40 protein-coding genes and 4 pseudogenes (2 of these 44 running past the window's edge) are annotated in these 57,671 nt (G+C 66.9%); 22 read left to right on the plus strand and 22 right to left on the minus strand.

Going from position 1 to position 57,671, the window contains the following annotated elements:
- The 6 genes in view from pglW to JOD64_RS26130 are tightly spaced (at most 43 nt apart) and all read left to right on the plus strand, a layout consistent with a single transcriptional unit that may run on beyond the window.
- Positions 1–1,576: the 3' portion of a BREX system serine/threonine kinase PglW gene (pglW, locus tag JOD64_RS26105; RefSeq protein ID WP_204944665.1), read on the plus strand. Its footprint begins 2,642 nt before the window's first position; the window shows 1,576 of its 4,218 coding nt (coding positions 2,643–4,218); the start codon falls outside the window, past its left edge; its stop codon occupies positions 1,574–1,576.
- A gap of 2 nt (positions 1,577–1,578) precedes the next feature.
- Positions 1,579–5,118, plus strand: a complete 3,540-nt coding sequence (gene pglX, locus JOD64_RS26110) for a BREX-2 system adenine-specific DNA-methyltransferase PglX (RefSeq protein ID WP_204944667.1) — start codon at positions 1,579–1,581, stop codon at positions 5,116–5,118.
- A gap of 43 nt (positions 5,119–5,161) precedes the next feature.
- Positions 5,162–8,908 carry a DUF6079 family protein gene (locus tag JOD64_RS26115; protein ID WP_204944668.1) on the plus strand — a complete coding sequence of 1,249 codons (3,747 nt, stop codon included), beginning with the start codon at positions 5,162–5,164 and terminating at the stop codon, positions 8,906–8,908.
- Positions 8,905–11,670, plus strand: coding sequence for a BREX-2 system phosphatase PglZ (gene pglZ, locus JOD64_RS26120; RefSeq protein WP_204944669.1), 2,766 nt, complete (start codon positions 8,905–8,907; stop codon positions 11,668–11,670). The genes JOD64_RS26115 and pglZ overlap by 4 nt, the downstream gene beginning before the upstream one ends.
- Positions 11,667–12,974, plus strand: a complete 1,308-nt coding sequence (gene brxD, locus JOD64_RS26125; RefSeq protein ID WP_204944670.1) for a BREX system ATP-binding protein BrxD — start codon at positions 11,667–11,669, stop codon at positions 12,972–12,974. Before pglZ ends, brxD begins: the two co-directional genes overlap by 4 nt.
- Positions 12,971–15,091, plus strand: a complete 2,121-nt coding sequence (locus tag JOD64_RS26130; RefSeq protein WP_204944671.1) for a DEAD/DEAH box helicase — start codon at positions 12,971–12,973, stop codon at positions 15,089–15,091. Before brxD ends, JOD64_RS26130 begins: the two co-directional genes overlap by 4 nt.
- A 350-nt stretch (positions 15,092–15,441) precedes the next feature.
- Here JOD64_RS26130 and JOD64_RS26135 read toward each other — a convergent pair whose 3' ends face one another.
- The 5 genes from JOD64_RS26135 to JOD64_RS33185 form a co-directional block, all read right to left on the minus strand.
- The gene (locus JOD64_RS26135; RefSeq protein ID WP_204944672.1) at positions 15,442–15,645 is read right to left on the minus strand and encodes a hypothetical protein; all 204 of its coding nucleotides are present in this window, start codon (positions 15,643–15,645) and stop codon (positions 15,442–15,444) included.
- A gap of 98 nt (positions 15,646–15,743) precedes the next feature.
- Positions 15,744–17,492: a tetratricopeptide repeat protein gene (locus JOD64_RS26140; RefSeq protein ID WP_204944673.1), complete on the minus strand. Its 1,749-nt coding sequence runs from the start codon at positions 17,490–17,492 to the stop codon at positions 15,744–15,746.
- A gap of 9 nt (positions 17,493–17,501) precedes the next feature.
- Positions 17,502–18,437 carry an NB-ARC domain-containing protein gene (locus JOD64_RS26145; protein ID WP_204944674.1) on the minus strand — a complete coding sequence of 312 codons (936 nt, stop codon included), beginning with the start codon at positions 18,435–18,437 and terminating at the stop codon, positions 17,502–17,504.
- The gene (locus JOD64_RS26150; protein ID WP_239561728.1) at positions 18,434–18,814 is read right to left on the minus strand and encodes a hypothetical protein; all 381 of its coding nucleotides are present in this window, start codon (positions 18,812–18,814) and stop codon (positions 18,434–18,436) included. The genes JOD64_RS26145 and JOD64_RS26150 overlap by 4 nt, the downstream gene beginning before the upstream one ends.
- A 660-nt stretch (positions 18,815–19,474) precedes the next feature.
- Positions 19,475–21,277, minus strand: coding sequence for a DUF7380 domain-containing protein (locus JOD64_RS33185; RefSeq protein ID WP_239559656.1), 1,803 nt, complete (start codon positions 21,275–21,277; stop codon positions 19,475–19,477).
- A 579-nt stretch (positions 21,278–21,856) separates the two neighbouring features.
- Here JOD64_RS33185 and JOD64_RS33850 point away from each other — a divergent pair.
- Entirely contained in the window at positions 21,857–23,962 is a 2,106-nt protein-coding gene (locus JOD64_RS33850; RefSeq protein WP_204944676.1) for an N-6 DNA methylase, read from the plus strand.
- Entirely contained in the window at positions 23,959–24,180 is a 222-nt protein-coding gene (locus JOD64_RS26165) for a hypothetical protein (protein ID WP_204944677.1), read from the plus strand. Before JOD64_RS33850 ends, JOD64_RS26165 begins: the two co-directional genes overlap by 4 nt.
- Positions 24,181–24,291: 111 nt before the next feature.
- Here the strand turns inward: JOD64_RS26165 and JOD64_RS26170 are convergent, their stop codons facing one another.
- Entirely contained in the window at positions 24,292–25,425 is a 1,134-nt protein-coding gene (locus tag JOD64_RS26170; RefSeq protein WP_372434195.1) for an MBL fold metallo-hydrolase, read from the minus strand.
- A 1,210-nt stretch (positions 25,426–26,635) separates the two neighbouring features.
- Here JOD64_RS26170 and JOD64_RS34070 point away from each other — a divergent pair.
- Positions 26,636–26,981, plus strand: a pseudogene (locus JOD64_RS34070) (IS701 family transposase); the annotation flags it as partial.
- Between the two features lie 3 nt (positions 26,982–26,984).
- Here the strand turns inward: JOD64_RS34070 and JOD64_RS26175 are convergent.
- From JOD64_RS26175 to JOD64_RS26185, 3 genes are all read right to left on the minus strand, one after another.
- Positions 26,985–28,859 carry a transketolase gene (locus tag JOD64_RS26175; RefSeq protein WP_239561731.1) on the minus strand — a complete coding sequence of 625 codons (1,875 nt, stop codon included), beginning with the start codon at positions 28,857–28,859 and terminating at the stop codon, positions 26,985–26,987.
- Positions 28,860–29,487: 628 nt separating this feature from the next.
- Positions 29,488–30,294 carry a sulfite exporter TauE/SafE family protein gene (locus JOD64_RS26180; RefSeq protein ID WP_204944680.1) on the minus strand — a complete coding sequence of 269 codons (807 nt, stop codon included), beginning with the start codon at positions 30,292–30,294 and terminating at the stop codon, positions 29,488–29,490.
- Positions 30,295–30,336: 42 nt separating this feature from the next.
- Entirely contained in the window at positions 30,337–30,474 is a 138-nt protein-coding gene (locus JOD64_RS26185) for a hypothetical protein (protein ID WP_204944681.1), read from the minus strand.
- A 1,455-nt stretch (positions 30,475–31,929) separates the two neighbouring features.
- Between JOD64_RS26185 and JOD64_RS26190 the strand changes: the two genes are divergently transcribed.
- Positions 31,930–34,488, plus strand: coding sequence for a M20/M25/M40 family metallo-hydrolase (locus JOD64_RS26190; protein ID WP_204944682.1), 2,559 nt, complete (start codon positions 31,930–31,932; stop codon positions 34,486–34,488).
- 351 nt (positions 34,489–34,839) lie between these two features.
- Complete coding sequence (locus JOD64_RS33195) at positions 34,840–35,127, plus strand: hypothetical protein (RefSeq protein ID WP_239559657.1); 288 nt, start codon at positions 34,840–34,842, stop codon at positions 35,125–35,127.
- Positions 35,128–35,167: 40 nt separating this feature from the next.
- Here the strand turns inward: JOD64_RS33195 and JOD64_RS26200 are convergent, their stop codons facing one another.
- The 4 genes and pseudogenes from JOD64_RS26200 to JOD64_RS26215 all read right to left on the minus strand — a co-directional run bounded on the left by JOD64_RS26200 (position 35,168) and on the right by JOD64_RS26215 (position 38,081).
- Positions 35,168–35,479, minus strand: a complete 312-nt coding sequence (locus tag JOD64_RS26200) for a DF family (seleno)protein (RefSeq protein WP_204944683.1) — start codon at positions 35,477–35,479, stop codon at positions 35,168–35,170.
- Between the two features lie 68 nt (positions 35,480–35,547).
- Positions 35,548–35,697, minus strand: a pseudogene (locus JOD64_RS33200) (YnfA family protein); the annotation flags it as partial.
- Positions 35,698–35,794: 97 nt separating this feature from the next.
- Entirely contained in the window at positions 35,795–37,522 is a 1,728-nt protein-coding gene (locus tag JOD64_RS26210; protein WP_204944684.1) for a DUF2207 family protein, read from the minus strand.
- Positions 37,523–37,526: 4 nt separating this feature from the next.
- Positions 37,527–38,081 (minus strand): LemA family protein, encoded by a 555-nt coding sequence (locus JOD64_RS26215; protein ID WP_204944685.1) that lies wholly within the window; start codon positions 38,079–38,081, stop codon positions 37,527–37,529.
- Positions 38,082–38,310: 229 nt separating this feature from the next.
- On the opposite strand from JOD64_RS26215, the gene JOD64_RS26220 reads away from it, so the two are divergent.
- Positions 38,311–39,144 carry a transposase family protein gene (locus JOD64_RS26220; protein ID WP_443673904.1) on the plus strand — a complete coding sequence of 278 codons (834 nt, stop codon included), beginning with the start codon at positions 38,311–38,313 and terminating at the stop codon, positions 39,142–39,144.
- Between the two features lie 1,627 nt (positions 39,145–40,771).
- Positions 40,772–41,416: a response regulator transcription factor gene (locus tag JOD64_RS26225; protein WP_204944686.1), complete on the plus strand. Its 645-nt coding sequence runs from the start codon at positions 40,772–40,774 to the stop codon at positions 41,414–41,416.
- 110 nt (positions 41,417–41,526) lie between these two features.
- Here the strand turns inward: JOD64_RS26225 and JOD64_RS26230 are convergent, their stop codons facing one another.
- Positions 41,527–42,837: a sensor histidine kinase gene (locus JOD64_RS26230; RefSeq protein WP_204944687.1), complete on the minus strand. Its 1,311-nt coding sequence runs from the start codon at positions 42,835–42,837 to the stop codon at positions 41,527–41,529.
- 282 nt (positions 42,838–43,119) lie between these two features.
- Here JOD64_RS26230 and JOD64_RS26235 point away from each other — a divergent pair, with 282 nt between their 5' ends.
- Positions 43,120–45,183, plus strand: a complete 2,064-nt coding sequence (locus JOD64_RS26235) for an MMPL family transporter (RefSeq protein ID WP_239559658.1) — start codon at positions 43,120–43,122, stop codon at positions 45,181–45,183.
- A 247-nt stretch (positions 45,184–45,430) separates the two neighbouring features.
- On the opposite strand, the pseudogene JOD64_RS33985 reads toward JOD64_RS26235, so the two are convergent.
- Positions 45,431–46,069: pseudogene (locus JOD64_RS33985) on the minus strand (site-specific integrase); the annotation flags it as partial.
- A gap of 276 nt (positions 46,070–46,345) precedes the next feature.
- Between JOD64_RS33985 and JOD64_RS26245 the strand changes: the two are divergent.
- Complete coding sequence (locus JOD64_RS26245) at positions 46,346–46,561, plus strand: integrase core domain-containing protein (protein ID WP_204944688.1); 216 nt, start codon at positions 46,346–46,348, stop codon at positions 46,559–46,561.
- Between the two features lie 208 nt (positions 46,562–46,769).
- Here JOD64_RS26245 and JOD64_RS26250 read toward each other — a convergent pair whose 3' ends face one another.
- Complete coding sequence (locus tag JOD64_RS26250; protein ID WP_307813669.1) at positions 46,770–48,578, minus strand: CocE/NonD family hydrolase; 1,809 nt, start codon at positions 48,576–48,578, stop codon at positions 46,770–46,772.
- Positions 48,579–48,974: 396 nt separating this feature from the next.
- On the opposite strand from JOD64_RS26250, the gene JOD64_RS26255 reads away from it, so the two are divergent.
- Both JOD64_RS26255 and JOD64_RS26260 read left to right on the plus strand, forming a co-directional pair.
- Positions 48,975–49,763: an IS110 family RNA-guided transposase gene (locus JOD64_RS26255; protein ID WP_204944690.1), complete on the plus strand. Its 789-nt coding sequence runs from the start codon at positions 48,975–48,977 to the stop codon at positions 49,761–49,763.
- Positions 49,764–49,798: 35 nt separating this feature from the next.
- Complete coding sequence (locus tag JOD64_RS26260; protein WP_204944691.1) at positions 49,799–50,713, plus strand: site-specific integrase; 915 nt, start codon at positions 49,799–49,801, stop codon at positions 50,711–50,713.
- 275 nt (positions 50,714–50,988) lie between these two features.
- On the opposite strand, the gene JOD64_RS26265 is transcribed toward JOD64_RS26260, so the two are convergent.
- Both JOD64_RS26265 and JOD64_RS26270 read right to left on the minus strand, forming a co-directional pair.
- Complete coding sequence (locus JOD64_RS26265) at positions 50,989–51,594, minus strand: dihydrofolate reductase family protein (protein WP_204944692.1); 606 nt, start codon at positions 51,592–51,594, stop codon at positions 50,989–50,991.
- Positions 51,591–52,142 (minus strand): dihydrofolate reductase family protein, encoded by a 552-nt coding sequence (locus tag JOD64_RS26270; RefSeq protein WP_204944693.1) that lies wholly within the window; start codon positions 52,140–52,142, stop codon positions 51,591–51,593. Before JOD64_RS26270 ends, JOD64_RS26265 begins: the two co-directional genes overlap by 4 nt.
- Before the next feature lie 116 nt (positions 52,143–52,258).
- On the opposite strand from JOD64_RS26270, the gene JOD64_RS26275 reads away from it, so the two are divergent.
- On the plus strand, positions 52,259–53,143 hold the full coding sequence (locus tag JOD64_RS26275) for a LysR family transcriptional regulator (RefSeq protein WP_204944694.1): 885 nt from the start codon (positions 52,259–52,261) through the stop codon (positions 53,141–53,143).
- A gap of 379 nt (positions 53,144–53,522) precedes the next feature.
- Here the strand turns inward: JOD64_RS26275 and JOD64_RS26280 are convergent, their stop codons facing one another.
- On the minus strand, positions 53,523–53,780 hold the full coding sequence (locus tag JOD64_RS26280) for a transcriptional regulator (RefSeq protein WP_204944695.1): 258 nt from the start codon (positions 53,778–53,780) through the stop codon (positions 53,523–53,525).
- A 98-nt stretch (positions 53,781–53,878) separates the two neighbouring features.
- Here JOD64_RS26280 and JOD64_RS26285 point away from each other — a divergent pair, with 98 nt between their 5' ends.
- Positions 53,879–54,475, plus strand: coding sequence for a hypothetical protein (locus JOD64_RS26285; RefSeq protein WP_239559660.1), 597 nt, complete (start codon positions 53,879–53,881; stop codon positions 54,473–54,475).
- 12 nt (positions 54,476–54,487) lie between these two features.
- Here JOD64_RS26285 and JOD64_RS26290 read toward each other — a convergent pair whose 3' ends face one another.
- The 3 genes from JOD64_RS26290 to JOD64_RS33215 form a co-directional block, all read right to left on the minus strand.
- Positions 54,488–55,237 carry a DEAD/DEAH box helicase family protein gene (locus JOD64_RS26290; protein ID WP_204944696.1) on the minus strand — a complete coding sequence of 250 codons (750 nt, stop codon included), beginning with the start codon at positions 55,235–55,237 and terminating at the stop codon, positions 54,488–54,490.
- Positions 55,238–55,382: 145 nt separating this feature from the next.
- The gene (locus JOD64_RS26295; RefSeq protein ID WP_239559661.1) at positions 55,383–55,595 is read right to left on the minus strand and encodes a hypothetical protein; all 213 of its coding nucleotides are present in this window, start codon (positions 55,593–55,595) and stop codon (positions 55,383–55,385) included.
- Between the two features lie 9 nt (positions 55,596–55,604).
- The gene (locus tag JOD64_RS33215; RefSeq protein ID WP_372434197.1) at positions 55,605–56,123 is read right to left on the minus strand and encodes a hypothetical protein; all 519 of its coding nucleotides are present in this window, start codon (positions 56,121–56,123) and stop codon (positions 55,605–55,607) included.
- Positions 56,124–56,231: 108 nt separating this feature from the next.
- Between JOD64_RS33215 and JOD64_RS33990 the strand changes: the two are divergent.
- The 3 genes and pseudogenes from JOD64_RS33990 to JOD64_RS26305 all read left to right on the plus strand — a co-directional run.
- Positions 56,232–56,366 (plus strand): annotated as a pseudogene (locus JOD64_RS33990) (ABC transporter ATP-binding protein); the annotation flags it as partial.
- Between the two features lie 42 nt (positions 56,367–56,408).
- A complete protein-coding gene (locus tag JOD64_RS33220) occupies positions 56,409–56,804 on the plus strand; it encodes a P-loop NTPase family protein (RefSeq protein ID WP_239559663.1) in 396 nt (131 codons plus the stop codon).
- 229 nt (positions 56,805–57,033) lie between these two features.
- Positions 57,034–57,671 carry the start of a hypothetical protein gene (locus JOD64_RS26305; RefSeq protein ID WP_204944697.1) on the plus strand. The gene runs 1,669 nt beyond the window's last position, so only the first 638 of its 2,307 coding nucleotides appear in the window; it begins with the start codon at positions 57,034–57,036; its stop codon lies off the right edge, out of view.

The following is a 57,671-nucleotide window of genomic DNA, read 5'->3' on the forward strand; positions in this document are numbered from 1 at the left end:
TCCCACCGACGCCGCCAATCTGTTGCTCCGCGTTGTCGCCACACCTCGCTCCCCGTCACGCGGCGGAGTCGCTCGCTTGATCTTGGGATTCGACACGGCGCTCGATGCCTTTGCGACGCATGCTCAGCTTGGAGCGAATCTCGACGAGCCGGTGCAACAGTCGCGCATCACGACGCTGCTCGGAACCCTGCAAGAGCGGTGGGCCGGAGACCGTGATGCGCGGGCGCTGCTCGACCGCTTGGCCGAGGCCGTCTCGATCCGACTCACCGAACTCGGCTCGGTCGCGACGGTCGCCGAGTTGACTCGTACGGTGGTCGAAACGCTGCGGCCCGGTGCGCATCCGGACGAGCGGCTCGCTCGTGGCCTGCTTCGCTTCGCGTTGGAACGTCGTAAGGCGATGAACAAGGCCGACGGCTCGCAGCCGCCCGTCTGGGTACGTCGGCGCGGGCGAGTGGTCACGCTGCTGGCTGAGGATCAGGCGCTGTGCGATGTCGCTGAGTCACTCGCAACGGAAGCGGATCAACTGGTCAACGCAACCGGCGACGCCGCGAACGCGGTCATTCCGGCCCAACGCGCGCAGGCACGCCTCGAAGCGGCTGTCCCCACCGAAAGCGGCTGGCCGCCGGCTCTCGCCGACCCGTTGCGTCGGGTGACTCTGGCCGCCGCCGCATCGACCCACGCGGCTGCCTCAGGCGCTGGCGACCTACACCACCGCGATCTCACCGCCGTCGCGGCCTTGGCCCAGACATTCGCGGACTTCGGCGGACAGCAGCTCACCCCGGACGAGATCCGCGAACGAGTACGGGTCCGGTTCCCCGCAGCGCCGGAACTGCCGCGGAGGCCAGCGCTCGACAGTCTGATCGCAGACGCCGGGCTCGGCTTGACGTTCGACGATCGGCTCCGGGTCTACCGGGCCCTGCACACCGGCGCCGCGACAACCGGGCTGGATTCCCGGTCGGCGACCAGTCTCGCGACGACCACCTCCCCGGTAGGCACCACGGGCGCGCTGGGCGCCAGGCTGGAAACCTCGATTGGCAGCCGGTCGTTCCTCGCGCTCGGCACCCGCGCCGATCGTCTTGGTCGGCTGATCGGCGCCGCCCAGGCCCGGTACGGGGCGACGACGGTCGACCTGACCGGCGTGTTGCTGGATGCGCTGCGTTCGGTGTCCGCGGCCGCCAACATGCCGTGGGATCTGGTGCGTGCCGCCGACGCCGAACGTGAGTCGAGTCGTCCCCGACGCGGTTTGGAAGAGCTGGTCCGCAGAGCCTGGCCCGAGGTCGAGGCCGCCGTCGAGCGGGCGCTCACCGCGGGACGTGCGGACTCGCCGGTGCTGCTCACGGATGCCTCGCCGCTCGCCCGCTACGACAACATGGCGCTGCTCACCCGCTGGACCGACCTGGCCGCCCCGCGCCGTCGGGCGGTCTGGCTGCTCGTGCCGCAGCTCAATGGCAACCACGGTCCTGTGATTGACGGCCGGCCGGTTCCGCTTGCCGCACCCAACCAGTTCGTCAACCTCGACAACGAGTGGATCGACAGCACAGCTGCTCTGAGCGCAGCCACCCAGAAGGAGCAGTAGCAATGGCGGTCTCAACGGGGTTGACGGCAGCGCTCAAGAAGGTAGTCCTCGATCTGGAGGACGACCTTCGCGACCGTGTTGCCTCGCAGCCCGACGTCCTGGCAACGTGGAAGCAGGAGCACAAGGCCGCAGAAAGCCGCGAGCGGACGGCCATGTCGTGGCAGGAGTGGCGCGACGACCGGGTAACGCAGGCCGCGGTCGCATGGGTGCTGACCACGGTCTTCGTACGATTCTGCGAGGACAACCGCCTACTCAAGCCGGTCTGGATCGCCGGCCCCGCCGACCGTCGGCAGGAGGCCCTGGACGCGGAACTCGCCTACTTCCGCGCTCATCCCGAAGACACCGACCGCGAGTGGGTGCTCCAGGCTGTCGAATACCTGCGGAACACGAAGGCGACCCGGGATCTGGTCGAGTCGCATTCGCCGCTGTGGACGGTCTGTCCGTCAGGTCAGGCCGCAAAGCGGCTCATCGCCTTCTGGCGCGAACGCACCGCCGACGGCGACCTCGTCTGGGACCTCGCCGATCCCGATCTGTCGACTCGATTCCTCGGTGACCTCTACCAAGACCTCTCCGACTACGCCAAGAAGACGTTCGCGCTGCTCCAGACGCCGGATTTCGTCGAGGAGTTCATCCTCGACCAGACGATGGAGCCAGCGCTCGCTGAGCGACCGCTCGAGGGCTTCAAGCTCATCGACCCCACCTGCGGCTCCGGCCACTTCCTACTAGGTGCGTTTGCCCGGTTGAATGACCGATGGTCTGCTCGCGCCCCAGGCATGGAAGCGCAGACCCGCGTGCAGAACGTACTCGATGCACTCCATGGCGTAGACGTCAATCCATTTGCCGTCGCAATAGCACGCTTTCGGCTTCTGGTTGCATCGTTGCTAGCGAGCGGGCTAAGGTCGCTCGAATCCGCCCCAGCGTTCCAGCTGCACCTGGCGTCCGGTGACTCCTTGCTGCACGGCCGCGCTCAGACGGAGCTCGAACTTCCTGGCGTAGCCGATACCGATTCATCGCTAAGCGGATTTACTTACAAGACCGAAGATCTTGCCCTTCTTAACTCAATCCTTGAAGCGCGTCAGTACGATGTAGTCGTCGGCAATCCGCCTTACATTACGGTCCGGGACAGCAAGCTGAAGTCCGCTATCAAGAGCCGTTACGCGACATGCACCGGATTGTGGGTTCTGTCGATACCCTTCATGGAGAGATTCTTTCAGCTTGCTCGGCTGGATCGCAATGGACGCCCTGCTGGATGGGTTGGTCAGATCACATCCAACTCCTTCATGCAGCGCGGTTTTGGGCGTTACCTGGTGGAAAAGTTCCTTCCGACCCAAGACGTGAAAATGATTTTGAACAGCGAAGGTGCGTGGATTCCGGGCCATAATTCAGACGGTACGCCCACGGTGATTCTGATCGGCAAGCCAGGGCCGCCCTCCTCGAGCGTGGTTCGCCTAGTTCTAAGTAAGGGTAGGCGGGAGTCACGTTCTGTAGGAGATAATGGTGCAGGGCCCTACTGGACTGCTTTATCGAGATGCTGCGGGATTGTTGGGTACGAGGACCCATTCATCAAGGTAATTGACGCCCCTAGATTATCCCTCGCGCAACACCCTTGGGTACTCGCTGGAGATGGGTCCGAGGAACTGCTGGGCTTGATGGACAAATTCCGGAAGCTCAAGCAGATGACATATAGGATCGGCTTCTACGGCGATTCTCATGCGGATGAAGCGTTTTTTATGCCGAAGCACGCCGCTGTCCGGTGGAAAATGCCGCCTGAGCTGATCGAGGATGCGGCTCGTGGAGACGGAGTGCGCGACTGGAACGTTTCGTTTGCAGAGTCGGCAATGCTACCGAGGATTCTCCCCGGCCGACCCAGCATCGAGGGCAGCCTCGGCGCTGCGCTCCGCTATTATTGGCCGTTGCGTACCGAGCTGTGGGCGCGAGCCTTCGGTGCGGGAGACTACCGCTCCGAGGGGCGAGAGTGGCTTGCGTGGCACCAGCTTCCGCTGGATCATAATGCGCATCCGTGGAAGATCGCCTTCGCTGAAGTTGCATCTCAAAATAGCTTTTGCCTGGACAAGCTCCAGAGGGTATTCAACAGGACAGCGCCAATAGTGAAGCTTCCGGCTTCAGCGACAGAAGACGACTTTGTTTCGTTGGTTGGCCTACTCAATTCTTCCGCCGCGTCATTCTGGCTCAAGCGTAAATGTAAACCAAAGGGAGGTGCGGCCGATATTCCATGGCTGCGCACCTATCAGATGACCTCCACCATGCTCACGCAGTTTCCTGTTCCAGATAGTCTGCCGAGAATTCGAGCGCAGAAGTTGGATTTCTTGGCCGCGCGTCTAAACGAGCTGCTCCCCGAGGCCGCACTCGTTTCTGGTGGTGATCCTCCAACGCGGGAGCGAATTGATGAATTACGCGAAGCGTATTTAGGCACACTTGGTGAACTTATCGCTAATCAGGAGGAGCTCGACTGGGAGGTGTACAGGTCCTTCAAGTTGACAGTTGACGCTGACCTGATTTACCTAAATGAACCGCCTGCAATAAAGCTGGGTGACCGTGCATTTGAGATAGCGCTTGCTCGGCGGGGCGACAATGTTTCTGGTCCCGAAAAGGCATGGTTCACCCGGAAGGGCATTGCAATTCAATCGGACCTTCCGGAAAGGCTGCCGGCAGACTATCAACAACTTTTGAATGCTCGCCTGTCCGAAATCAACAATAATCCTCTTATACGACTTCTCGAGCGGCCGGAGTTCAAGAGGCAATGGGTGCTTGCTTCCTGGGATGAGCGCCTAACGTCAGCGCTTCGAGCATGGCTTCTCGACAAGTTTGAGGAGCCAAAATACTGGTTCGACAAATCCGGACGGCCCACCGCGCGGTCGGTTGCTCAGCTGGCCGACATCGTGACCCGTGACCCTAATCTCGTCTCCGTTCTGCAGTTGTGGGACGGCCGCAAGGACCGCTCGGTCACACAGCAGCTCGCCAAGCTGCTGGACACCGAGAGCGTGCCCTTCCTGGCCGCCTACCGGCTCAAGGATTCCGGCCTGCGGAAGCGCGAGGCCTGGGAATGCACCTGGAATTTGCAACGCCGCGAAGACACGGGCGAGAAGCTCGACGAGATTCCGGTGCCGCCTAAATACGCGTCAGCGGATTTTCGGAAGCAGTCGTGGTGGCAGCATCGGGGCAAGCTCGATGTGCCCAAGGAGCGGTTCATCCTCTACCCGGACGCCGGCCGTGAGACCGACCCCACTCAGCTGCTCGGTTGGGCCGGCTGGGACCACGCGCAGCAGGCCCTGGCCCTGAATGCGGTGATCGCCGAGCGAGAGGCCGAAGGCTGGGCTGACGATAAGCTGGTCCCCCTGGTGGCTGGACTCGCGGAACTCCAGCCCTGGGTGCGGCAATGGCACGACGAGACCGACCCCACCTACCAGCTCAACCTGGCGGACTACCTGGAGGAGCAGCTGCGCGGTCGCGCTCACCAGGTGGGCATGACCGTCGGGCAGCTTGGCGCTTGGAAGCCGCCGGCCGCTGGTCGCGGACGTTGACCGAGATCGTGACAGCCACGACGATGCAGCTTGAGGAGAAGGCGTGAACACCCCGCTCCGCGACGTCATCACCATTCCTGAGCGCGCCGGTGCGGAGGACTACGTCCTGCGCCTGACCGACTCGGTAGGGCACAGCGCGGTTCAGCGCACTCTCGACGAATACGTCGTCACTGATGCCCTAGTCGAGGCCTTCGATGCGGCGATGGGACTGGTGGCCGAGGGCATCACCTCCGGTACGAGCCGTGGTTCGTTCCTTACCGGCTCGTTCGGTTCGGGTAAGTCGCACTTCATGGCCGTACTGCATGCCCTGTTACAGCATGAGCCTGCCGCCCGCTCCAAGGCTGAGCTTCAGCCCGTAGTGGCGCGCCACGATCCTGTCCTGGCAGACCGGAAGATCCTGCCGCTCGCCTTCCACCTGCTCGGCGCGCGGACGATGGAGGAAGCCCTCTTTCAGGGGTACATCCGCCAGATCGCCGAACGCCATCCCGGTGCGCCGCTGCCCGCCGTACACAAGTCCGACGCTCTTCTCGAAGACGCGGAGCGTTACCGAGCCCAACTCGGTGACCAGCAGTTCTTCGCCGGCCTCAACGGTGATGCAAACGGCGAGAGCGGCGGCGCGGCCGACCCCTGGGCTGCCGTCCTGGGTAAGGGGCAGTGGGATGCGGTTCGTTACGCCGAGGCGCGTGCGGCCTCGGCGGCGAGTCCCAGCCGACAGAAGCTGGTGTCGGCCCTGGTCGACACGTACTTCCGCTCGTATACGCAGCAAGCGGAGTACGTCGACCTGGACACCGGGCTCGCGGCAATCTCGGTGCACGCCAAGAGCCTCAACTACGACGCCGTGGTGCTGTTCCTCGACGAGCTGGTCCTGTGGTTGGCGTTCTCGGTTCAGGACCGGGAGTTCTTCCGCCGGGAGTCACAGAAACTCACCAAGCTGGTCGAGTCGTCCATCGGCGGGCGGCCTATCCCGCTGATCTCTTTCGTGGCTCGGCAGATGGACCTGCGGCGCTGGTTCGCCGACTCCGGCGCCAGCGGTGCGGAGCAGGACGCGCTGGATCGCGCCTTCCGCCATCAGGAGGGCCGGTTCGGAGTCATCCCGCTGGGCGACGACAACCTTCCGTACGTCGCTAATCGGCGTCTCCTGCAGCCCCAGAACGCTGAGGCTGCCGCGGTCCTCGAGGGCGCTTTCGGGACAATCGACCGCCGCCCTGCCGTCTGGGATGTGCTTCTCGATGGCGTGAACACCGACGAGCGGCATCGCGGCTCCGACGAAAAAGCGTTCCGCCTCACCTACCCGTTCTCGCCGGCCCTGGTGTCCACGCTGCGTAGCCTGGCCAGCGTCATGCAGCGCGAGCGGACCGCGCTCAAGGTGATGCAGCAGATGCTCGTCGACCGGCGCGAGACCCTGACCATCGACCAGATCATTCCGGTCGGAGACTCCTTCGACCTCGTCGTTCAGGGCCAGACCGGGCAGGCGTTGGACGCTGAGGCGGCCGCGCTGTTTCGGTCAGCCAACAAGCTGTACACGGACAAACTGCGACCGCTGCTGCTCGGTATCCACGGCATCGACGAGCGGACGCTGCGGGAGGAGCCGGAGAAGGTTCCGCCCGGCTTCCGCACCGATGACCGTCTGGCCAAGACTCTCCTGCTGTCGGCCGTCGCCCCGAGGGTGCCGGCCCTGATGGCGCTGACCGCGGCCCGGCTCGCGTCGCTCAACCACGGGTCGATCGTGTCGCCCTTGCCGGGCGGTGAGGCAGCGGTGGTGTTGTCCAAGGTGCGTACCTGGGCCCGGGACATCCCGGAGATTCACCTCGACGGCGACGACCGCAACCCGACGATCCGGGTGCAGCTGTCCGACGTCGACTACGAGTCGATCGTGGAGCGGGCCAAGGCCGAGGACAACGAGGGCCGACGCCGTGAGTTGTTGAAGGACCTTGTCAGCGACAGTCTCGGCGTCACTCTGGCGTCCCAGGACCTGCAGGGCGCATACCCGTACGACTTCGTCTGGCGTGGTTCGAAGCGCAAGGTCGATGTGCTCTTCGGTAACGTCCGCGACCGTAGCTGGCTGTCCGACGACCACTTCCGCGCTGCGCCGGACACCTGGCGGATCGTCATCGACCATCCGTTCGACGACCCGGGCCACTCCACGGTCGAGGATCTGCAGCGGCTGGACGAGATGGTGGCGCGGGGCGTGCAGGAGCGCACCGTTGTGTGGCTGCCGCGGTTCCTGTCTGATGACAAAATCCGCGAGCTGCGGCGCCTGGTCATCCTCAACTGGCTGCTCGACGGCAGCACCGAACGCTGGCAAGGTCACGCCGACCACCTCAACGAGGCTGACCGTGCCTTGGCCCGGTCGATCCTGGAGTCCCAGCGCAACACGCTGCGACGCAGCCTTGAGGACGCGGTTCAGCAGGCATACGGCGCCGCGTCACCGCGCCCTGGCGTCCTTCTCGAGGACGCGTCGCACGAGCGGACGTTGTTCTCCTTCGAGCGGCGCTTCGCCCCGGCAAATCCGGTCGGCGCCACGCTCGGTCAGGCATTCAACAACCTGCTCGATCAGGCATTCAAGGCCATCTACCCTGCGCATCCGCTGTTCGAGCCCGGTGATGTGGAGGTCAAAGTCCGCGACCTCAAAGCCGTTGCTCGGTACGTCGCACAGACCGCGGCGGACAGCGAGAAGCGCGTCGAGCTTCAGGCCGACGCCGCCGTGGTACGACGGATCGCGGAGCCTCTCGGCGTCGGCAAGGCCACGGAGATGCACTACCTCTTCGGCGACGATCGGTTCACTCCGTGGGGTCAGGAGATCGAGCGGGCACTCGGCCGACGAGCGCAGGAGCAGGGTAAGCCCGCCGACGGTCCGGTGACCGTGGCGGAGCTGCGACGCTGGATTCGGGACGTCTCGCCCGCCCATGGCCTGAGGGACGAGGTCGCCGACCTGGTTGTCATCGCATGGGCGGCGCTGCGGCAGCGGGCCTGGTTCCAACAGGAGACGGCGCTACCGATCGTACCGGAGCCTGGCTCGCTCAACCCGGTAATGGAGTTGCGCACCCAGGAACTGCCGGCCGCCGGTGATTGGGAGACGGCGCGAACCGTGGCCGGCGCGATGCTCGGCATCACGGCCGGGGCGTATCTCACCGCGCCCACTGTGGCTGATTTCGTCGGGCAGGTCGCCACCAAGGCAGCGGAACTATCGAAGACAGCGCCCGGGTTGGTGGGAGCGATCGAGACGGCGTACCGACGTTTGGCGATTGCCGAAGGTAGTCGGTTGAGGACCGCCAAAGCCTGTTCCGCGCTGATGCAGCAACTGCGTCATCTGGACGGCGTCAAGCTCGTCCAGGTGTTGGCGAAGGCGGATCTCGGCGGTGCGACTCCAGTCGCCGCGGGTAAATCGCTGGCTTCTGCGGACGCTGTCGAGAAGGCGCTCATTGCGTTTTCTTGGCACCGGCTCGACCCGCTTCGCGAAGCTATGGACCGCGAGGGAAGCCGCGCCGCGGATGCTGCTGCCGTCGTCAACGGACTGCGTGCCGCTCTGGAGCAGGACGAGTTGCCAGTCCCGATCGGACGGGCGCTTGCCACCTGCGAGGACGGGATCTTCAGGTGGTTGGCGGGGAGCACCGCGCCCCCGCCGGGTCCTGAGCCCAAGCCGAAGCCGCCGGTGGTGCCGGGCCTCAAGGCCGGGAGTTCCAGCCGGGCAGGCGGAGCGGGGAACACAGAGATCATGGACCGGCTGCAAACCTTCTTGAACGACAACTCCGACGTCACCGTCGAGGTGACGTGGCGAGTGCTGCCGTGACCGTCGCCGTGGCCACAACGCGGGTGAGCGCATCGATGGTGCTCGCCATCGTTGACGAGGCCCGCGCCAAGAACTACGGCAGCGGCATCATCGGCATCCGTGGCGTCCCCGACCGAGCCATCACCGCCGACCTCCAACATCAAGGCCAGACCGTACGGGTTCGAGCGGCCGAGTCGGCGCTGGCCGCCCGCGAGCTGCTCGGTGACCACCGAGGCGGCGACTGGCTCGTCGTCGTCACCGACCGTGACGATGGCGACCTCGGTGCCGGTATTTTGGCCCACTTCATCTGGCAACGCTTGCGCAGCCCTGACCCGTGGGAGGCAGTGCGGACTCGATTCGCTGCCACCGGGATCGACCCCGCCCTGACCAGCCGACCGGACAACCGAGAGCTGGCCACCGCGTTGGTCGCTGCAACCCCGCAAGCGGGCTGGCCTGCAGCCCCGGCCGGGGTGCTCACCCGCACCCACGCGCTCGGTGCCGTGGCCGCAACCCACCTCGGCTTCGATACGGACACCGCCGACGTCCTTGGCGTCCTCCGCTGGTCGATCGCTGCGCAGAGCGTCGCCTCCCTCGGCGCCTTACGGCGAAGCGTCGGAGACCTGCTCGCCGACACGACGCTTGACTGGATCGCCCAGCGGGCGGGCTCGGCAGCAGGCCCGATCCGTGCACTGCTGTCTCGCGGCGAACTCGCCGACGTCGTGCCGCTCGGCCTAGTCCTTCGGTTGCTGACCGCTGACCGATATGACGCGCCGACAGCGCATCAGGCCCAACTTGCTCTGGTGCGGCTCGAACCACGGTGGGGCGATCCCCGCCCTTCGCCGGTAGCGTTGGCCGCGCTCGGACAAGCAGCGGACACACTCTTGTCCGACCTGATTCACGATCGGCGCGCCGACGACGATGTCGCGCGCTCCCTCGACCGGGCCGACGTAATTCTCACGCAGCTCCATGCCGAGCCGCTGGCCCGCTACTCAGAACTTCTCGCCGGCGGATTACGAGCGCGATTTGTCGCGCTTGCCGACGCCCTACGCCGCGCAATCGCTTCACCTGGCCATGTCGACAACACAAACACCGTCGAAACCGCCTGGGCAGCAGTTCAGGCGCACCGGCTCGGAGCGACAACGCCGCTGCGCGTTCCCTTCAAGGCCGCCGTACGACTTGTCCGGTGGCTCGCGGAGGTTGACCCATCGCCCGGCGTTGCCTCGGATGCCGCTGCGCTCGGCTCTCTCGTGCGCCAGTACCTCGACAGCGCGGCGTGGGCTGACGCGGCGATCAACGACGCGTTCGGCGGCGTTGACGATCCGAGCTTGTCAAGCGCACTCCATGCCGTCGTCACGGTCGCGCAGAAGCGACGCCGCGCACAGGAACGTCGCTTCGCCCGGGCGCTCGCCTCAGCGCCGCTCTCTACCGGCCGCGGCGTGGCCGCTGACTCGGGAACCATCTGGTACCTGGAGCATTTGCTGCCAGGCTGCGTTATCCCGCTCGCGCGCAAGGCCCCCGTGCTGCTGCTTGTCCTCGACGGCATGAGCGCCGCCGTCGCGACGGAGATCCTGTCCGACGCGACTACACGCCTCGGCTGGCTAGAGGCTGCCTTGCCAGGAGCCGGCAACCGCCGAAGGTCCGCAGCGCTTGCGGCGCTGCCCTCGGTCACCGAGGTAAGCCGAGCAGCTTTGCTCACCGGCCGCCTTACCCGCGGGCAGCAGTCCGAAGAACTGCACGGGTACGCGGAACTCACCGCCAAAGGTGGAAAGATCACTGCACGGCTCTTTCACAAAAAGGCAGTTGATACGACGGCAGCGGGCTGGTCGGTCAGTCCGGGCGTCGGCGGCGCCATTGACGACATTGAGCTGGCGCTGGTGACCGTCGTCTTGAACACGATCGACGACGCACTCGACCGCAGCGACCCTGCAGGAACGGTTTGGACCGCTGACGCTGTCAAACATCTTGAGCCGTTGCTAGCGCGGGCCGCCGCCGCGGGGCGGACGGTCATCGTGACCTCGGACCACGGTCACATCGTCGAACGTCGCCAAGGCACCCAACGGTCGTACCCGAATATTTCCAGCGCTCGTTCTCGCCCGGCGACCGCTCCCGTCCAGGACGACGAGATTGAAGTCAGCGGCCCTCGCGTCCTCACTGACAGCCAGCGAGCCGTCCTGGCCGTTGACGAGACCCTCAGGTACGGACCCCTGAAGGCTGGCTACCACGGGGGAGCGAGCGCAGCGGAGGTCGTCGTCCCGGTCGCTGTGCTCGTACCTGATGAGACCCGCAACCGGGCCGGCCTGGAGTTGCTGCTGCCGCAGGAACCTGCCTGGTGGCTAACCTCCGCCCCCGCTCCGCGGCGGCCTGCCGAGCCGCCTGCCCAGAAGGCCGCGACCACCAAGAGTCGCGGAGTCCGACAGGACAGCCCGACCCTGTTCGACCTGGGCCCACAGGCCACCGAGCAGCCGGCGGTGACACTCGGCCACGCCATCGTGACTAGTTCCGTCTACAAGGCACAGCGGAGGATCACCGGCCGGCTCATCGTCACCGACGATCAGATCGCGAGCATCATCGACGCCCTGGTGGGGGCGGCTGCCAACCGGCTGGCACCCACCCTCGCAGCCCAAGCCCTAGGAGTGGCACAGACCCGGCTTCGGGGTGCGCTGACGCAGGTTCAGCAACTGCTCAACATCGAGGGGTACGCCGTTCTGGCCGCCGAGCCAGCCACCGGCACGGTCATGCTCGACGTCACACTCCTCACCGAGCAGTTCGAGGTGCCCGCGTGACGCCGGACGTCTCCCAGCGCCGCCGACGCGAGGTGATCGATGCGCTTCGCCGTGGGACCGTCCCGGAGAGCGGACTCGACCTGCTCGCTGTCGGCCTCGACCGATTTTCCGCCGCTCTTGACGGTGAACTCGACACGGTCAGGTCCGGTGGCGCCGTGTTCAAGGCGGTGCGGGGCGAATACGGCGCCGGCAAGACCTTCTTCACGCGACATTTGGCCGAGCGGGCTCTTCGCCGCGGCTTCGCCGCGGCCGAGGTGCAGATCTCCGAGACCCAGACGCCGTTGCACCGGCTGGAGACCGTGTACCGGCGCATCACCGAGTCCATGCGGACGGCGTCGATACCACCCAGCGCGTTCCGCGCTGTTCTTGACTCCTGGCTGTTCACGCTGGAAGCCGATGCGCTCGAAGCTGATCCCGCCGCGGAGGCAGACGTGGGCGCGGCGGTGGATCGGCTCCTCGAACAGCGGCTCGCCCAGGTCAGCAAGCACTCCCCGCTCTTCGCGCTGGGCTTGCGCGGCTACCGGGTGGCGTTGAGCTCGGGCGACACCGTCGTCGCCGATGGTCTGGCCGCATGGATGGCCGGACAGCCACAGGTCTCGGCGTCGGCGAAACGAGCCGCCGGAATTCGCGGCGAGCTCGACCATTTCGGCGCCATGGCCTTCCTTCAGGGGCTACTCACCGTCCTGCGAGACGCCGGTCATCCGGGATTGGTCCTAGTTCTCGATGAGGTCGAGACGCTGCAACGGATCCGTGGCGACGTCCGGGACAAGGCACTCAACGCCCTGCGACAGCTGATCGACGAGGTTCACTCCGGCCGCTTCCCCGGGCTGCATCTCGTCATCACCGGCACACCGGCTTTCTACGACGGGCAGCAGGGTGTGCAGCGGCTCGCCCCGCTGGCGCAACGGCTTGCCGTCGACTTCTCCACGGACCCGAGATTCGACAACCCCAGGGCCGTGCAGATTCGCCTGCCGGGCTTCACTATCGAGTCCCTGGTCGAGCTGGGCGCCCGCGTTCGGGACCTTTACGCCGACGCATCAACTGCTCCCGACCGGATACGAACTCTGGTCGATGACGCGTATCTTGACCAGCTGGCTCGTGCCGTTGCCGGCGGCCTGGGTGGAAAGGTCGGCATCGTGCCGCGTCTGTATCTGAAGAAGCTGGTGGGCGATGTCCTCGACCGGGTCGACCAGTTCCCGGACTTCGACCCCAGACAGCACTACGCGCCGACCATCTCGGCAGCGGAGATGACCGACGTGGAACGCAACGCCGCAAGCGCCGACGACATCGCACTAGACGTGTGACCACCGCCGACCTGCTCCATCCTGTGCTGCTGCACCACATCGTCAACTCCCTGCAATGGCAGGGTCTGCGACCCCTGCAGGAAGCTGCTGTGGAGCCGCTTCTGGCGGGCGAGGACACGCTCCTCCTCGCCCCGACCGCTGGGGGAAAAACCGAAGCGGCGGCATTTCCGCTGTTGTCCCGGATGGCGGCCGAGGGCTGGTCCGGGACCTCAGTGCTTTACCTCTGCCCGCTCAAAGCCCTACTCAACAATCTGCTGCCGCGCTGGGAACGCTACGCCGACTGGCTGGGACGGCGGGCCGCACTCTGGCATGGCGACGTCACCGCGTCGCGACGGCGGGCCATCCTGGCTGCCCGCCCGGACGTACTTCTGACCACGCCGGAGTCCCTGGAATCGATGCTGGTCAGCCGAAACGTCGACCATCGGGCGTTCTTCGCAGGCCTGCGGACCGTGGTCGTCGACGAGGTGCACGCCTTTGCCGGCGACGACCGTGGCTGGCATCTCCTCGCTGTCCTGGAACGCCTGACCCACCTGATCGGCCGGCCCGTTCAGCGGATCGGGCTCTCGGCAACCGTGGGTAATCCGGATCGCCTGCTGACCTGGCTGCAGGGCTCCGGCGCGGGTGTTCGGGCCGGACGCGTCATCGCTCCGGACCTGCCGGTCGCCGCGACAGCGACCGCGGCAACACCTCCGCCGGGCGAAATCGAACTCGACTTCGTCGGCTCCCTGCAAAATGCTGCCACCGTGCTCGCCGCGCTGCACTCCGGTGAAAAACGGCTGGTCTTCTGCGAATCCCGCCAGGCCGTAGAACAGCTCGGCAGTCTCCTGCGGGAGCGCGGCATCACCACCTTCCTGTCACATGCCTCGCTGTCCGCCGACGAACGAAGACGCTCGGAGGAGGCGTTCGCCGAGGCGCGTGACTGCGTCATCGTTTCGACCAGCACACTCGAACTGGGAATCGACGTCGGTGACCTCGACCGCGTCATTCAGATCGACGCCCCCTCGACCGTGGCGTCATTCCTGCAACGACTCGGGCGTACAGGTCGACGGCCCGGCAGCATCCGCAACTGCCTCTTTCTCACCCGCAGCGGAGACGCCCTGCTGGAGGCAGCGGCCCTGCTGGTGCTCTGGGGTCGCGGATGGGTCGAGCCAGTCATCGCCCCGCCCGAGCCACGGCACATCGTCGCCCAGCAGATGCTCGCGCTCTGCCTCCAAGAACACCAAGTGGGAAATCAGAACTGGCCGCAGTGGTGGAACGGTCTCGACCCCTTCGGCCGCAGCGCCACGCCGATCATTCGCCACCTGATCGATCAGGGCTACCTCGACAGCGACAGCGACATGCTTTACATCGGTCCCGAAGCTGAGCGGCGCTTCGGGCACCGACACTTCATGGGCATGACAGCAGTATTCGTCGGAGCACCCGAGTTCACCGTCCTCCTAGGGCGCGATGAGCTGGGCCGCGTCGACCCCGCGCTGCTCACAGAGGAGGTGCAGGGCGACCGTCGACTGCTACTCAACGGACGAAGTTGGCGGGTCACCTACATCGATTGGCGGCGCCGCCGCTGCTTCGTCGAACCCGCCGAGAACGGCGGAAAGGCTCGCTGGACGACCGGGGGCTGGGCAGGCCTCGGATTCGAGCTGAGCCGCGCCATGCGCGAGGTGCTTCTTGGCGCCGACCCCCCGGTAAAGCTCACTCACCGAGCAGCCATGCGCCTCGCCCAAGAGCGGGAAGAGCGATCCGCGCTGGTGCATCCGGGTGGCAACGTCATCCTTCGTGATCGGCACGGCGATGACCTGCGGTGGTGGACCTGGGCCGGTTTCCGCGCGAACGCCACCTTGGCGGCCACGTTGACCGAGGTGGTCGACCCTGTCCAACGCTTCGATGACTGCCAGATCCGCCTGCGGGCGAATCTCACTCGGGACGAATGGCGGAAACTCATCGCCGACGCAGACCAGCGTCTGTGCTTACCCGAGGTCAACAAGAAAGCTCTTGACGGACTCAAGTTCAGCGAAGCGCTGCCGGAGCGGCTCGCGCTGGCGACGCTGGCGTCTCGCCTCGCCGACCTCGATGGCGCAACCGCTGTCCTGCAAGGGCCGACGAGGTTCGTTCAGACATAGCGTCAGTCTGGCTGCGTGACGCGCTCTCCAGTCTCACGCTTGATGGGGACCTCCGACGCGACGCTCTGGCCCTCCAGCGTGCTGACCCAAAGCCGCTCGGAGGTAGCGCTTGGTAGGTTCAGGCGATCGGAGCTTTTGATCTTGCTGGTTCGGTGGGACAGGTTGTTTCGCCGTGCGTGCAATGTTGGCCCTGGCTCATCGTGAAGAGATAACCCGTGGCTTGGCCGAAGGCCTGGGGTTCAAGCAGATCGGTGAGCTGATCGAGCGGATCCGTTGGTGGAGTCGCGGGAGGCTGGCCGGCATGGTGGTCGGCCCGCCGCAGCAAGCGCGCCTACACCTCGACGGCGCGCTCATGCCGCCATCGCCGGCGCGTCGGGCTGTTTTGGGTACGGGTCGACCGGCAGCGGAGTGTTCTTGTCGAGCTTGGCCCAGTCCGGGCGCAACCGTCGATTGATCTTGATCTGCTTTCGGTCGCGCTTCGCACGGCCGAGCGGCTTGACGTCATCCCCGAAATGTCTACGAGTGCCCCAGGAGGAGATCCTTCCACTGGTCATGCAGCTAGGAAGTAGAGGCAGGCCCACACGGATCGTTTGCGCCAGCGAGTTGCGACGGCTAAAGGGCAGGATCGACGAGCCGGCGCGTTGCCATTGCTTTAGGGCTGATCGGGGCCGAGGGCGGCTCTGCTGATGGACAGGGCCCGCTGCCGTAGGGCGATCGCTTCCGCAGGCCGGCCTAGAGCGTGCAGCGTGGCCGCGAGGTTGCCGAGCATCATGGCGATGGCGGGGTGATTGGGGCCGAGGGCGGCTTCGCTGATGGTCAGGGCCCGCTGCCGTAGGGGGACTGCTCTCGCGGGCCGGTCCAGGATAGTCAGCGTGTTCGCGAGGTTGTCTAGACGGACGGCGAGGTTGGGGTGGGCAGGGCCGAGGGCGGCTTCGCTGAGGGCCAAGGCTCGCTCTTGCATCGGGAGTGCTTGTTCGGCACGGCCCAGGGCGTTGAGGGTGCCCGCGAGATGGTCCAGCACGACGGCGACGAAGGGGTGGTCCGGGCCGAAGGCAGCTTCAAGGATGGCCAAGGCCCGCTGCCGTAGCGGAAGCGCATCCGCAGGTCGGCCCAAGGCGTCCAGCGTGGCCGCGAGGTTATCCAGCACCATTGCGACGTTAGGGTGGTCGGGACCGAAGGCAGCTTCGAGGATGGCCAAAGCCCGCTGCCGTAGCGGAAGCGATTCCGTAGCCCGGTCCAGGTGAGTGAGCGTGGTAGCGAGGTTGTCGAGCACAGTCGCGACGGTAGGGTGGCCCGGTCCGTGGATGGCTTCGCTGACGTTTAGAGCCCGCTGTTGCAGGGGGAGTGCTTCCGCAGGCCGGCCCAATGCGTAAAGGGTGGCCGCGAGGTTGTCCAGCAGGATGGCGACGTCGGGGTGATCGTGGCCGAAGGTGGCTTCGATGATGGCTAGAGCCCGCTGCCGTAGGGGGAGTGTCTCCACAGAACGGCCCAAGGCATCGAGTGTGTACGTGAGGTTGTTCAGTCGCTTCGCGACCTCAGGGTGGTCGGGGCCGAGGCTAGCTTCGCTGATGGCGAGGGCCCGCTGCCGTAGGGGGAGTGCTTCCGCAGGCTTGCCCAAAGCGTTGAGGGTGGCCGCGAGATTGTCCAGCCGAAACGCGACGGTGTGGTGGTTGGGACCGAGGTCAACTTCGCCAAGGGCCAAGGCCCGCTTCCGTAGGGAGAGCGCTTCCGCAGGCCTACCCAGAGCGTTGAGGGTGCCTGCGAGGTTATCCAGCACCATGGCGACGTCCGGGTGATCGTGGCCGAAGGCAGCTTCGATGATGGCCAGGGCCCGCTTTTGTAGGGAGAAGGCCTCAGTGGCCCGACCCAGGTCGGTGAGTGTGCTCGCGAGATTGTTCAGATTGGCAGCGACGATGGGGTGTTCGGGGCCGAAGATCGTTTCGCTGATGGCCAGGGCTCGCTGCTCTTGGGGAAGGGCAATGTTGTGCTGGCCCTGCGTCGAAGAGAAAGTCGCTGATGAGGCCAAAAGCGTAACAATCTCGTCGGTAGCCTCGTCGTCTTTGATCGTGCGGGTGAGGGAATCAATGTGCGGAACGAGTGCCCGCCATGCAGGCCAGGCCGCAACATCCTGTTTGATGCGGGCACCAGGCAGGGCCTCAATGAGTAGGGCTGTAGCGGCAGCTGCGGGGTGCGGCAGGGAACCGGCGGCCGACCGTGAAGCCCGTTCCCGCAGGACCGCCTGCACGAGCCGGTGGACAGACGCGGTCTCATCCGTGAGAGTGATCATGTTGTAGGAGGCCAGCACACCCAATGCCTTGTTGACCTGATCGGACATCGCCGGGTCGGAGACGAGATAGCGACGCGGGACGGTCGGCGCGAGATACGACATGGTCGCCAGCAAGAAAGCCGCCTACCGATCACGCTGATTGATCGCATCCAGGGTCATATCCCATATCCGGGCGATTGTCCGGGCCGCGTCACCCCCCTCGTCAACACCTTCGAAAGCCTCAGCCGGCTTTTCCCGCCACAACCTCAGGTACTCCCGGACGCTACGGTGCTCTTGAGCGATGAAGGCGCCCGCCTGCTCCAACGCCAGCGGCAGATACCCCAGCTCGCCAGCTAGCTCACACAGCGCCTCCAGCTCAGTGAGGTGTCCAGTGTGGCTTGTAAGCTCGGTCAGCAACGCCACTGCGGCATCCGCACTGAGCACGGCTATCTGTAGCGGGCGAGCCGTTCCCCGCCAGTTGATGTTCCGGCGCGTGGTGATGACGATTTTGCCGTAGCGACCCACCTTGCCCATCACGGCAGCGACAGTGGCACGCTCCTCGACATTGTCGAAGATGAGTAGCCAGCCGGAGTGGCACTGCAACCACTGGATTGCCCACCCAGCAGCATCCGACGTAGTTATGCCCAACAACCCGTGTGCGGGTTCTAGGCGCCGGGCCAACTCTGCCAGTGACGCGTCTAGCCGTTCGCCGTCCTCCGCCTGCACCCACCAGACCAGCTGGTACCGATCGGCGTACCGGTCGGCGTACTGCAACGCCAACTCGCTCTTGCCCACCCCACCCAGTCCATGCAGAACCTGAGCCACCACACCCGCGCCCCGCTCAAGCTCCCCGGCCAGACCATCGAGCGCGGCCTCCCGTCCCACGAACGGATCAACCGGCACACGAGGGAGGAAGACCAGTCGCGTCGGTGCTGGCACCTGATCGGGCGTCCGCACTGCGCCGGGCGACACCTGGACGATCCGATTGTTGTCCCCGGTGAGGACTGATCCGCTGTTGGAGCCGATCGCCGCAGCACGGGTTCCGCTCGCGACCGGAACCGGCTGCACAGAGCTGGTCACCGTTGAATCATGGCGTGATCGCCCGTGCTCGCGACCCCGGAGTTGTGCCCGATCGCGATCGACCGGTCACCGGACGCCTCGATGTGGGTTGCCCCGCCGGGGAGCATCCCCACCACCTCTTCGGCCAACTGCGGATCAGCTGTCAGAGCCTTCCTGATCTGCAGCCGCAGCGCTGCCTCGGCGTCCTGCTCACCGTCAGCCACGTCCACCAGCGCCCCCTCGATAAGAGGCCGCGACTCCTCACGACGCAGAATTCGGTCCAGCAGTCGGCGCCCTAAACCCACCGTCGCATCCGACGCCTGATCGATCACCGAGTCGTGAATCTTGGCCACCGTCTCCTTGCCGTAGGCCGCCACCACCGCGGTCACGTATGGCATCACCGTCTCAGCGGTCTGCGCCACATCCACACTCATACCTCAATATCTACACCCGAAGGGCAAACCAGGAGCGTAAGCGCCTCGCCGTGTCAACTTGAGGTTGTCACGGCGCTGCCGTGTAGGGGCTTCATGATCACGCCTGGAAAAAGTCGTGCCAGCTTGGGGGTCAGCCTGAACATTCGACCGCGAATCGGTAGAGGCCAGCCGCCCGGCGAGATGAGCAACATCGCAGATGGGCAGCCGAAGCCGAACAGGCTCGACGCGACGCGAAGCCGAGGAGGAGCAGCGGCAGGCACAGCAACGCGCCGCCGGCTGACGGGAAGGCATCCTGGCAGGTTCGTCTATCGCGGGGTGGGCCCGGACTCCCTCGACAGGCTGACCGGCAAGCTGATCGAGCTGACCACGTCTGGGTCGAAGCAGAGGAACGGTGACAAGAGTGGCGACTATGAGACGTGCGACTACGCCTTGTACAAACTGGAAGAAGTTGTCAGCTCGATCTGAGGAGCCGGTTGGCATGACCTCGGACGTCGTGTCGGAGGGAAGCCGCGAGTCGTCGGTGCATGCGAGGCGGACGCGGAGCTTGTTGTAGTGGTTGCAGAGACTGATCTTCGCCCTGCAAGGTCCGACCGACGACGATGCCCGGTTCGACCTCCCCCGGATTTAGTTGTGGAGCTCGCGGCCGGCCGCCCAGAGAGCCGCGACGAGGCGCTGGCGCCACGGCCGGCGGGGGCCACACACAGGCGCGGCGACGGCGGCTCGGATAGTCTCGGCATCCCGGGTTACTGCGCGGTTGGTGGTGAGCAGGATCAGCACCGCAGCGGCCCGAAGTGCCAGGGCGGCCTCGATGGCGCTGATGTTGCGGGCGAACCCGTGAGCGATGAGGTTGCGGATGTTCGCGCCGTCGCTGAGCAGAAAGGTCCGTAGGAAGCGTTCCCAGTCGGGGTCGAAGGTGTTGTCGACAAGGAACGGCAGGAGGACGCCGAGCCCCGGAAACTGCCCGGCCTTGTCGCCGATGGCGGTGCGGTACATCGGCTCGTTCAGTTCTAGCAGCAGTGCACGCGCGGCGGCCTCCACCTTGGGCACCACGAGGTGGCTGCTGGCGTCGTACTCGTCGATCCAGTACAACTGCAGCGCCGTAGCCAGGTCGTGCACCATCGCCGGATCGGCGTTGGACAGGCGGAGAAACTCGGTCAGGTCGTCGTGGGACGGAACCCCGAACCGCTCCCGGATCTGCCACAGGGCTCTGGCGAGGAACCGTCCGTTCATGTTGAGGCTGTGCTGCTCGGCACGAACGAGTTCGCGGTCGAACGCGGCGGCGTCGCCGGTGACGGTGCGGCTGGGCAGGTCGCCGTCCCGGAACAGAACCGTGGTGGCCAGGAAGCGGATAATCGACTCGCCCATGGCCTGCCGGGCGGTGGCCTCGTTTGTCTCCTTGTTCCCGCTCGGCGGGCCGGAATGCAGCCAGATCGACAGCGCGCGACGCCAGTCGGTTGCAGTGCTGAAACCGGGCAAGTACAGGTCGAAGAACGCCTTCGGGGTGACGAACGACCACTCGGTGCGTTCCCAGGTCACCGGCGGGGCCGCCTGAAGTCGAGCGACGGCGACCCGCTCCAGGTCGGCCACGCCGTAACGCCGCGCCGCTGAGGCCGCATCGCTGAACCGGGTCCGGATGATCATCGGGTCGGTGGCGGCTTCGGCCTCGGCGATCATCGCCTCGACCTCGTGACGGTTGGCATGTTCGACACGCACAGAGCCGCTCCCGGCGCTCTTGCGCACCAGAGCCGCGAAGCCCTGAATGATGTGCACCTGGGGATACGTGGTGAGCGCTCGATCGAGAAGGTCGTCCACTGCCGGATTGGCGACACGAGCCGCTCTGCCCGGCGGCGGGGCGGTCAGGGCGCCGAGGACCGTTATCGCGGCGTAGGGATGCTCCCGCTGATCCACAGCGGCTTCGACGACGGCCGTCATCGCGGTAGCGATCTCCTGCTCGATGTCGGTGAGGCGGACGAGTCGAGCCATGGTCCAAGCCCGCAGCAGGCCGTTGGCCTTCTCCTGGAGCGACAGCGGTGTGCTCGTTGAGTCAAGGTAGGCCCTGACGGCGCGCTCGGCGGCATCCCGCCGGTTGGGCATAAGCTGCAGTGTGAAAACGATGTCCCAGCATCGGGCCCGAGCCACCGGGTGCCGGACCTCGCCAGCCAGGCCGAGCCACAGTTGTCGGAGATCGCCGTCGGCCTCGCGGAGGGCCAGCGGGAAGAGGGATGGCCCATCGAGAGGGTCGAGCCGGGCGTCAGGCGGCTCGTCGGGCGAAGCGACCTGGATTAGGTACATGAAGGTCGTGAAGAGCGCTTTCGCGGCGGCGGCCTCGATCTGCGGGTTGGCTTGCTTCGCGAGACGCTCGGTCCGCAGGCCGGCATTATGAGGATCATCGACGCCGTCGCATGCCAAGTCGGCGAGCCGCGCCAACGCGGGAACCGTCGTCGGGTCATATCGGTACGGCGCTGGCCGGCCTGTGTCGTCGGGCTCGTCGCTGCTGTCACCTGTAGCTGGTGCGGGGTTCCCGTGCCCGCTCATGTGAATTCCTATCCTCCAGGTCGGTGGCCGTCGCCAAGTCAATCAACCGCGAGCTCGAGCGCCAACCGACTTTCGAGACTCCACCTGGCGCCGCGCCGGCCGTCGACTTCGTCAGGGAGAAACTCCGTCTCGTGGCAACGCGAGTGCCACCGTTGAGCCTGTCCTGCGCTGCTGTCAGCCGGGGTGGGGCTCGGGCTCGGAAAGATGACGACTGAGCCCGGGATGGCCTTCGCTTCGTTATGAGGTGCCGGAATGCGTCCGCGACCGAGGGGCGCGGCGTCGCGCATGGCTTTGGCTGGCACCGCTGGTGCGTCGAGCGCGGCCGCCTAGCTTGACGCAGCGACGGCGCGTACCCGCGTGTCGGCCGAAAGACGTTGAGGGCCTCCACCGAGAGACCTTTTGTTAACAGATTCGGGTGCACCGGCGAGTGCACAATCGACGCAGCGGGAGGGCGTCCGTAGCTTCGTTCCCGTGAGTGATTCTAACGCTACGGTCTCCCAGGCCCGGCTCGCACAACTCGCTGGCGTCGCACGAGCGGCGGTCACACAGTGGCGTAACAGGTACGCCGATTTCCCGGCGCCTATCGTTGCGGGCGGTGACCTGCGGCTCGCCGACGTCATCACCTGGCTCGACACGCGGCCGGTACCCGCCAATCGCCGGGAATCGGACGAGGCCGTCGGCGCCACCTACGGTGGCCGGGTCAGGCGCCACCTGCGGGCCGCCGAAGAACCCGCTCGGGACCGAGTCAAGGAACTCGGGGCGCTCAGCACCGAGTTCGGCGGCGGAGTGCTCTGGGCCGAGTATCTCTACCTGCTGCTCTGCCTGACGTTTCTTCGCCTGTACGACAACGATCGCTGGTCACAGCTGGTGAACAGCGTGCCGCCGAACGGCGACCCGATTATGGCCCAGCGGCTGCTGCGCCGCGTCGTGGCGCTGGCCGACGAGTCCCTGGCCGCTCCGGACGTGCTCAGGGCCTCGGACGCGCCACCGTCGAGGTTGCGGCCCCGTGCGTTCGAGCCGATTCGCAAGGTCATCGCACTCGTTGCGGGCCTTGGTCCCGCCGACTTCGCTCGGCTCCGCGCCGCATATCTGCGGCAGGTGAGCATTAGCGGTGAGGTCATCTCGACGCCCGAAGGCGTCGCTCGGACTATGGTCGCGCTGCTGGCCGGCACCCCGGTCGACGGCGGCGTCTTGATCTACGACCCGTTCGCCCGCTTCGGTGAGCTGCCGGCCGAATTCATCCGTGCCGCTGGCGACCTGGCAGCGATGGCTGGCGACACACCGGGCGCGGTGCTGGTTCGCGCGGAGCATCCCGACACGGGCGAACTCCGGCTGGCCGGGATGTGGCTGATGGCGTCCGGGACGCCGGCCGAGCTTGCCGTGACACCGGCGCCGACGCCCGCCGGAGCGACCTTTGTGCTGACCAACCCGCCGTTCGGCAAGCACGTTGAAGACAAGTGGCTGCGGCACTGCGTCGACTCTCTCACTGAGGAGGGCCGGGCAGTGGTCCTCATGCCGTACAGCGCTGGTTTCGCCGGCAAGGCGACTATGCGCCGAGAGCTGGTGGATCAAGGGGCACTCATCGCCGTTGTGGCCCTGCCGGCACGGATGTTCTCGAACACCCGGGTCGGTGTGTGCATCTGGCTGCTGCGACGGCCCACGAGACGGCCCGCTGCGGTGCGGTTCGTCGATGCGCGCCGCCGCGGCCGGGCGAGGGGCCTTCACGTTGAGTTCGGCGCGACGGACGTCGCGAGCATCGTCGCCGCAGTAACGGCAGAGGACCAGGACGAATTCAGCGTCCTGGCCACCCCCGAAGACATCCAGGCGCGGGGCTACTCACTCCATCCACCCGAGTACCAAGAACGCATGTTCACGCGTTCGCTGGCAGACGTGGCGCGCGCGGAGTTGGAGGCGCTATCGACCGACTTCGAGCTGCCTTCGTACACGACCGGCGGCGGTTGGCCCGGTCGCCCGCTGAACGAACTTTGCCACGTCCGCAACGGGGTGCCGCACCGATCGCTGATCGGAGCGGTCGCCCGCGCCGGGACTGCGGGGGTGATCGTGCCGGTCGTGCACCCGCGGCATCTGCGCAGCGGGCTCATTGAAGCCGCCAACGCCCCAATGGCAGACGCCGCGTCGCTGGAGCAGTACCGGCTGCGCACCGGCGATGTGCTGTGGGTGCGCACCGGTGCCATGGGCCAGGCTGCACTGGTCGGCGAGCCCGAATCCGGCTGGCTGCCGCACACCAACCTGCTCCGGCTATGTGTCATCGACCCGGAAGTGCTGGATCCGGTCTACCTGCTGGCTTTCCTATTGCAGCCCGCCGTCCTGGCCCGAATCCGCGAACGGTCCATCCGATCGGTCACCACCTCGATCAGCAAAGGCGTCCTCGGTGAACTTGTGATGCCGCTGCCGCCCCTCGCCGCGCAGCGGGAAATCCTCGCCGCGGTCACCGTACTCGATGATCACGCGGCCTCGCTGCAGCGCCGCCTCAACGCCGTGCGCGCCGCCCGGCCGGTCCTCGGCCAGCACCTCATCGACGGCACCGTCGTCCTGACAGAAAGGCAAACCCTGTGAACCGCTCCGACACGACCCCCATGTGGATCCTGGTCGTGAGTCTCGCGTCGTTCGTCGCGGCGCTCGTGACGGCGATGCTGAAGAGCAGCGTCGGCGCGCCGGTGGCCGAAGCCGTGCTATCCGCCGGGGTGGCCTTTGGAGGCGCTTTTGGCCTAGGCCTCGGGATTCTCGGCGCACTGAAACCGCCGTCCAGCAGCACCCGCCGAGGGCGGAGGTGACGCAGCGGCAGCGGAGCTTCCGGTTTGGGCGCGGCGTTGCCGGGGAGTTTTGCGACGACTCCTACTCGGCTGAGTACGCTCGACAGCGACTTAGCAAGAGCGATACGGGCCTCACCAAACGCTTATTGTGCCGACTTGGGCAGTATTGATGCAGGATCTGGGCTGCCGATGGCCTGCGACGTGTGTCGGCCACCTCTCGACGTGACGATCGCCTGCCTGGGCGATGCATACCTCAGCTGACGGGAAGCCTGCTGGTAACGGATACGTGCCGTGGTGGGGTGCCAAAACCGCCCTGTACTTCATCCGCATGCCACGAAGCGCACTCCTCAGGACCTGACGACTCGCGTCCCCGAAGACGGCGAGGGATCCGCCCTTGTCGTGAAACACGAGCGACAAGTCGTTGTTGGCGGCGGCGAGGCGCTTCGACGCATCGATGAAGGCTCCCCGGAATCTCTCTGGGATGACCGCAGCGGAAGCAGCCTCCAAGCCGTGAACGCCACTGGCCGACGCCCGCATGCCACGATCCGGCTGCCGGCCTTCGGTAGCTGCTTGTCCTCGAGCAGCCCTTCGCCCCTGCAACGCAAGCTCGGAGGCAACCTCCCTGGTCGGTTGGTCGTCGCCGCCAGGAAACGGTCGCTCATACGCCTCCTCGAGGTTCCTCCGGAGTGTCGGATGCCCTGCTCGATCGAGTTGCTCGGCAAGGTCCTCCGTTAGCCGCACCGCTCGCTCAAGACGTTCCCCGAGAGCTCGGGAAAGCTGTTCGGGAGGCCACATGACCTCCCACACGCGGTCGCAGGCCTCGAACTCCGAGCCGCGTGCCAACGGGTGCCGGTCAACTGTCGCCACTTCCTCGAGGGCGGTCGCGAGTTCCAACGACCGCACGCCAGCGAACCTGCTCGTCACAAGGAGCGCCAGTGTCGCGTCCGCGATCTGTGGCGCCCGATCCGGCAGCCGCGGGTAGTACAGGTTCAGTGTTGGCCGCTTGGCGAAGTGGAGGTTGTCCGCCAGCAGACGAAGTCCATGCCAGTGGTCCGCGTCAAAGTGTGTGACGACCAGGCTGTCCAGCCGTTGCAAGCCATGTACGCCGAGCACTCGAACGAGCCGTTCTGCGGCAAGCAGAGGACTACTCCGCCAGGTACCACAATCCACCACAGCGGTGGGGCACGCGCAGCCGCTGTCGGTGCATCCACATCGGAGTACGGTGCATGCTCCGTCGCCGACATCGACAACAGTGATCCGGGGCATAGCTCAGGGTACTGCCGAGAGGCCGTCCAGTGAGCCACGCACCTGTGTCGACACTGACAAGCTTTGCCCGCCACCCCCGCGAGCCACGACGGCAACGAGCTATCCGGCAGGGAGCGCCTCCCGGCACAAACCGGGGAAGCGTGTCATGGTCCACACAGCCGTCCACGATCGACGTCGGCTTCCCTCGTCTGCACACCACGCTGAGCCGCAACTCAGTTCTGGTCAACGTCTCCGGCTGGAGTACTGATCATCGGCACGCTCGGCGACGAGTGGGTTCTCGCCGTCGGCTCGGTGCCGGCGGCCGCCGCTCCCAACTTGGCTGTGCAGACCTTCGTGCACGGCGGCCGCCGGTAGCGATTACCTCTTCATCCCCCAGCGATTCAGGCTACGCATGCCGATCTTGAGCGGGTCACCGCCGGTGCCAGCCCAGTACTGGCGGAATCTGGCCATCTCGCCCGTAGTCGGTGCGCCAGCATGCCATCGCCCAGACCACGATAGATTCCATCCGCTCCGCCGTACTAGGGAGGGCTTCCGACGTTGGGCCGCGCTACGAGGCCAAGTTGCTGAATTCGGTGACGAGACGTCGCATGTCCTCGCCGGCGTCAAGGGCCACCATGACGTGCCTCTCACGCTCTCGGGTCGTAGCCCCGAGGGCCCCGGATGACGAAGCGGAGACTGACGTGACCTTGGCTGCCCACGACAAGATCCCGTCACCATCGAGCGTCCGGACCCAGGCCAGAGCATTGACGCCGTCATCGGCCCGGGGGAGTGGTGCGATGGCTCCTTTACTCGGCTGGTTTACACTTCACGGGACCTGGGAGAACGTGCTTGAGCACGTCGCTGGGGCCTTCAACTACTGGGGGTCAAGGGGTCGTCGGTTCGAATCCGGCTGTCCCGACCGATTGACCTGGGGAGATGAAGATCTTCTCAGGTAACGGCGGTAACATCCGGTAACGGATGATCTTTGTTGGCGGTAACCGCGTGGATGGTTGGCCGTTGACGTGCCCGCTGCACAACGCTCTGACCTGCCGCTTCATCCGCGTCCCGGATGGAGCGGCAGTTTTGCTCTTGATTGCGCGTCAAGCGCTGCAGATGGTGTCTGCTGTCGCTACGTCGGGCGGTTCGACGAGCCCTCGGCGAGTGTCAGGATCGTCGGTTGGCCCTGTTTCTGGTCGCAGTAGAGTGATGGGTGCGCAGGCGGCCAAGTCCTACAACGGCAGGCCGGTCCCGCGCGGACGACCGGATCGCCTGCCCTGCCTGCTCGGGCGTGGTGCCGGTTGTCCGTCGGCGCCGGCGGACATGGTCTTCGCAAGTACTGGTGGCCGCGGGTGCCGGTGCGTGTCTGTGGGCAGCCCGGCTGCGTGCATTGGCTGCTCGCATCGCACGGCGCAGCATGACAACGGGGTAGATCGCGTACCACGTCTGTTACGGACCCGCCTGGTCGAGCTGGCCCGCATCCCGCGGCCCGGTGGGCGGTCGAGGAGTGTTTCCAACAGGCCAAGAACGAAACTGGCCTCGACGAGTACCAGGTCAGCGACTGGCGAGCCCGGTACGCCGCGTCAGTGGCCGGGGGCGTCCATGGCGCGTGCCGCCGCCGCGACGATGGCGTTCACCCCGATCCCGGCCTGGTCCATCAGCTGGGTCGGGGTACCGGAGGTGGGCAGGCCCCGTACCGCCAGGTGCTTCACCCGCACCGGCTCGGCGAGGTCGGCCAGGGACTCCAAAACCGCCGACCCCACGCCACCCTCCGGGTAGTGATCCTCAACCACCAGCAGCCGACCGCCGGTGGCCCGGACGGCGTCGAGCAACCGGTCCCGGTCCAGCGGCTTTACCGAATACAGGTCGATGACCCGGGCCTTGATCCCCTCGCGCGCCAACTCGTCGGCGGCGGCGAGGCAGTTGTGCACCGTCACCCCGGCGCCGATCAGCGCGACGTCGTCGTCGTCGCCGCCGCGGAGCAGTTTGCTGCCGCCGACCGGGAAGGCCTCTTCGTTGTCGTAGAGCACCGGGTACTTGCCTCGGGTGGTGCGCAGGTAGTTGACGCCCTTGCGGTCGACCATCTGCGCGACGAGGGCCGCGCAGGACACCGCGTCGCTGGGATACAGCACTGTCGACCCCTGCACGGCGCGCATGGCCGCCAGGTCCTCCAGCCCCATCTGCGAGGGACCGTCCGTCCCGACCTCCACCCCGCAGTGCGACCCGGACAGGGCGATGTCGGCCCGGGAGACGGCGGCCATCCGCACGAAGTCGTAGGCGCGGGAGAAGAACGCCGCGAAGGTCGCGGCGAAGGGCCGATAGCCGCGTACCTGCAGCCCGACCGCGGCGGCGACCAGTTGCTGTTCGGAGATGAACATCTCGAAGAACCGGTCGGGATACGCCTCGGCGAACTTGTCGGCGCGGGTGGAGTCGCTGACCTCACCGTCCAGGGCGACCACGTCCGGCCGCGAGCCCAGCGCGCGCAGCGCGTCACCGTACGCGTTCCGGGTGGCCACCTTCGCCCCCTTGTCGTACCGCGGCAGCGTGGGCGGCTCGCTGGCGGAGGCACTAGCGGGCGGGGCGGACTCGGGACGCGGCCCGGTAACGCGGATCTGGCGTACCCCGCCGAGAGCCTTCACGGCCCGCTCGGCCATGTCGGGTTTCAGCGGCTTGCCGTGCCACCCGGGCTGGTTCTCGACCTCCGGCACCCCCTTGCCCTTGACCGTCCGGGCGAGCACCACGGTCGGACCCGTCGCCTGCCGCGCCCGGCCGAACGCCTCGTCGATCGCGGCCAGGTCGTGGCCGTCGATGACGAGCGCCTGGCAGCCGAATGCCTCGACCCGGCGGCGGTAGGTGTCCAGGTCCCATTCCAACTCGGTCGGACCCCGCTGCCCGAACCGGTTGATGTCGACGATCGCGGTGAGGTTGCGCAGCCCGTAGTGGCCGGCCTTGTCCAGCGCCTCCCAGATGGAGCCCTCGGCCATCTCGCTGTCGCCGCACAGCGCCCACACGTGGAATGGCAGGTGGTCGAGGTACCGGCCGGCGAGCGCGATCCCGACCCCGACAGGCAGTCCCTGACCGAGCGACCCAGTGGCCACGTCGACCCAGGGCAGGGCCGGCGTGGGGTGTCCCTGCAGCCGCGACCCGAACTGGCGGTAGGTTTCGACCAACTCCTGATCGGTGATCGCGCCCACCGCCTTGAAGACCGCATACAACAGCGGCGAGGCGTGGCCCTTGGAGAAGATCAGGTGGTCGTTGGTCCGACCGCCCGGGTTCGTCCACTGGTAATGCAGGTGCCGGGAGATCAGCACCGCGAGCAGGTCCGCGGCGGACAGACTCGAGGTCGGATGCCCCGATTCCGCCCTGGTGCTGCACCGGATGGCGTCCACTCGCAGCTGGGCGGCGAGCTCACCCAGTCGGGTGAGCTCCTCCGCGGGCAGTGTGCGCTCTGCTTCCATCGTCACCGGCATCGCCTCCGCAGATACCGTAATCAGGAAAGACTCGCATTACCCGGTAACCGCCGATTTGCCAGGGGCAGAGCGGGCCGGTCGGGAGACGACCAGCCAGCCCGCCACAGCTGGATACGGCACGGCGGCCAACGCGACGGCCACGCGTTGCCGGCCGCGCCTGGACGCCGCCCTCGCTCCGTGATCCTTGCTTGACACGGAAGCGGTCGCCGGCGACGAGGGTGGAGGCGCTGAGCAGGCCAATGACGCCGGTCCGGGCCTGTCCTGAACAGTCATTCTCCCTACATCTCTCGTTCGCCTGGCATGTCTACGTTTCCTTAGCCGAGGGCCCACCCGGGCCAGCGCAGATCAACCGGAAGTTGAGCATCATGAACGCGATTCTCGTCAAGATAGTCGTTGAAATCCTCGCCGCCGCGGCAGCGGCGCTTATCGCGACACTCGCCCAACGCTGGCTGCGCGCGATCTGACGCTCGAGCGTGAGCGCGGGTCATGCGCGGCGGATTGCAGCGGCACGGGGGGTAACCAGCCTCACCAGTGACCGGCTCGACGGCTTCGAGCCGCCGGTCGCCCCGGCGCGGGACTTCCGCTGACCCGTCGAAGGGGTCCGTGGACGACCGGCTCAGCCGGCCATGCTCGCGAGCGCGGCACCGGCGCTGCCGAGCAGCCCGACCAGCACGATCCGTCGGAACACCACCGGGTCGATGCGGTGGAACAGTCGGTTTCCCAGCCACCAGCCCAGCGGCACCGCGGGGAGCGCCACGAGGGAGATCCGCACCACATCGGCGTGTATCTGACCGGCCAGCAGAAACCCTGTCAGCCCTATCAGACTGGTGCCCGAGAAGGTCGCCGCCAGGGTGGCCCGGAAGGTGCGCGGGTCGTAGCCGAGCGACTGGAAAGCGGCGACCAGCGGCGGCCCGTTCGTCCCGGTGGCGGCGGTCAGCACCCCGACGAGGACGCCGATGGCCCCGAGACCGATCCGTCCGGTGCGGATCCGTGCCCTGGACCAGACCAGCGCGGCGCAGCCGAGCACCACGACCGCGATCAGCGCGCTCAGCAGCCGCTCCGGCGCGAGCGCGAGCACCAGCAGGCCGGCCGGCAGGCCGAGCAGGGCGGTGGCGGTGAGTGCGGCTGCGACCCGCCACCGGGCGTGGGCACGTTCCCGGATGGCCGCCGTGACGGTCAGCCCGACGCCGGTCAGCGCCGACACCACCACGGCGGCGCGCGGGTCGACGGCGGCGGTCAGCAACGGCACGGTCACCAGCGCGTACCCGAAGCCGCTGACCGCCTGGGCGAAGGCGCCGAGCAGCACGATGCCGAATGCGCTGAGCAGGATGACCACCCGCTGAGACTGACGCACCGGACGGCGGGCGGACAACCGGCCGGCCCGGAGATCCCCGACACACGACCAGCGGTCAGCAATGCTCATGAATCTGCCGTTCAGGTCGGACGGCGGCATCGCCGGGTCCTACTACGCGGGGGAACAGCCGCAGAACTCGAAGAACCAATCCGTTGCGCAGTACGACGTCGCCTGCTTCCAGGTGACGTCGAACCACTGAACACCCGCCGGCGCGCCGACCCGGTACACCTGGGCGGTCTGGGTAGCCACGCGAGTATCCAAGGCGGTGCACCGGCCGGGAGACCCCCGCATGTGTAGCGGGGGAGCAGGTCGGGCGGCTGTGGTGGTGCCTGGGGTCAAGGATTCACGGGTTGACGTCCGTAGAAGCATCGGGATTGCTGTGGGAGGGGCCAGCCCCATCGTCCGGTACAAGGAGAGCGTCGATCTCCAGCCGACCGACGCGTACCGAACGGAGCTGCAGGTGTCGTACGGCCGCGCGGCGGACCACCAGGCGCCCGATTGCCATCGCACCGACGGCGACGGAACCCAGGGCCAGTGCGCCGACGGTCAGGGCGCCGAGACTGACGGCGCCAACCGCCGATCTATCCTCGGCAGCCGCGCCGGTGGCGGCGGCGCCAGCGCGCCGGTGCCAACGCGGGACCGGCGAACCACAGCGCCCACATGTCGTCATGACCTCATCATGGGCGAAGGCGAGCAGGTCAGTCGGTACTTCTCCGCCGCTGGCGCGGTGGTCGCGCGCACGGTAACCGGCGGGGTAGATGTCAGCGGTAGGCGGTGCCGGTCGGGGTGAAGGTGAACGTGTCCGTAAACGCGCCGTCGTCGTGGCGGATCGCCAGAAGCACCGGCGGGGATTCTGGCTGCGGCTGTGTGGCTTTCCAGTCGTAGGTGCTGGCGAAGCAAGCGGTACGCCGATCGGTGGCTGCGGGTGTGTCGGGCGACGGTCGGCCTGCGGCGTTGACTACAGGGTCGCGCAATAGGGCGCGCGGTGGCTGTCTGCTTTGCGCAGCCGTCGAGAGGGCCGATCCGATTCATGGGGGGCATAAAAAGAGGCCACGCTCTATTTTGATGTCCATGGATGACTGAGGTGACCCCTGAAGAACATCGATGGGGGCGATGAAGGTGACGCCCTTGAAAAGTAACGATATTCGTGCCCGCCGCGCTGGTTGTCCTCCACTTCGGACATGACCGCACCGCACCACCTGGTCACGCAGCGCCACGAGCTGTTACTCGGGAGAGGTTCGTTGACAAGCTGGGAAGCGCCTGAAAGGGTCTCGCGTACAACTAAATTCATCCCACGTTTTTTGGGTCTGACCATTCGGGGAGATCACGGTGATGCGGAAGAAACCTCTTGCAATGACGCTTGGCATGTCATTGCTCCTGTCCATGGGTGTACCGGCGGACGCGTCCGCGACCAGCGTCGGCGAGGAGCGCTTCCAGCCGAGCGCCACCTACGATCTGTCGGTGACCGACGCCGAGCGCGACGCGATCCACGCGGAAGTCGAGGCGTTGGCTGGGCGTGTCAACAGCGCGCGGGCGGGGGACGGCACCTACGACCCGCTCAGTCTGATCGGGGCGATGCTGGACGGGTCGAGCTACGACTCCATCTCCCGAGGCGGCACGGCCGCGACGGCGTACCCCTTCCCGGTCAGCAACACCGAAGCCAACCAGAACGAGTACGACCGCAAGGTCGCCAAGCTCGCCTGGGTGGTCAAGCTGGCCACCGACCTGGGTTTCCCGGTGGTCGTCCAACGCCAGCCCGACAAGTACGTGTACGCAGAGATCGGTGACCCGGACGCCCCGGAGATGGTCATGGCGTTGAGCCACCTCGACTCGCCGACGGCTTCCGTTTCGCCAGCCCAACTGGCGCGCTGGCGGGACGCCGATGGCAACCTGGGCACTCCTGGTGCGTACCACTCGCCCTATGTCCAGGATGGCTGGGTCTACGGGGCGGGCCTGCAGGACGACAGCGGTCCGACGCTGGCGACGCTGCTCGCGGCCAAGGCGCTGCTCGAGGCGGGGTTGCCCCTCGACCGACGCATCCGCATCGTCATGGGAATCTACGAAGACGGCGGTCCCGGCACGCCCTCGACGACGAACACCGCCACCTTCCAGTCCATCCCGTACAACTCGAACCCGAGCTTCTACGACAACTGGGCCTACAAGAACCTCAACCGGGAGGAGACCCCGATCGCGGGCTACACCTCCGACTCGCGGTTCCCGGTCATCGTCGGCAACTCCGGATCGGTGACCCCGTCGGTGTCGATGAGCTTGTCCGCAGACAGCACCAAGGCCTTCCGGCTGACGGATGCCACAGCCGGCGTCACCCAGCGCGAAGGCGACCCGACGCTCAAGGACATCGCCTACGGCAGCACCACGCAGATCGCCTCGCGGGCCATTTTCACCCTCGACGTGGCGGGGGCCGGCTCCGCCGAGCGCGACCGATTCGTGTCGGCGATCACCGCTGCCGCGACCACGAAGGGTTGGCTCCCGGCTGCTCCCCGCACCACGCCCAAGGTGCAGACCACGATCACCGGTGACTCGCTCACGCTGGAGATCAACACCGATGTGGCGATGGAGATGCCGACCCCGCAGTACGGCAAGAATGCCATCGTGTGGGGAATGTTCCTGCTCTCCAAGGGACTCGGCGCGTTGGGAACCACGGCCGCCGACATGCAATTGAAAAAAGCCGCGGACGGCGTCGCCGACCTGTTCTTCCGCGACGGTGTCGAAGGCGAAGCCTATATCGGCAAGTACATGGGCATCCCGGCGAGCCTGTTGCGCAACCCGAGCAACGGCACGCCGAACCTGACCTTTGCCCTCATGGGAGGCATCAATTCAGAGACCCCGACGAGCTTTTACACGGACGCCTCGGGCAGCCTCAGCATGCCGATGTATGTGCGCAGCATGCACGTCACCGCGGCTGACTCCGGCCAGGCAACGGCGGCGGTCACTGACGCCTTCCAGGCGAAGGGGTTCACCATCGGCAACCTCGGCTCGCCCGTCGGCGCCGGGTTGTACGTCACTCACGACAACCCGCTGACGGCCCTTCAGTTCGGGAGCTACCAAGCCTCGATCAACCGCAATCCGGAAGAGTTTGCGGATCCATACTCCCTCAGGGACGTGGTCTATCCGCAGGGCACGACCGGTGGCACCCTGGCCAGCAGCTTCCGCAACAAGATGACCGCCTTCGGCGCCGTCATCCCGGGTAACGAGCGCTGGTGGCACACGGCCAACGAGCGGATGAAGGTCGACTCGGCAGTGCAGATGACCAAGATGATGGCCGATGGCATGCTGGAGATGGCCCGGTACTCCGGGCCCGCCGGTGCCAAGTTCATGTCGGCAAGCATCCCGGGGTTGAACGCCGACCGGGCGGACCTCGACCTGCTCGACGTCACGATCGGAACCTACAAGGACGCGTCGGCCGCTGTCGGCACGAGCCAGTTGGGCAGCCAGGCCCTGCTCGGCGCCACCTCGTTCAACATCCCGATGTGGAACGGACGCGGCAACTCGGCCCCGTCGGCGTCGGCGTTCGCACTGGGGCACGCCCCGGGAGGGGTCTACTTGCCCCTGACCGACACCGAGTACCTGAACAACACGTACGTGGCGCCGATGCGTCTGGAGTTTAAGGTGGAGCGCCCCGACCACATGTCGGACGCGGCTTGGGCGAAGTTCGTCGCCGGCGGCTACGGCGACTTCCAGTTCAACATTCTCGTCGGCGACGAGGTTGTGCCGCTGGCCGTTCCTGCGGGGCAGAGTGCGGACAAGTACTTCTCCTCGCGCATCTCGGCCAACAACCCCGACGCCATCTACCTGTCGGTCAACCTCGCGATCACCGATGCCCCGTACACGGGGGTGCAGGGCATCCTCGCGGATTCCAAGACGGACCTGTACACGGTCAATCCGACGTACCTGGCCTCGAACCCCGATCCGTTCCCCGGGCGTGGGGCCGTCGAACAACGGGGCTTCTTCACCTTCGGCGATGGGCAGAAGAACGCGGAGTTCTCTTCACCCGACGCGGTCTACGTGACAGTCGCCAACGCGGTCATCGATGCGAAGCCGTCGGCGGTGGTGAAAAAGTTGAAGGGCAACAAGAACGAGTTGACCATCACGGTGAAGCAGACCCACGTCGACGGCAGCGAGTCTCCTGTGACGGCCACGTTCACCATCGACAACAACGCTGCTGGCACTTACAGCGTCGGCGACCACAAGGTATACGTCGAAACCAAGGGCAACACCCAGGTGCGGTCGATCTCCATCGTGTGACGGCTGCGAACCGGACGTCCTGCACCGCGCACGCGGGGGCGTGCGCGGTGCAGGGCCCCGGCAAAGTCGTGAGGGTGCCCGGCCTGATGTGGTTGGTGTAGACGCGCCGGTGCTGGTGGTAGCAGGGCGGGCATGACCGGTTCAGATGATCATCGAGGTTCCTACGCCTTATGGATCGTCCGAAGTGGGTCATGCCCGCGCTGGCATCATCGCTGATCTCGTCCTTGGCGACAGCGGCCCAGCGGCGGGCGATCGCCGTGGACGGCAGGACGCTACGCGGCTCCCGCACCACCACGGCACGTCCTCGCCGCCTGCGACCAGACCACCGGAGTGGTCCTGGCCCGCACCGCCGTGGACGGCAAGACCAACGAAATCACCCGCTTCGCACCGCTGCTCGACCAGATCAGCGACCTCCGCGACCACGTTGTGCCGGTCGAGGGCCGTGCCGGTGGCGGAAGTGAAGACGAGGCGGTCAGCCGAAGACTGGCCCTGGCGTTCGTAGTGGATGGTGAGCGCGGTGAGGTACCGGGGACGCCGCAGCGGTCGGCGATCTGTTCAAGGATCATGCCGCGGTCCGACAGCAGCGACACGAAGCTGTGCCGCGATAGCAGACGGGATGGCGATTGGTCCTCGACGTAGTCAAGCCCAGGGCCTCCAGAGCGCGCATCCTTAGCGGGTGTCAACTGCTTGCTCGGCGTAACGCGCCGATGATCCATTTATCTGGAGGCGTCCCATGTAGGCCAGCGTTCGTGACGTAAACACGGCACGTGAGCCCGTAGGCGTCCCGACTTGCAGCATCTGGGTCGACGTCCTTCCCGTTGATCCGGATGGTGGGCGAGCCCAGGAACTGTTCTGCCCGGGTTTCCTCCTCCGACTCGATGCGACGTTGAATGATCGTCTCCTCGATGCCGACAGCCGCCAGCAGTGACCGGAGTCGTGCTTCCAGTCCCTCATGGTTAGGGCAGCCGTCGAAGTACAGGATTTCGATCATTGCCTCACTTTAAGCCTTGTCAGGACGTCTGCCCTACGTCGCTTGTGCATGCGAGCGGGATTCCCGGGTCAGCCGCTGCGTGGGGCGTACATGATGACGGCGACGCCGACGACGCAGATGGCTGCGCCGATGAGGTCGTAGCGGTCGGGGCGGAACTTGCCGACGAGCATGCCCCAGGCGAGCGAGCCGGCGACGAAGATTCCGCCGTAGGCGGCGAGCCGCGCGACCAGGCAATGTACGAGGCGAAGCGATCTGGCGCCTTTCTCCAGACCCCGTTTGTGACCGGCCAGGGCAGCCGTCGTTCGGATGGTTTCTCTACTTGGGCGGGATGAGGCCGGCGATCTCGCAGCGGGTGAGCAGCCAGGGCAGGTGCGGCGTCCCGATCTGTCCGCGGCCGCGGGCGACGACCACCAGCGTGACGTCGCCGACGCGCATCACCGCGCGGTCACCGCTGGCGTACGCCTCGTCGCCGATGCCCGGAAGCAGGGTCGCCGCCCTGCGCCCGTTCGTTTGCCACGCGAGCCTCCCGGCCATGCCGGCGGCCCATTCCGCGCGCAGCAGCAGGCTGTTGTCGGCCTCGGAGCGGAAGTCAACGCGCTGTGGCTGTTGCCGACGGTCCGCGCGTACCGGTTGGCCGACGAGCCGTGCCACGTCGTCGACCGACAGCGGAAGGGGTCCTGCCGTGCGGACTTCGCCGAAGAAATCCCTGAGCGCCGGGCCGGTCTGTTCGTCGGCGAACGCGGCCGCCGGCCGGGCTTGCGCCGCCGATCGCCGGATCACCGCGGTGACCCGTCTGCTCCAGGGCCGGGCGGTGATCGTTACGACGTCGCCGGAGTGGCATCGGTCGCTCCACCTGGCGGGCAGCCCCCAGGCCGTGGTCGTGTCCGTGGTGCCGTCGTCGATTACCAGGTAGTCGAGTCGGGGACGGCCGTTGTGCTGCCGCCAGGGACGGCGTGCGAGGACTTCGCCGGTGACCTCCTCGGACCTCGCCAGGTCGAGCAGGGCACGGACCAGCACGTAGACGCCGACGGTGATCAGCGCGTATCCGGGTAGCGAGTACCGGCTTGGGTGACCGGCGATGGCCGCGGCGATCGAACCTGCCACCACGAACAGCATCGCTTGGAGGATCAGGGTGCGGGTGGTGCTGGCACGCCAGGGGCCTCGCGGGTACCGCACCCGGATCCGGCGCCAGCCGCCCTGGTACGACGACCACAGCCTGCGCCGGGTGCCGACCTCGAGATCGAGCACGTCACTGGCCCGCCGGGTGACGCCCAGAGCGGCGCCGTACGCCAGGTAACGGTCCCAGACCGCCACCGCCGAGGGTGGCAATTCCGCGAACTGCTCGTGGTTTCGCAGCCAGACCTGTACCCCGAGCCAGCGGGAGGCGGCCTCCAGCCCGGTCGGGGTGTCCCGTTCGCCGATGTGCTGCACCAGGCCGACAAGCGCGGCGGCGAACGGCAGGACAAAGCAGAACGCCACGAGGCGGTGGGTGTGGTGCACGGCCATGGAGCCGCACGTCACGGCGATCGCGAGCGTGCCGAAGTGCAGTGCCGTCATCATTGTTCGGCCGAACCGGCGCTCGGACAGCCCGGCCGCCCTCGCGTCGGCGACCACGGCGGCGCGCAGCCGGCTGTTCCAAGCCTTTGACTCGTTCTCGTTGCGGAAGGCCAGCGCGGTCAGCGGTACCACTCCGTCGACGGCGAGCCCGCGGATGCGGTCCAGCACCTGCCGCTCGTACGGCCGCAGACCGCTTGGGTCCGGCTGATTGCGGGCCAGGTGCACGGTGGTGCGGTAGGGGTCGGCATCCGGCTGGCGCAGCTCGTAGTAACCGGCCGCAGCCAGATCCAGCACCGTCGACTCAGCCGTGTCGACGCTCGTGGACCAGCCGTTGACCAGCATGCTGACTACGGCCGGCGACTCCGAGCCGAGGTCCATAGTGGCTGGTCCCACCGGCGGCGCCGCGGGCCGGGTGACGATTCGGCAGCCTGCATACGCGATCAGCCAGAGCCCTACGCTGGCCACGGCGATGATGAGTTCGAGCATCGGTCTAGAAACTGACCTCGACCGGGCCTCGTTCCGAACCGGCCACCGCGAACAACTCCCGCCGGTGGAAGCCGAGCAAACCCGCGATCAGGTTGGCGGGAAAGCTTTCGATCGCAGTGTTGTACTGCTGCACGGCGTACGTCACAAACTGCCGCGAGTATGCGATCTTGTTCTCGGTGGTCGCGAGCTCGGCCTGCAGCGCCGCGAAGTTCTCATTCGCCCGCAGCTGCGGGTACGCCTCGCCGAGCGCGATGAGCCGGCCCAGCGCCCCGCTCAGCGCGCTCTCGGCGTCGGCCTGGCCGGCGTCGCCGCCGGAGTGAGCCATGGCCGCGCCGCGGGCGGTTACCACGGCGTCGAGGGTGCCGCGCTCGTGCGCCGCGTATCCCTTGACGGTCTCGACGATGTTCGGGATGAGGTCGTGCCGCCGCTTGAGCTGTACGTCGATCTGCGACCAGGACGCATCGACCTGGTTACGCATGCGGACCAGCTTGTTGTACAAACTGACCAGCCACACCGCGAGCAGCGTAACGGCAGCCAGCCCGACCAGACCGACGACCACAACCGATATCATGGCGGGCAAGATAGCTTACTGGGCTAAGCGTGCCGGCGGTGGCCCGCACTGGTTGACTGAGCCATTGCGCGCAACGGTCCGCTTGCCGACTGTAGTGGGCTCAGTGTCCGGAAGGTCCGAGACGCGCCTGATCGGCCATGCCACGTAGAAAAGGCGCAGAACCCCGGTACGAAGTGGTCCTCTCGCAGATCAACTTCACAGGGGTCCTGCGCCGACGATGAGTGTCACATACACCGCCGTGTTACCCGTAGGCGAGCACACCGTGGACTTCCTGACCGGGTTGTTCGCCGCCGAGCGCGTCCGCCGTGGCACCCGGGCCGGCACCCGCGCCCTGTGCTGCCGCGACCAGGCCGTCATGGTGTTGCGCTGGTTCCTCGACGGCACCCGGATGCGGCAACTCGCCACCGACAACCAGATCAGCATCTCGACCGGCTACGACTATCTGAACGAGGGCATCGATGTCCTCGCCGCCCGCACGCCCAGCCTGCACGCCGCGCTACTCGCGGCCAAGGCGGCCGGGCACGACTACGTGAACATCGACGGCACCCTGATCGAGACCGACCGGTGCCGCACTCCCGGCCCGACCGAGGGCGTGGACTTGTGGTGGTCCGGCAAACACGACCAGCACGGCGGTAACGTCCAGGTCGTCACCGTGCCGGACGGCTGGCCGATCTGGACCTCCGAGGTACGGCCCGGCCGGGAACACGACACCACCGCCGCACGCGCCCACGCCGAGATCCTGCCCGCTCTCACCGAGGCCGGCGCCGACCTGCGCACCTTGGGCGATCTGGGCTACGAGGGTCTCGCCGACACGGTCACCGTCGCGTTCAAAAACCGAAAACCGGCGGACTGCTCCTCGCCCAGCAGCAGTTCAACAAGGCACACAACAGCCTGCGCGCGATCGGTGAACGCGGCAACTCGCTGCTCAAGACGACCTTCAGAGCGCTACGCAATATCAGCCTCAACCCGTGGCGGATCGGGAAGATCGTCGCCGCCGCGCTGGTCATCCTCCACATCGACCACGATCGCACAACATGACGACCGTCCGTAGTCACTACCTTGCCCGGAAAGGCTGATTGGCCTGGGGAGATGAAGATCTTCTCGGGTAACGGCGGTAACATCCGGTAACGGATGATCTTTGTTGGCAGTAACCCTGTGGGCGTTTGGGTATCGGCCTGATCGCTGTTGATAGCTCTGACCTGCCTTTTCACCTGCGTTCTGAGTGGTGCGGCATTTTGGTCTCTTGATTCCGCGTCAAGCGCTGCAGGTGCCGGCAGCTGTCATCATGTTGAGCGGCCTCGACCGAATCCTTAGGTGCCCGCGGCCGTCCTCAGCTCGATTGGAGCCGGGTCCAAAATGTCGTGCGCTGCCTGGACGCCGGCCGTTGCTGCTGTCGCTGTGCGGCCGTCACGCCTGATGCCTGGCGTCTGGCGTCTGGCGTCTGGCGCGGAGAGTAAGGGCCGTCGCACAACGATGGCCGTTGACCGGTGGCGTGGTGGGCCGGCAGCCGGGGCTGGGCCGCGCGGCCAGCGACCCGCGTAGGCGTAGGGGAGGGGCGCGCCGGCCCGTCGGCGAGATGGCGGCGGCCGCGGGCTGCGGCTACGGCGCCTCCGGCAGGGGCGCAACGACCTCCTCTCCAGCGAGTGGGGCAACCGTCCCGGGCAGCTGTTGAGCGCGGCCGTTCTGCGCCTCGAGCCGGCCCGGCTGCCGGCCACACTGCCGCTGAACGTCAAGACTGCCGACGGCGCCAGCAACGATCCGTACGCCACCGGCGCGCCGCTGATCCTGCACGCCACCGGCATCCGGAACGCGTTCGACCTGGTATCGGACAGCAACGGGCACCTCTACGTGCCGACCAATGGCTCGGCCGCCGGTTGCAACACACCGGGCATGCCCGACCCCGCTGCCGGCATCATGCGCCCGGCGCGACTACACCGGACCGTCTGTGCCCGCGCTGACCAGCGTGCTCACCTCGGAGACCGACTACGTCTTCGACGCCCGACCCGGCAGGTACTACGGCCACCCGACCGCCCTGCGGTGCGAGTGGGTGCTGGCCCGCGGCGACCTGACCGCAGGCGTCGACCCGTTCGAACTCCCCGTGTACCCCAAGGGCGCCGCACCCGACCCCGCCTTCGACCTGGCCGAAACCTACGACGCCGGCCAACACGCCAGCGCCAACGGCGTAATCGAGTACCGAGGCGGCGCGTTCGGCGGCAGACTGCGCGGCAGGCTGCTCATCGTGCGGCACTCCGCAGGCCAGGACATCCAAACCTTCGACGTCTCGGCCGGCGGAACGCTGTCCAACCGCCGCACCGGCATCCCCCGCATTCACCGGGTTCCGCCAACCGCTCGACGTCACCGAGGACACCGCCGCCGGATATCTCTACATCACCGAACTCGGCGCGAGCCGGATCACTCTGCTCAAACCCCGCCCGTGACAATGTCGCTGCCGCGACGGGGGACAACGGAAACGGGGCGACCGGGCACGCGTACGCGAAGACCGATCGTCGCCGTCCGCGACGTCAACATTCTCAACGTCACAGGGGGAGGGCTTCCAGCGCCGGCCTCGAACCGCCAGGCCCGGGTTCCGGGAGGTCTCCCGTCCACTGAACCTCGACCATGGCCCGTACGACTTTGTGAGACGATCGGCCGGGGTCCATCGACATAGGAGTTCGCAAGTGCGGGTCGTCTTGGGCGAGGATCTCGCCCTGCTTCGCCACGGTCTCATCCGGATGCTGGAGTCCTCCGGCTTCGAGGTCATCGCCTGGGCTGACAACGGGCCCGGCCTCAAGGCGGCTCTCATCGAGCACCGGCCCGACGTGGCCGTCGTCGACGTGCGGATGCCGCCTGACCACACCGACGACGGGCTGCGCGCGGCCATCGAGGCCCGGGCCGTGGTACCGCGGCTACCGGTGCTGGTGCTGTCCCAGTTCGTTGAGCCGCTCTATGCCAAGGAACTGCTCTCGGACGGCCAGGGCGCGGTCGGCTACCTGCTGAAGGACCGGGTCATGGACGTCGAGCAGTTCATCGAGGCGGTCCAGCGGGTGGCGAGCGGCGGTACCGCGATGGACCCCGAGGTGATCGCGCAGCTGCTGACGGGGCGATCGCGGGAGCGGTCCCTGGAGCCGTTGAGCCCGCGGGAGCGGGAAGTGCTCGCCCTGATGGCGGAGGGCCGGTCGAACGTCGCCGTCGCCCGGCGCCTGTTCATCACGGAGAAGGCGATTGCGAAGCACATCAACAACATTTTCATGAAGCTGGGGTTGCACCTGGCCGAGGGTGACAACCGGCGGGTGCTGGCGGTCCTCGCGTACCTCGGCGGCTGAGCGGACGCCGTGGGAGGTGTGCGCGCCTATGCCCGGGCAGCGACCCGCTGAGCGCCTACACGACGCCGGGCACCCTTCGGCCGTGGCTGAAGGGGGCCCGGCGTGTCCGCTCAGGGCCGGCGCTGCCCGTCGCGCTGGTCGGCGCCGGCCAGCGGGAACTCGGGGGACAGCACGGCCGGCAGCTCGATGGTCAGGGTGGTGCCGCTGACCGGCGCCGGGGCCAGGGCCAGGGCCAGCGTGCCGTCGAACGCGGCGAGCCGCTGCCGTACGCCCGCCAGGCCGCCGCCGTGCCGGATCGCCGCGCCGCCCCGGCCGTTGTCGCCGATCTCCAGACGCAGCAGGTCGTTCTTCCACCTGCCGTGCACCCAGGCCCGCGTGGCACCGCTGTGTTTCACCGTGTTGGCCAGCGCTTCGGAGATGGTGAAGTAGGCCGCCGACTCCACCGGCTCGGGCAGCCGGCCCGGCACGTCGAGGTCGACGTCGATCTCCAGCGGGATGCGGATGGCCAGCGACTCGACGGCGCCGACCAGGCCACGGTCGTTGAGCACCTGCGGCCGGAGGCCGGTGATCAGCGCGCGCAGCTCGGTGATCGCCTGCGCGTTGTGGTCCCGCGCCTCGCTGAGCAGCAGCTGTGCGGCCGGGTCGTTGCGGACCAGGTTCTCCACCATGCCGAGGCTCATGCCGAGCGCCACCAGGTGCGCCTGCGCGCCGTCGTGCAGGTCCCGTTCGATCCGGCGCAGCTCGCCGGCCTGCGCGTCGACGGTCTGAGCCCGAGTGGTGGAGAGGTGCTCGACGCGCTCGGTGAGCAGCCACCGGTCGTCCGGGCGCAGCATGGCCGCCGTGAGCCGGCCGTACGCCCGCAGCACCACCGGCGTGAGCAGCCAGAACACCCCCAGGCACACCAGGCCCCAGGGTACGCCGACGGTGAGCGCGCCGAGCGTGTCCTCGACGGTCACGCCGAAGGGGAAGTCGAGCGCGGCGCTGTCCGGCAGCAGCGACCAAAACACGGGCAGCGTGACGCTGAGCACCCCGGCGGCGAAGGTCGCCACCGGCACGGCCAGCAGCACCAGCCCGGCGGTCATGTCGACCAGCAGCCAGCGCATGTCGCGCCAGGTGGCGGGGTCGCGCAGCACGGTGGTGAACCGTGCCCACCAGCCGGTCGCGGGCAGCTGCCGATAGCCGCTGCCGACGACCGTACCCAGCTCGCGGGCCAGCCAGGCGCGCCGGCTGCCGGCCAGTGCCCGGTTGGCGAGGACCGCACCGGTGAACAGCGGCGCCGTGATCCACAAAAGAGCGGACACCAGCGTGGACAATGCCCAGGTCAGCATCAGCAGCTCGCCCACGATCACGAGGATCAGGACGGCTGCCCCGCCGAGGAAGCGCCAGCGGCCGACGGACAGGCGCTCCACTTGATTCGTCATGCCGCTAATTATCCGGATGCGGCGGCGCCGGCGAACGGGACTCAAGTCCACCTTCACGGCAGGGTTCCTGCACCCCTGACTGCTCGCTCGTAACACGCCAGACTTTGCTCCGTCCCCGTAGAACGTGTTCGTGAGAGCCTGCTCAGAAAGGCTGCGGCCTTGAGAAAGCGACCCGTCACCGTCCGAATCGCCCGATGGAGCGCCAACCGTCCGTGGACAGCCATCGGGCTGTGGACCCTGTTCGTCATCGTTTGCATCGGCGCCATGTCAATGGGCTTCAAGATGGCAAGCCCCACGGATATCGGCCAGGGAGAGTCCGGCCGCGCCACGCAGATCCTCGACGACAAGTCGATGGTCCCGGCGACGGTCGAGAACATCCTGATCAGCGCCGAGTCCGGAGCTTTCGACCGAGCCGCGGCGACCCGAGCCGCCACCGCCGTAGGCGACAGGATGCGTGGGCTCGCCGAAGTCGAGTCGGTCGGCGAGGCGGTTCCCGCGCCGGACGGGGCGTCGCTGCTCGTGCCGGTCACGATGGCCGGTGAGGCACGCACCGCCGACCAGCGGGTCCAGCCGCTGCGGGACGTGGTCGACGAGCTCCGCGACGACTTCCCGGCGCTGCGCATCGACCAGGCCGGCGCGGCCTCCATCCAGGCCGGCATCAACGACCAGCTGGGCGCCGACTTCGTCAAGGCCGAGATGCTCAGCATCCCGGTCACCCTGATCATCATGATGGTGGCCTTCGGCGCGATCATCGCCGCTGGTGTGCCGGTGCTGCTCGCGCTCACCTCAGTCGGCGCGGCGCTTGGCCTGTGGGCGCTCTGCTCCCAGGTGCTGCCGGACCCGGGCCAGGTGCCGAACATGATCCTGCTGATGGGCATGGCCGTCGGTGTCGACTACTCGCTGTTCTATCTAAAGCGGGCGCGGCAGGAGCAGGCCCGTGGCGCCAGCAAGCTCGACGCCATCGAGATCGCCGCCGCCACCTCCGGGCACTCCGTCGTCGTCTCCGGCATCGCGGTGATCGTGTCGATGGCGGCGCTCTACCTCTCCAACGACCTCATCTTCAGCTCCCTGGCCACCGGATCCATCCTGGTCGTCGCGGTGGCGGTGGCCGGCTCGCTGACCGTGCTGCCCGCCCTGCTCGCCAAGCTGGGACGCTGGATCGACAAGCCGCGCGTGCCGGTCCTGTGGCGCATCAACGGCCGCAACAGCGAACCGCGGCTGTGGCCGGCGCTGCTGCGCCCGGTGCTGCGGCACCCGGCAATCACCCTGATCCTGAGTGTCGCGGCGCTGCTGGCGATGGCGTACCCCGCGATTGACATGCGGCTCAAGTCCGCCGACATCGACGACTACCCACGCTCGATCCCGGCGCTGGCCGCCTACGACCGGGTCACCGACGCCTTCCCGGCGAAGGGCACCAGCCACGAGGTCGTTGTGACCGCCGGCGCCGGTGACGCCTCCGGTGTCGAGGCGGCGCTGTCCCGGCTGACCGAGCGGGCGCAGGCCTCCGACCTGCTCGCACCGGAGCAGGACCCACAGCCGCGTATGTCGGCGGACGGCACCGTCCACGTGATCAACCTGGCGACGCCGTATCCGGCGAACACCGACGAGGCGGAGCGCTCGGTGCGCCTGCTGCGCGACGAGCTGATCCCGGCCACGGTCGGGCAGGTCCCGGGCGCCCGCACCGATGTCGGCGGTGAGGTGGCCGGCAGCATCGACTATTCGGCCAACGTCGCGCAAAAGCTACCGTGGGTGGTCGGGCTGGTGCTGCTGCTCACCTTCCTCGTGATGGTCGTGTCGTTCCGGTCGGTGGTGGTCGGCCTGGTCGCCCTGCTGGTCAACCTGCTCTCCGCCGCCGCGGCCTTTGGGCTGCTCGTGGCGATCTTCCAGAACGAGTGGGCCGAGGGTCTCCTGGGCTTCCAGTCGAACGGGGCGATCGTCTCTTGGATTCCGCTGTTCCTGTTCGTCGTCCTGTTCGGCCTGTCGATGGACTACCACGTCTTCGTGGTCAGCTCCATCAAGGAGGCCGCACAGACCGGTGTCAGCATCCGCCAGGCGGTCTCCGAGGGAATCAGCCGCTCGGCCGGCATCGTGACCAGCGCGGCGATCGTCATGGTCTCGGTGTTCTCCATCTTCGCCACCCTAAGCCTGATCGAGTTCAAGCAGCTCGGACTCGGTCTGGCCCTGGCCGTCCTGCTGGACGCCCTGGTGATCCGGGGGGTCGTCCTGCCGGCCCTGATGACGCTGCTCGGGCGGGGCAACTGGTGGCCCGCCAAGATGCCGGCCGGCCCGTCCGCACCGGCCGTCGTGCCGGTCGGCGAGGAGAAGCCGGCGTCGGCTCCGGCCTGACGACCGCACCCCTCGGCGGACGGATCGGGCCGGCATCTCGCGTGCCGGCCCGATCCGTCCGCCGACGTTGGTTCGCCGTTTACTGAATAGACGTTCAGCACCCGCAGTGGAATGACGATTACCAGCTTAGTTGAAATTCGTCCGCGTCAGTGTCTTGTGCATGTTGTGCCGCCTGCCCCCGTTTACCGCCCGAAATCCCCGTCTGCGGTCGTAAATCAGTGACAAGGTGACCGGCCTCTGGCCATGTCTGTGCCCGCTGGAGCTGCTTGTCGATGACGAGGCTGATGTCGTGGCGGTCTCGGCAGCGCGCGCAGAACTCCTCGCCGTGTGTGGTGCAGGGCTTGTCCCAGCCGATCCACTCGATGTGGTCCCAGGTAAGGCCGAGGACTTCGCCCTTGCGTAGGCCGAGCACGAGGGCCAGGACGTAGGCGGCGTAGAGGCAGTCGTCGCCGTCTCGGGAGGATTCGAGGAAGGCGCCGGCTTCCTCGCTGCTCCATGAATTGCCCTTGCGGGCGCGGATCGGCGGCAGCTTCGCGAGAGCCCCGACGTTCTTCACGACAAGTTCCTCCACTACGGCCTGAGAGAGCGCCGAGCGGAGAACAGCGCGGATTCCCTTGACGGTGCGTGCCGATGGGAGGTCCTGGCAGCACCTCCCAACCGCGCAGCATTTCCGGTTTCTTCGCTGGCCGGCGCTCGTCCTTCCCCTGGGCGCAGCACTGGCACGTTTCGCGACCTTGTTCAGCCAGGTCCGTACCTCCCGTACGGACAACCGGCCGTCGAGTCGCTTGGCGCCAAGGCCGGGAACGATGTACAGGCGGCTCAGAGTTTCGTAGGTGGCATAGGTGAGCGGGGCGAGGTTCGGCTCAAGAATCTCGGCGAGCCAGTACGTCCTCCGGCATGACCAACCGGCACCGGCTCAACCGTGGCGGACACCGCTAAGCCAACGCCGCGCTCTATCGAGCCGTCATCGTCCGTATGCAACACCACGAACCTACCCGCGCCTACGTCGCTCGACGCACCACCGAAGGCAAGACGAAAGCCGAGATCATCCGCTGCCTGAAACGACTCCTCGCCCGCGAGATCTGGGCCCTACTCAAGCCTCTACGCAGCCTCGCAACGACGACCGCTCCAGCAAGTTGACAAATATAGGAGCGTCAACGCGATGGCCGAGGCGTTCAACTCGCTATACAAGGCCGAGCTCGTCCGCAACCGAGGTCCGTGGCGCGGGCTCGACGACCTGGCGATGGCCACCGTCGAGTACATCGACTGGTACAACAACCGCCGCTTGCACAGCGAACTTGGGCACATCCCGCCCGCCAAACACGAGGTCCTACACGCGATGACCCACCCGGTCACCGCACCCCTGAAAACCAGCTAACCAACTCTCCATCAAACCCGGGGCTTGACAAAGAGCCGCGCACAGCGAAGGCCGCATCAGGCAGATGCCCGATGCGGCCCTCGGTACTCAGGCTCGACGCGCCTGGCTACTTGCCTGGGCTGCCGGCTACGCGGCGCGTGACGATTGGGCTCGACACGAGTCTTCGCCGTCAGCGTCGAGGGTGGTCAGCCAGGCAGCAGGAGCTCGGTCATCCCTTTTTTGAAACCCTGAGCGGGAAGGTGGGGGCGCCCACGTTGTCGAGCGTCATGGTGTTCGCCGCTACATACCGGTCCAGGTACGGCGATCGGTCACCCTGGGTGGCCGAATCGAACCGCGGGTCCTGCACCTCCAAGGCGAGCCGTGCGTCGGTGACCGTGATCATCTGACCCGAGGGAACGGCCCGCCAGCCCCTTGAGGTGATGGTTCCGATCTGGACTCCCAGCTGGTGCCCTCGCTCGAAGGTCCAATCCGTCGCCTTCAAGGCGAAGGAGGTCGATCTGCCGTCCAGCACTGCGACGTTCTCGTTGAACATCGTCGCTTTACCGTCCGGAGCGACGTCCCACAGTCGTACCCAAACGTTGCCCTGTTCCCTGGTCTTCAGCGTGATCTCCGGCGTGCCCGTAATCCGCACCTGCCCCGACGCGGGCGTGGAGAAGGTCCAGAAGCTGTTGCTGGGCCCGTCGGCGCTGAGCGCACTCGTCTGGTCAGCCGTCTGCGACCCGGCCTCCGGCGCGTACTCGATATCCCAGCCCGCGGCCGGCGGCGTCGTCTTCGGCAGGGCAGCTGTCTGGGCGTTGCCGCCGTTGTCGACGTACTGCCCAGGCGACAGCCGCACGTTGTACGAATTGTCGATCACCGGCCAGGTCGGCTGCGCGCGCCAATGGCCAAGGCTGTCCTCGATGGAGAACGCCGGGTCGGTCACCGACGGTGCGATGCCGCGCAGGTTTTGGTCATAGAACCGCATCACCTCGTCGAACCAGCCCGCCCGCCCCATCTTGAGCTGGCCGTCGCCGTTGGTCTCGTTGCCGCGCACGTGTTCCCACGGGCCGAGCCAGCCGCGTTCCGGACCATGGTGGTTGGCCAGGTACTTCTGCATGTCCTCGGGCTTGGTGTTGTCCTCGATGAAGCCCGACGTGACGAACAGCGGCGTTGAAGAGCCGGCGGCACGGGAAGCGAAGTCACGGGCACGCCAGAACGACGACTTCGGGTCGGGGTTCTGGGTGTTGGTGCGGTTGTCGCTCTCGCACTCGGGGTGAGTCTTCTCGTACTCCGCGTTCGCCTTGTAGCGGTCGCTGTCGTCGGCCAGCGGCGGCATCGTCGCGATTGAGTAGTAGCTCCGCGGGCTGCTCGTCGCGTTCGAACGCGGCACTCCGTTGCTGAACAGGTAGTTGTACCTATTCCACGTCGGCTCCTGGGCAACGATCGCCCGTAGCGGCTTGAGCTTGAGGACGTTGGCCGCCAGCCCGGTGTTGGCGTCGTACGACTTGCCGTACATGCCGACCTTGCCGGTCGACCACGGCCGGCTCGCTGCCCACTCGACGGCCGCCTTGATATCGGCCTGCTCCCCTGGGCCGAGGAAGTCCAGGCACCCCGTGCTGCCGCCGAAGCCGCGCAGGTCGACCATCACGACGGTGTATCCACGCTCCATGAGCCCCGCGCCGTCGATGAAGTCCTGAAAGCGCGCCGATGGCCCAACCCGATCCCACCCCGCGGGAGAAGTCTCCCCCGCATGCGAGAAATACGGACCCACCGAGAGGATCACTGGCGTCTTTGCATCCGCCGGCAGGTGTGCCGGCCGCAGCACGTCGGCGTGCAGCTCGACCCCACTGCCGTCTGAGGACGGGAAGTACGTCTGCGTCCACGCGGCCCCCTCGGGAACCCGTGGGTTCTCCTCATGGGTGATCGGGGCGTCAGCTGACGCAGACGCCGGAGCGGCATGTGCCACCGCGGGTAAGCCCCCCGTCGTGAGGCTCGTGATGATGGCCAGTGCGCCGGCCGCCGCGATGGGCGGAACCACCCTTCTCCGAAGGTTCATCCATCCTCCACCTAACTCCAGACGGGGTCGCCTGGTCAGCCACCGACGTTAACGGTCTTCACTGGCTTTGCATCCCTAGTTATCTCCCCGTGACCTTTGCTCGGGTCAGGCCGTAGCGGCGAGCATGCCGTCGACCAGGCGTACGCGACACCGTCCTCGGGGCGACCGGGGCCGTCGGGGTCGTCTCCACCGTCGCCGCGGCCGCCGCCTTGCTCCTGCGGACAGCACTGACCGCACGCAAGAGTTAGGCGAGCCCGCACACGGTCTAGACGGTATGAGCAGCCCGGTTGACCGGGCCGGAGCCTCACTCGCAAGTTGACGTGGTTTGCCGGCGAGGGTGGTCTTCGTCGGTAGTGCCGACATTTGCGGGAGGCCCCGGTGTTCATTGAGCGTACGAGTGTCGGGTTGGACGTGCATGCGCGTTCGATCGTGGGGTGCGGGCTGGACAGCGTGACCGGCCAGGTGTCACAGCGGCGGCTGGTGCCCACGTCCGAGGCGGTAATGGACTGGCTGCGGCAGTTGCCGGCGCCGGTGGCGGTGGCGTATGAGGCCGGCCCGACCGGGTTCGGCCTGGCTCGGCAGCTGAGCACGGCTGGGGTGCGCTGTGTGGTGGTGGCGCCGTCGAAGCTGCAGCGGCCGGCCGGGGATCGGGTCAAGACCGACGCCCGGGACGCGCTGCACCTGGCGCGGCTGTTGCGGATGGATCAGATCGTTGAGGTGCGGGTGCCCAGTGAAAGCCAGGAGGCGGCCCGGGACCTGGTGCGGGCCCGTGAGGACACGCGGGGCGATCTGATGCGCTGCCGGCACCGGCTGTCGAAGCTGCTGCTGCGCCACGGCATCGTCTACTCGGGCGGACAGGCCTGGACCGGGGTCCACGAGACCTGGCTGCGCAGCCAGCGCTTCGTCCACCGGGGTGTCAGGCTGACGTTCGAGGCCGAGTTGGAGGCCATGCTGCTCACCCGCGATCGGCGTGATCGGCTCGACAAGGCGATCACCGAGATGGCCACCGAGGACGAGTACGCGCCCGTCGTGCGCCGGCTGGGCTGTCTGCGTGGGGTGTCGGTGCTGACCGCGTTCGGGTTGGCTGTGGAGATCGGCGACTGGCACCGCTTCACCGGCGCCACGATCGGCGCCTATCTCGGCTTGGTGCCCGGGCCGGCGACGTGACCCTGCTCAGCACCATCAAACTCCCCGCTGATGCCGTGACCAGAGTCCTCACCGACGCCGGCATGTTCGTCGACGACCGCGTACCCGCCCTCGAGGCATGGGCCACCGAGCAGATCAGCCGTCTCCCGGACCCGATGGCGGCAGAACTGACCCTGTGGTTCGAGGTCATGAAGCACGGCAGCTCCACCCCGCCGCGGCGACGGCCACGCGGCGAGACCACCATCCAATTGCACCTACGCTGGGCGATCCCCCCGCTGCTGCGATGGGCGGCAGCGGGGCACGACAGCCTGCGCGAGATCACCCGCGACGACGTAGTCCGCGCTCTGCCGCCATCGGGAAACCCCCGTTCGCAGACCGGCCAGGGACTCAAGTCGATCTTTCGACTGCTCAAAGCCCAAAAGATGGTCTTCACCGACCCGACCGCGCGGGTCGCCACCGGCCGGCACGAGAACCGGCAACCGCTCCCGGTCGACCTCACCGCGCTACGGCAGGTCCTGAACTCGAGCAACCCCGCGCACGCCGCCGTCGCCGCGCTCATCGCCTTCCACGGACTGCGAACCACGCAGGTTCAACTGCTGCGGCTCACCGACATCCGCGATCGAATTCTCCACGTCGACGACCGGGTGATACCCCTGGCCGAGCCCGTCCAGAAAGCGCTGGCCGCCTGGCTCGACTACCGTCGCAGCCGGTGGCCACGCACCAACAACGCCTACCTGTTCGTGACCACGCGGACCGCGAGCAGCGGCATGCCGGCCAGCCGCCGCTGGATCTGGGACGCCACCGGACCCGGGCTGTCGGCCACCAGCATCCGGCAGGACCGCATCCTCGACGAAGCGCAGGCAACCAGCGGCGACGTCCGCCGGCTGGCCGACTTGTTTGGCCTGAGTATCGCCGCCGGCAACCGCTACGCCGCCACCGTCGAACACCCTGACCTCACCGCGCTCACCTAGCCTTGTCGTTAACCCCCACCGTGATCCAGCATGGCGGTAGCTGACCGTTACGTCACCACGGGTGACTACAGCGGGTGTCGGCGGGAGGTCTCGTGCTGGTAGAGCTGGGGCACCACGCGCGTTCTCTGCGGCAGATCAGTGCGCCTGAATGCTGGCTCCTGTTCTTGGCTGAAAGTAGGCGTGCCGTGGCGTGGCGGTGGATTAGCTGCCACTGCCCGGCCGCGATGGAAACTGTTCCCGGTGCGCGTGTGTAACCCGCACCAGGAACAGCCGGACTAGCGCGTGAATCGGTAGTACAGATGAGTCACACCATCGCCGGGTGTGATTCGAGGCGGTTCGAGTTCCTTCCAGTCCGTACCGATGTGGTCCCAGAGCCGGACCCCCGTTCCGAGCAGCATCGGCACCTGATGCAGATGCAGTTCGTCCAGCAGACCGGCGGCAATCGTCTGTTGAACTATGCCCGCACCGCCCGACAGGAACACGTCACGTTCGCCGGCCGCGTCGGCGGCCTGCTTGACCGCGGACTCCAGTCCCTCGGTGACGAACGTAAATGTGGTGCCCGCCCGGCGCAGCGGCTCACGTTCACGGTGGGTGACCACGAAAACCGGGGCGCGGAACGGTGGCTCCTCGCCCCAGGGTTCTTCGCCGAAGTCGAACATGGTGCGGCCCATCACGTAGGCGCCCGTGCTGGTGAACTCCTCGGCGACCAGGTCCGAGGAGACCGAGGCGTGGCCGCCGGTCATGCCCTGCCGTTCACGCCAGGCGGCGAGATCGAACACCCAACTGTGCAGCCGGTTGTGTACGGGGAACCACTGCTCGGGATCGCTAGCGCCGACGTAGCCGTCGACTGAGATGGACATGGCGGCAACGACCTTGCTCATCGAACTCCTCCGATCAGGTAGTGCAGGTGGACGACGCCGGAGTCGAACGTCCGGGAGCCGGCTAGAGACATGTCGACGTGCTTGCCCTCATCGGGGAACAGCCGCGTTCCGTTGCCGAGAACGACGGGGAACACCATCAGGTGCAAGTCGTTCAGCAGCCCGGCGGTCAGCAGCGTACGGACGACGGAGATGCTGCCGGAAATGTTGATGTTGCGGCCCGGCGTATTCTTCAGCTCGGTCAGGTATGCCACGAGGTCGCCGTCGAGGATCTCGCTGTTGTTCCATTCGGTTGCGCCGAGAGTGCGGGACGCCACGAGTTTGCGCATCCCGTTCAGCGTGTCGGCCATCGGCCCGGTCTTGGTCACCCAGTATCCGGCGAACTCCTCGTACGTCTTACGGCCAAGCAACATCACGTCGGCATCGGTGATCAGCTTCTCGATCGTCGCGCCCGCCTCATCGGTCATGTGCTCGAACGTCCACTGCTCCGGGGCGCCGACCATGCCGTCCGCGGAGATGAACAGACCGGCCACGATCTTCCGTTTCGTCATGTCGTTCCTCGTGCTTGTGATCAGTGATACCGACAATGTTCGGTCAGGGCGCGATCCGCATCAAGATCGTTTGCGGGTACGGTCGTTGCGCCGGGCACAACGATGGGAGGCCCCGGATGCTGGACCGCACCGAGGCCGAGGTGTTGCTCACCCTGGCCAAGGAACTGCACTTCGGTCGTACCGCCGAACAGTTGCGGTTGACCCCCGGCCAGGTCAGCCGCATCGTGCAACGTCTCGAACGACGCATCGGGACGACCCTGTTCACCCGGACCAGCCGTGTCGTCACCCTCACCCCGATCGGCGCCGACCTCGTCCAGGAACTCGCACCCCACCTCACGGGCATAGAGGCCGCAGTGCGGCGCGCCGTCGAAGCCGGGCGAGGCGTGACAGGAACCCTGCGGACCGCATTCCTTGGCGCCGCGGCCGGGCAACTACTGCTCAAGGCTGTGGCGCTCTTCGGGATCCGGCACCCCGACTGCGAGGTGCACATCCACGAGGCTCAAGTACACGACTCCTACGAACGCGTCTTCACCGCGGCGGTGGACGTCCTGATCACCGTCCTGCCGGCCCGCGGAGTGCAGGTAGGGCCGGTGCTATTGGCCGAACCGCAACTGCTGGCCGTTCCCCGCCACCACCGCCTCGCCACCCGGGCCGAGGTGACACAGGACGTGCTGGCCGATCATCCGGTCATTCAAATGCCGGACACGATGCCCGAGACGACCCGGCACTACCGCATCCCGAAGATGACCCCCAGCGGCCGTCCGGTGTTGCAGGGCCCGGCCGCCAACACGTTTCCCGAGATCCTCGCCCTGGTCGCGGCCGGCAAGGGTGTGTTCCCGGTCGGCGCGCACGCGGCCCGCTTCTACCCCCGGCCCGACATCGCCTACATCCCGATGCCTGACGCGCCGCTCGTGCAATGGGCGCCGGTATGGCTCAAGACCAACGAAACCGGCATTGTCCGCGCCTTCATCACCTGCGCGGTCGAGGCAGCAGAACAATAGCCAACGGAGCCAGGGGCGAATGGCCGAGCCGTACGCCTGCAGGTCCACGTCGGCCCGCGGCAAGCCCACAAACTGCTCACTATTGCAACGAATCGCAATCTCTGGCACGTCACGCGTCACCCCGAAGGTAGCGAGTTTATCTCCGCTGGCGGCCTTCCCAGCCTTCACCGATTCCGCCGAGCTGCCGATTCGGCTCCTATCGGACTGCCATCCGTAGCTAATCGGCTATCTGCACATTGCCATGATCAGGTGCGCTCATCTCGGCTACTTGTTTCATTGACCTGCGACCGTGGCCCGGCCAGGCTTCGGTCGAGGCGCCCGGCCCGATGGCGGGCAGCTGCGCACCTGCGTCAGGCCCGGCATGGTCAGAGAACCACCGTCATCGTCTCCGCAAAAAGGCGTAGACGACCTTGTTGGAGGCGAATTCCGAGACGTTGACGAGGTCCCAGCCGAACTGGCCGAGGACTTCGGCGGCAGCAACCGCCTCGCTGACCTTGTCGCCGCCGAGGCCGTAATGAGACACCACGGCCAGCAGGCGATAGGGGTACGTACGAAGATCGGCTTGGCCCTGCAGGACCGCCCGGGCGGTGACCATGCGGGTCCGGGTGATTTGCTCCGGGGTCTCTGCGGCGGGCATACCCGGCACCATAGTGGCTGGTCGCTCGGGCAGTCCGCCAACTTCGCAGCCGGTATGTTCGAGAGGTGTCTGCGTCGGCCGGTGTTTCTCGTCTTGTCATGGCGCTCGTTGCGGTACTCGCCACTGCCGCCTGTGACGGTGCCTCGGCTCCGGTGGGTACGCCGACCGCCGGGCCGGCCACGAGCAGCGTTGCCTCCACCGCACCTGCCGCCTCGGTCGGCCCCATCTATCGCGCTCAAGACCTGGACCTGTGTAAGCGCACTGATCTTCAACCGTTGGCGGAGTTGTCCCTGACGGTGGCCCGCACCGATCCGAAGCCACCGCTGGGGCAGTCGGGTGCGGCGTGTCTGTTCGAGATGCGGACGAAGGACGGCCATCAGGCGAACCTGCGGGTGGAGGCGTCCACGCCAGCCAGCGAGCAGGAGGCTCGGCTGCTCTACCGGGCCACGGCGCAGGTGACGGTGATGACTCCAGCCGGCGTCATCACCGGTGTGGGCGACGAGGCCGAAGCCTTCACCAGGCGCTCCGAGCCCGGCTTCAAGTACGCCGAGTACATGGTCCGCGCGCGCACGGGCAACCTGGTGGTGAAGGTCTGGTTTGCCGTCGGCGGTGCTTCGTATGCCGCCACCGAAACACTCGCATCGAAGGCGCTGACGTTCCTCAAGGCGACCCAGGCGGCCGTACCCACGGTGTGATGCGCCCGTCGGTCATCCTCGGACGGCCTCGGGCCACCGCCCGCCGGGTAGCTTCGAGTGGTCGCCGACCTGCGTGGCGATGTCCCGGATGTTGCCCAGCGCGTCGACGAAGCGCTGGCCGATGGTGAGCAGAACGTCCAGGCCTGCGGTAACGAGATCTCCGACCGACTCGGCGAGGGTGGAGATGGCCCATGGTAGGTCGATGACGGTTCCCCCTTCACCGGCTGCCTGTACCAGTTTGCCGACCAGCCCCGTGACGATCTTCGCGAGTTCGACGGCGTAGTCGACGTTCGCCTTGGCGATCGTGAACAGCCACTGGCTGATGAACTCCGACTTGACGACGGACTTGTCGACCGCGGCTTTCTGTTTGAGTGCCTTGGCGTTGTAGGCACTCGCCGCGTCGCCGGTCCACCTGGGCAGGTTCTCGTTCGCAGGGTCGGTGGTGGCGGAAGACAGCTCGGAGACCGGTGTCTTCACGTCGTTGACCCAGCGGAAGCTGACCTCGATCAGCGAGAGCACCGGCAGTTGATGCTCCAAGGCCTGCTCGACGCGGTCGAGGACGGCGTTCAGTGCCGTTTTGGTGCTATCCAGGCTGTGCTTGATCCACAAGAGTGCTGCGGGTCCGAGGAGCCACTTCCACTGCTGTACCTGCTCGACGATCTCGTTGAACGTGGCGATCGCCGTGTCGATGCCAGCGCGGATATGGTCGAACGCCTTGTTGAACGGTTCCCCGTACTCGAGATCAGTGGTGCCTGGCTGCATGGGGTGCTCCGTGCCCTCTCCAAACGTCGCGCGGTGGGTCGCCAGGCCTTGTAGATCTTGTTGAGGCCGAGTGAGACGATCTCGTCGGCCCGGTCGTACTCGTCGGCGATGTGCCGCAGGGCCTTGCCCACCTGTTCGAATTCGGTCACGCTCCATTCAGAACGGCGACCATGAAGTTGTGGAAGTCGTTGTATGCCAGCGAGTGGATGAGGACGTTCGCGTCACCAATGAAGAAGGCCGAGGGGTCGAGGTGCAGCTGCTCCGCGGCGACCTTGATGGCGGCGACCCGGTCCGACAGCGTCAGCCATTTACGTCCCTCGTCGCGTAGCGAATCGGCGATGACGTTCAGTTCAGCCATCTCACTACCTCACGATCCAGTCCGTCTGGCGCTGGCCAGCGCGAACGCGCGGAAGAGGGAACGGGCTTCGAATTGCAGCTGACCCGCGTCTGCCCGTGCGATCCGCCTGACGTCGCCGACGATGCCGGTGATACCGCCTCCGCGGATGTGCAACGTCAGGCAGCCGTTGGGGCTCGTCATGCTCGACTCATCCGTCCGCCTGTGCAAGCGAGTCGCAGCGTCGAGCTCTGCGTCAAGGTCGGAAAGCGTTCGCCGGGTGTCGCGCAGCCACGTGTATTCGTTGACGTCCCGATCGGGGCTCCTGTCGAGCGGCTCCTGGTCCTGCGCTGCAGGAGCGCTCTCCTCCGTCTGCAGATGAAGGAGCGCCGCCAGTTCGAGGGCAGCCTGCACGGCGGCGGCGTACGCCCCGAAGAGCGCATCGGCGAATCCGCTGGGGCCGAGCCGGCTGCACCAGTCGCGAGCGATCGTGACAGCTGAGACCTCTCGCTGGGTGTCGACCACCAGGCGGACGGAGCGGTCGGCGGACATGGCATCGGTACGGGTACAGGGCGCACCGCCGTGCAACGAGAACTCGGCTAACTGCCGCAGGATCTCGGCGTCTACCCGGACCTGACGGCGCGCCAGTTCCTTGACTATGTGGCGCTGCTCAAAGGCATGGATGACCGGTCGGCGCGGCGCCGGCGTGTCGGGGAACTGCGGGAGGTGGTCGCGCTGACCGAACACGCCGACCGCCGGCTGCGTGGTTTCTCCGGCGTGGTGTGGCAGCGGGTCGGCATCGCTCAGGCGTTGCTCGCCGATCCGCAACTGCTGATCGTGGATGAGCCGACCGCGGGACTCGACCCGGAGGAGCGGATCCGCCTCCGTACGCTGCTGTCCCAGTTCGCCGGCCGGCGGACCGTGCTGCTGAGCACGCACATCGTCGACGACATCGCGCAGACGTGCCGGGAGGTGGCGTTGCTCGCCAAAGGCCGGCTGATCTTCCGCGGCACCGTCGACGAACTCACCCGCCGGGCCGAGGGTCGTGTCTGGTCGGTGGTCACGGACGGCCCGCCGCCCGCCGAGGGCACGGTGGTGTCCGCGTTGCCGCACGAGGACGGCATGCGGTACCGGATCGTGGCGTCGGCGGCGCCGAGCGCGCAGGCCCGCCCGATGGATCCGGGCCTGGAGGACAGCTACCTCGCGTCACCGCGCGATGAGCCGGGCGAGTGACGCCTGCCGGTTCCCCAACGTCTGCCTGCTGCTTAAGTTTCCGCAGGCCACCAGCCCACTCATATTGCTAAATATATTTGAGGCTCTATACGATTCCCCCCACGTTGAACCTCTTCGACGCGGTGGGGCCGGCAGTGGCCGGCGCTGTTCTGCGGTCCGGTGCCGCCGAGCTCGATGCCAGGTCGAAAAAGGGTTCATTGGGCGACTCGCCACACACTGGGGGAAAATTGTGAGACGTGGTACACAACTACGCCGGAGAATGGCGGCCGCGCTGTCCGCGGCCGTCGTTGCTCCGATAGCCCTCCTCGGCACCCCGGCGGCCGCCGCCGAGACGCCGCTCTGGCAGGTCGAGATCGCCAAGATCCCGACCACCAGGTACCAAGTCGACGCAAAGGCGTCCGTCATCGAGGGCACTGAAGCGCTGCGCCCGTATGTCGGTGACGATCTCGGTGAAAGCCGGCTCGAGCCGGTGCAGGCCGACGTCAAGAGCCGGTACTTCGACGGCGCGCGGCTCAACGGGCCGGCCGACGCCGCCGCGGCGTTCGACAACCTGAAGCACCTCGAGGCCTTCCTCAAGAGCCGGATGACCGGCGCCAGCCCGCCCAGCGGCGAGGCCGAGCAGGGTCACGTCACGGCGCTGGTCAAGGCGCTCACCGGGGTCCGGCTGCTGGCCGACGCGGCGATCCAGGACGCCGAGGCGACGATCGGCCCGTTCCGCCGGGTCAGCCCGCCTCCGCCGCCCGCTCCGGCCGGCGTCGACGAGGCGTTCGCCGACCTCGAAGCGGCCAAGGGTGACCTGGCCAAGGCCGACGAGATGCTTGTCAAGGCCAACGTTGTGCCCGCCACCATCCAGGCCGAGGACGCCTG

The organism is Micromonospora luteifusca (assembly GCF_016907275.1).
GTDB lineage: Bacteria > Actinomycetota > Actinomycetes > Mycobacteriales > Micromonosporaceae > Micromonospora > Micromonospora luteifusca.

Coding starts and splice junctions, on each gene's coding strand:
- pglX (WP_204944667.1), top strand. CDS start 1,579: ATGGCGGTCTCAACGGGGTTGACGGCAGCGCTCAAGAAGGTAGTCCTC.
- JOD64_RS26135 (WP_204944672.1), bottom strand. CDS start 15,645: ATGACCAGTGGAAGGATCTCCTCCTGGGGCACTCGTAGACATTTCGGG.
- JOD64_RS26150 (WP_239561728.1), bottom strand. CDS start 18,814: ATGCCATACGTGACCGCGGTGGTGGCGGCCTACGGCAAGGAGACGGTG.
- JOD64_RS26170 (WP_372434195.1), bottom strand. CDS start 25,425: ATGCCCCGGATCACTGTTGTCGATGTCGGCGACGGAGCATGCACCGTA.
- JOD64_RS26175 (WP_239561731.1), bottom strand. CDS start 28,859: ATGGAAGCAGAGCGCACACTGCCCGCGGAGGAGCTCACCCGACTGGGT.
- JOD64_RS26180 (WP_204944680.1), bottom strand. CDS start 30,294: ATGAGCATTGCTGACCGCTGGTCGTGTGTCGGGGATCTCCGGGCCGGC.
- JOD64_RS26200 (WP_204944683.1), bottom strand. CDS start 35,479: ATGATCGAAATCCTGTACTTCGACGGCTGCCCTAACCATGAGGGACTG.
- JOD64_RS26210 (WP_204944684.1), bottom strand. CDS start 37,522: ATGCTCGAACTCATCATCGCCGTGGCCAGCGTAGGGCTCTGGCTGATC.
- JOD64_RS26220 (WP_443673904.1), top strand. CDS start 38,311: ATGAGTGTCACATACACCGCCGTGTTACCCGTAGGCGAGCACACCGTG.
- JOD64_RS26230 (WP_204944687.1), bottom strand. CDS start 42,837: ATGACGAATCAAGTGGAGCGCCTGTCCGTCGGCCGCTGGCGCTTCCTC.
- JOD64_RS26235 (WP_239559658.1), top strand. CDS start 43,120: ATGGCAAGCCCCACGGATATCGGCCAGGGAGAGTCCGGCCGCGCCACG.
- JOD64_RS26245 (WP_204944688.1), top strand. CDS start 46,346: ATGGCCGAGGCGTTCAACTCGCTATACAAGGCCGAGCTCGTCCGCAAC.
- JOD64_RS26265 (WP_204944692.1), bottom strand. CDS start 51,594: ATGAGCAAGGTCGTTGCCGCCATGTCCATCTCAGTCGACGGCTACGTC.
- JOD64_RS26270 (WP_204944693.1), bottom strand. CDS start 52,142: ATGACGAAACGGAAGATCGTGGCCGGTCTGTTCATCTCCGCGGACGGC.
- JOD64_RS26275 (WP_204944694.1), top strand. CDS start 52,259: ATGCTGGACCGCACCGAGGCCGAGGTGTTGCTCACCCTGGCCAAGGAA.
- JOD64_RS26280 (WP_204944695.1), bottom strand. CDS start 53,780: ATGCCCGCCGCAGAGACCCCGGAGCAAATCACCCGGACCCGCATGGTC.
- JOD64_RS26285 (WP_239559660.1), top strand. CDS start 53,879: ATGGCGCTCGTTGCGGTACTCGCCACTGCCGCCTGTGACGGTGCCTCG.
- JOD64_RS26290 (WP_204944696.1), bottom strand. CDS start 55,237: ATGCAGCCAGGCACCACTGATCTCGAGTACGGGGAACCGTTCAACAAG.
- JOD64_RS26295 (WP_239559661.1), bottom strand. CDS start 55,595: ATGGCTGAACTGAACGTCATCGCCGATTCGCTACGCGACGAGGGACGT.
- JOD64_RS33215 (WP_372434197.1), bottom strand. CDS start 56,123: ATGTCCGCCGACCGCTCCGTCCGCCTGGTGGTCGACACCCAGCGAGAG.